53 protein-coding genes are annotated in these 55,735 nt (G+C 66.1%); 28 read left to right on the top strand and 25 right to left on the bottom strand.

Annotated features, from left to right (window positions below; all coding sequences use genetic code 11):
• Positions 1–131 precede the first annotated feature (131 nt).
• Positions 132–1,052, top strand: coding sequence for a DUF4352 domain-containing protein (locus D6M19_RS31515; RefSeq protein ID WP_123029226.1), 921 nt, complete (start codon positions 132–134; stop codon positions 1,050–1,052).
• A 10-nt stretch (positions 1,053–1,062) separates the two neighbouring features.
• Here D6M19_RS31515 and D6M19_RS31510 read toward each other — a convergent pair whose 3' ends face one another.
• On the bottom strand, positions 1,063–2,031 hold the full coding sequence (locus D6M19_RS31510) for a CAP domain-containing protein (protein ID WP_164478787.1): 969 nt from the start codon (positions 2,029–2,031) through the stop codon (positions 1,063–1,065).
• Between the two features lie 489 nt (positions 2,032–2,520).
• Between D6M19_RS31510 and D6M19_RS31505 the strand changes: the two genes are divergently transcribed.
• From D6M19_RS31505 to D6M19_RS31475, 7 genes are all read left to right on the top strand, one after another.
• A complete protein-coding gene (locus tag D6M19_RS31505; RefSeq protein WP_123029224.1) occupies positions 2,521–3,576 on the top strand; it encodes a phospholipase effector Tle1 domain-containing protein in 1,056 nt (351 codons plus the stop codon).
• Positions 3,577–3,740: 164 nt separating this feature from the next.
• Positions 3,741–4,748 (top strand): DUF8453 domain-containing protein, encoded by a 1,008-nt coding sequence (locus D6M19_RS31500; RefSeq protein ID WP_234835142.1) that lies wholly within the window; start codon positions 3,741–3,743, stop codon positions 4,746–4,748.
• Between the two features lie 85 nt (positions 4,749–4,833).
• Complete coding sequence (locus D6M19_RS31495; protein ID WP_123029223.1) at positions 4,834–5,535, top strand: crotonase/enoyl-CoA hydratase family protein; 702 nt, start codon at positions 4,834–4,836, stop codon at positions 5,533–5,535.
• A 9-nt stretch (positions 5,536–5,544) separates the two neighbouring features.
• Entirely contained in the window at positions 5,545–6,141 is a 597-nt protein-coding gene (locus D6M19_RS31490; RefSeq protein ID WP_123029222.1) for a TetR/AcrR family transcriptional regulator, read from the top strand.
• Positions 6,142–6,375: 234 nt separating this feature from the next.
• Positions 6,376–6,699 (top strand): STAS domain-containing protein, encoded by a 324-nt coding sequence (locus D6M19_RS31485; protein WP_234835141.1) that lies wholly within the window; start codon positions 6,376–6,378, stop codon positions 6,697–6,699.
• Positions 6,700–7,130: 431 nt separating this feature from the next.
• Positions 7,131–8,765 carry a fatty acyl-AMP ligase gene (locus tag D6M19_RS31480; protein WP_123029221.1) on the top strand — a complete coding sequence of 545 codons (1,635 nt, stop codon included), beginning with the start codon at positions 7,131–7,133 and terminating at the stop codon, positions 8,763–8,765.
• A gap of 49 nt (positions 8,766–8,814) precedes the next feature.
• Positions 8,815–9,624, top strand: coding sequence for a GAF and ANTAR domain-containing protein (locus tag D6M19_RS31475; protein ID WP_123029220.1), 810 nt, complete (start codon positions 8,815–8,817; stop codon positions 9,622–9,624).
• Between the two features lie 4 nt (positions 9,625–9,628).
• Here the strand turns inward: D6M19_RS31475 and D6M19_RS31470 are convergent, their stop codons facing one another.
• Both D6M19_RS31470 and D6M19_RS31465 read right to left on the bottom strand, forming a co-directional pair.
• A complete protein-coding gene (locus D6M19_RS31470) occupies positions 9,629–10,387 on the bottom strand; it encodes a GAF and ANTAR domain-containing protein (RefSeq protein WP_123029232.1) in 759 nt (252 codons plus the stop codon).
• Positions 10,388–10,436: 49 nt separating this feature from the next.
• A complete protein-coding gene (locus D6M19_RS31465) occupies positions 10,437–11,144 on the bottom strand; it encodes a GAF and ANTAR domain-containing protein (protein ID WP_123029219.1) in 708 nt (235 codons plus the stop codon).
• Between the two features lie 121 nt (positions 11,145–11,265).
• Between D6M19_RS31465 and D6M19_RS31460 the strand changes: the two genes are divergently transcribed.
• Positions 11,266–12,252 carry a magnesium transporter CorA family protein gene (locus tag D6M19_RS31460; protein WP_123029218.1) on the top strand — a complete coding sequence of 329 codons (987 nt, stop codon included), beginning with the start codon at positions 11,266–11,268 and terminating at the stop codon, positions 12,250–12,252.
• Positions 12,253–12,269: 17 nt separating this feature from the next.
• Here D6M19_RS31460 and D6M19_RS31455 read toward each other — a convergent pair whose 3' ends face one another.
• Both D6M19_RS31455 and D6M19_RS31450 read right to left on the bottom strand, forming a co-directional pair.
• Positions 12,270–13,361 (bottom strand): NAD(P)/FAD-dependent oxidoreductase, encoded by a 1,092-nt coding sequence (locus D6M19_RS31455; protein ID WP_123029217.1) that lies wholly within the window; start codon positions 13,359–13,361, stop codon positions 12,270–12,272.
• 63 nt (positions 13,362–13,424) lie between these two features.
• On the bottom strand, positions 13,425–13,778 hold the full coding sequence (locus tag D6M19_RS31450; protein WP_327389836.1) for a VOC family protein: 354 nt from the start codon (positions 13,776–13,778) through the stop codon (positions 13,425–13,427).
• A 96-nt stretch (positions 13,779–13,874) separates the two neighbouring features.
• On the opposite strand from D6M19_RS31450, the gene D6M19_RS31445 reads away from it, so the two are divergent.
• Positions 13,875–14,639: a DUF3060 domain-containing protein gene (locus D6M19_RS31445; protein ID WP_206428686.1), complete on the top strand. Its 765-nt coding sequence runs from the start codon at positions 13,875–13,877 to the stop codon at positions 14,637–14,639.
• 13 nt (positions 14,640–14,652) lie between these two features.
• On the opposite strand, the gene D6M19_RS31440 is transcribed toward D6M19_RS31445, so the two are convergent.
• The 3 genes from D6M19_RS31440 to cspE form a co-directional block, all read right to left on the bottom strand.
• Positions 14,653–14,865, bottom strand: coding sequence for a hypothetical protein (locus D6M19_RS31440; protein ID WP_123029215.1), 213 nt, complete (start codon positions 14,863–14,865; stop codon positions 14,653–14,655).
• 17 nt (positions 14,866–14,882) lie between these two features.
• Positions 14,883–15,338, bottom strand: coding sequence for a DUF5994 family protein (locus D6M19_RS31435; RefSeq protein WP_123029214.1), 456 nt, complete (start codon positions 15,336–15,338; stop codon positions 14,883–14,885).
• A 264-nt stretch (positions 15,339–15,602) separates the two neighbouring features.
• Positions 15,603–15,806 carry a transcription antiterminator/RNA stability regulator CspE gene (gene cspE, locus D6M19_RS31430; protein WP_123029213.1) on the bottom strand — a complete coding sequence of 68 codons (204 nt, stop codon included), beginning with the start codon at positions 15,804–15,806 and terminating at the stop codon, positions 15,603–15,605.
• Between the two features lie 193 nt (positions 15,807–15,999).
• Between cspE and D6M19_RS31425 the strand changes: the two genes are divergently transcribed.
• The 5 genes from D6M19_RS31425 to D6M19_RS31405 all read left to right on the top strand — a co-directional run bounded on the left by D6M19_RS31425 (position 16,000) and on the right by D6M19_RS31405 (position 21,489).
• Positions 16,000–16,752, top strand: coding sequence for a phosphatase PAP2 family protein (locus D6M19_RS31425; protein WP_123029212.1), 753 nt, complete (start codon positions 16,000–16,002; stop codon positions 16,750–16,752).
• A 68-nt stretch (positions 16,753–16,820) separates the two neighbouring features.
• Positions 16,821–17,534 carry a phosphatase PAP2 family protein gene (locus D6M19_RS31420; RefSeq protein ID WP_164478786.1) on the top strand — a complete coding sequence of 238 codons (714 nt, stop codon included), beginning with the start codon at positions 16,821–16,823 and terminating at the stop codon, positions 17,532–17,534.
• Positions 17,534–18,427: a diacylglycerol/lipid kinase family protein gene (locus D6M19_RS31415; RefSeq protein ID WP_123029210.1), complete on the top strand. Its 894-nt coding sequence runs from the start codon at positions 17,534–17,536 to the stop codon at positions 18,425–18,427. The genes D6M19_RS31420 and D6M19_RS31415 overlap by 1 nt, the downstream gene beginning before the upstream one ends.
• A 17-nt stretch (positions 18,428–18,444) precedes the next feature.
• Complete coding sequence (locus tag D6M19_RS31410; protein ID WP_123029209.1) at positions 18,445–19,452, top strand: YihY/virulence factor BrkB family protein; 1,008 nt, start codon at positions 18,445–18,447, stop codon at positions 19,450–19,452.
• 15 nt (positions 19,453–19,467) lie between these two features.
• A complete protein-coding gene (locus tag D6M19_RS31405) occupies positions 19,468–21,489 on the top strand; it encodes a serine/threonine-protein kinase (RefSeq protein WP_123029208.1) in 2,022 nt (673 codons plus the stop codon).
• A 21-nt stretch (positions 21,490–21,510) separates the two neighbouring features.
• On the opposite strand, the gene D6M19_RS31400 is transcribed toward D6M19_RS31405, so the two are convergent.
• Entirely contained in the window at positions 21,511–21,723 is a 213-nt protein-coding gene (locus tag D6M19_RS31400; protein ID WP_123029207.1) for a hypothetical protein, read from the bottom strand.
• A gap of 199 nt (positions 21,724–21,922) precedes the next feature.
• Between D6M19_RS31400 and D6M19_RS31395 the strand changes: the two genes are divergently transcribed.
• On the top strand, positions 21,923–23,137 hold the full coding sequence (locus D6M19_RS31395) for an FAD-dependent oxidoreductase (protein ID WP_123029206.1): 1,215 nt from the start codon (positions 21,923–21,925) through the stop codon (positions 23,135–23,137).
• 4 nt (positions 23,138–23,141) lie between these two features.
• Here the strand turns inward: D6M19_RS31395 and D6M19_RS31390 are convergent, their stop codons facing one another.
• The 3 genes from D6M19_RS31390 to D6M19_RS31380 all read right to left on the bottom strand — a co-directional run bounded on the left by D6M19_RS31390 (position 23,142) and on the right by D6M19_RS31380 (position 26,701).
• Positions 23,142–24,743, bottom strand: a complete 1,602-nt coding sequence (locus D6M19_RS31390; protein ID WP_123029230.1) for a purine-cytosine permease family protein — start codon at positions 24,741–24,743, stop codon at positions 23,142–23,144.
• A 159-nt stretch (positions 24,744–24,902) separates the two neighbouring features.
• Complete coding sequence (locus D6M19_RS31385; protein ID WP_123029205.1) at positions 24,903–26,189, bottom strand: L,D-transpeptidase; 1,287 nt, start codon at positions 26,187–26,189, stop codon at positions 24,903–24,905.
• A gap of 77 nt (positions 26,190–26,266) precedes the next feature.
• On the bottom strand, positions 26,267–26,701 hold the full coding sequence (locus tag D6M19_RS31380) for a nitroreductase family deazaflavin-dependent oxidoreductase (RefSeq protein WP_123029204.1): 435 nt from the start codon (positions 26,699–26,701) through the stop codon (positions 26,267–26,269).
• A gap of 280 nt (positions 26,702–26,981) precedes the next feature.
• Here D6M19_RS31380 and D6M19_RS31375 point away from each other — a divergent pair, with 280 nt between their 5' ends.
• The 5 genes from D6M19_RS31375 to D6M19_RS31355 are packed head-to-tail and all read left to right on the top strand — an operon-like array spanning position 26,982 to position 38,252.
• Positions 26,982–27,599 (top strand): HD domain-containing protein, encoded by a 618-nt coding sequence (locus D6M19_RS31375; protein ID WP_123029203.1) that lies wholly within the window; start codon positions 26,982–26,984, stop codon positions 27,597–27,599.
• 6 nt (positions 27,600–27,605) lie between these two features.
• Positions 27,606–30,857 (top strand): exodeoxyribonuclease V subunit gamma, encoded by a 3,252-nt coding sequence (gene recC, locus D6M19_RS31370; RefSeq protein ID WP_123029202.1) that lies wholly within the window; start codon positions 27,606–27,608, stop codon positions 30,855–30,857.
• Positions 30,857–34,144, top strand: a complete 3,288-nt coding sequence (gene recB, locus D6M19_RS31365) for an exodeoxyribonuclease V subunit beta (protein WP_123029201.1) — start codon at positions 30,857–30,859, stop codon at positions 34,142–34,144. The genes recC and recB overlap by 1 nt, the downstream gene beginning before the upstream one ends.
• A gap of 5 nt (positions 34,145–34,149) precedes the next feature.
• The gene (recD, locus tag D6M19_RS31360; RefSeq protein ID WP_164478788.1) at positions 34,150–35,835 is read left to right on the top strand and encodes an exodeoxyribonuclease V subunit alpha; all 1,686 of its coding nucleotides are present in this window, start codon (positions 34,150–34,152) and stop codon (positions 35,833–35,835) included.
• A 50-nt stretch (positions 35,836–35,885) separates the two neighbouring features.
• Positions 35,886–38,252 carry an AAA family ATPase gene (locus D6M19_RS31355; RefSeq protein ID WP_123029200.1) on the top strand — a complete coding sequence of 789 codons (2,367 nt, stop codon included), beginning with the start codon at positions 35,886–35,888 and terminating at the stop codon, positions 38,250–38,252.
• Positions 38,253–38,262: 10 nt separating this feature from the next.
• Here the strand turns inward: D6M19_RS31355 and D6M19_RS31350 are convergent, their stop codons facing one another.
• Positions 38,263–38,904: a DUF1942 domain-containing protein gene (locus D6M19_RS31350; protein WP_123029199.1), complete on the bottom strand. Its 642-nt coding sequence runs from the start codon at positions 38,902–38,904 to the stop codon at positions 38,263–38,265.
• Positions 38,905–39,269: 365 nt separating this feature from the next.
• Between D6M19_RS31350 and D6M19_RS31345 the strand changes: the two genes are divergently transcribed.
• Positions 39,270–40,286, top strand: coding sequence for a TIGR03617 family F420-dependent LLM class oxidoreductase (locus tag D6M19_RS31345; protein WP_123029198.1), 1,017 nt, complete (start codon positions 39,270–39,272; stop codon positions 40,284–40,286).
• Between the two features lie 90 nt (positions 40,287–40,376).
• On the opposite strand, the gene D6M19_RS34455 is transcribed toward D6M19_RS31345, so the two are convergent.
• The 7 genes from D6M19_RS34455 to D6M19_RS31315 form a co-directional block, all read right to left on the bottom strand.
• Positions 40,377–40,526 carry a hypothetical protein gene (locus D6M19_RS34455; protein ID WP_164478785.1) on the bottom strand — a complete coding sequence of 50 codons (150 nt, stop codon included), beginning with the start codon at positions 40,524–40,526 and terminating at the stop codon, positions 40,377–40,379.
• A 98-nt stretch (positions 40,527–40,624) separates the two neighbouring features.
• Positions 40,625–41,470 carry a CbtA family protein gene (locus tag D6M19_RS31340; protein ID WP_123029197.1) on the bottom strand — a complete coding sequence of 282 codons (846 nt, stop codon included), beginning with the start codon at positions 41,468–41,470 and terminating at the stop codon, positions 40,625–40,627.
• Entirely contained in the window at positions 41,461–41,694 is a 234-nt protein-coding gene (locus tag D6M19_RS31335; protein ID WP_123029196.1) for a CbtB domain-containing protein, read from the bottom strand. The genes D6M19_RS31340 and D6M19_RS31335 overlap by 10 nt, the downstream gene beginning before the upstream one ends.
• A gap of 9 nt (positions 41,695–41,703) precedes the next feature.
• Positions 41,704–42,021, bottom strand: coding sequence for a nitrile hydratase accessory protein (locus D6M19_RS31330; protein WP_123029195.1), 318 nt, complete (start codon positions 42,019–42,021; stop codon positions 41,704–41,706).
• Positions 42,018–42,638, bottom strand: a complete 621-nt coding sequence (gene nthA / locus D6M19_RS31325; protein ID WP_123029194.1) for a nitrile hydratase subunit alpha — start codon at positions 42,636–42,638, stop codon at positions 42,018–42,020. Before nthA ends, D6M19_RS31330 begins: the two co-directional genes overlap by 4 nt.
• Complete coding sequence (gene nthB / locus D6M19_RS31320; RefSeq protein WP_123029193.1) at positions 42,635–43,372, bottom strand: nitrile hydratase subunit beta; 738 nt, start codon at positions 43,370–43,372, stop codon at positions 42,635–42,637. Before nthB ends, nthA begins: the two co-directional genes overlap by 4 nt.
• Positions 43,372–43,914, bottom strand: coding sequence for a DUF1097 domain-containing protein (locus tag D6M19_RS31315; protein WP_123029192.1), 543 nt, complete (start codon positions 43,912–43,914; stop codon positions 43,372–43,374). The genes nthB and D6M19_RS31315 overlap by 1 nt, the downstream gene beginning before the upstream one ends.
• 211 nt (positions 43,915–44,125) lie before the next feature.
• Here D6M19_RS31315 and D6M19_RS31310 point away from each other — a divergent pair, with 211 nt between their 5' ends.
• The 5 genes from D6M19_RS31310 to D6M19_RS31290 all read left to right on the top strand — a co-directional run bounded on the left by D6M19_RS31310 (position 44,126) and on the right by D6M19_RS31290 (position 50,501).
• Positions 44,126–45,199, top strand: a complete 1,074-nt coding sequence (locus D6M19_RS31310) for a GlxA family transcriptional regulator (protein WP_123029228.1) — start codon at positions 44,126–44,128, stop codon at positions 45,197–45,199.
• A gap of 32 nt (positions 45,200–45,231) precedes the next feature.
• Positions 45,232–45,837, top strand: coding sequence for a TetR/AcrR family transcriptional regulator (locus tag D6M19_RS31305; protein ID WP_123029191.1), 606 nt, complete (start codon positions 45,232–45,234; stop codon positions 45,835–45,837).
• Between the two features lie 140 nt (positions 45,838–45,977).
• On the top strand, positions 45,978–46,424 hold the full coding sequence (locus D6M19_RS31300; RefSeq protein WP_206428685.1) for an MmpS family transport accessory protein: 447 nt from the start codon (positions 45,978–45,980) through the stop codon (positions 46,422–46,424).
• A complete protein-coding gene (locus D6M19_RS31295; RefSeq protein WP_123029190.1) occupies positions 46,421–49,291 on the top strand; it encodes an MMPL/RND family transporter in 2,871 nt (956 codons plus the stop codon). The genes D6M19_RS31300 and D6M19_RS31295 overlap by 4 nt, the downstream gene beginning before the upstream one ends.
• Positions 49,292–49,598: 307 nt before the next feature.
• The gene (locus tag D6M19_RS31290) at positions 49,599–50,501 is read left to right on the top strand and encodes a DUF5996 family protein (RefSeq protein WP_123029189.1); all 903 of its coding nucleotides are present in this window, start codon (positions 49,599–49,601) and stop codon (positions 50,499–50,501) included.
• Between the two features lie 154 nt (positions 50,502–50,655).
• On the opposite strand, the gene D6M19_RS31285 is transcribed toward D6M19_RS31290, so the two are convergent.
• From D6M19_RS31285 to D6M19_RS34450, 4 genes are all read right to left on the bottom strand, one after another.
• Positions 50,656–51,072: a hypothetical protein gene (locus D6M19_RS31285; RefSeq protein WP_123029188.1), complete on the bottom strand. Its 417-nt coding sequence runs from the start codon at positions 51,070–51,072 to the stop codon at positions 50,656–50,658.
• Complete coding sequence (locus tag D6M19_RS31280; RefSeq protein WP_164478783.1) at positions 51,069–51,488, bottom strand: hypothetical protein; 420 nt, start codon at positions 51,486–51,488, stop codon at positions 51,069–51,071. Before D6M19_RS31280 ends, D6M19_RS31285 begins: the two co-directional genes overlap by 4 nt.
• A gap of 23 nt (positions 51,489–51,511) precedes the next feature.
• Positions 51,512–52,516: a hypothetical protein gene (locus D6M19_RS31275; RefSeq protein WP_164478782.1), complete on the bottom strand. Its 1,005-nt coding sequence runs from the start codon at positions 52,514–52,516 to the stop codon at positions 51,512–51,514.
• 145 nt (positions 52,517–52,661) lie between these two features.
• A complete protein-coding gene (locus D6M19_RS34450) occupies positions 52,662–52,955 on the bottom strand; it encodes a hypothetical protein (protein WP_164478781.1) in 294 nt (97 codons plus the stop codon).
• Between the two features lie 117 nt (positions 52,956–53,072).
• Here D6M19_RS34450 and D6M19_RS31265 point away from each other — a divergent pair, with 117 nt between their 5' ends.
• Positions 53,073–54,698 (top strand): peptide chain release factor 3, encoded by a 1,626-nt coding sequence (locus tag D6M19_RS31265; protein WP_123029184.1) that lies wholly within the window; start codon positions 53,073–53,075, stop codon positions 54,696–54,698.
• Between the two features lie 42 nt (positions 54,699–54,740).
• Here the strand turns inward: D6M19_RS31265 and D6M19_RS31260 are convergent.
• Positions 54,741–55,735 (bottom strand): HNH endonuclease signature motif containing protein (locus tag D6M19_RS31260; RefSeq protein ID WP_164478780.1); only part of this gene is annotated, 995 nt, incomplete at its 5' end.

Below are 55,735 nucleotides of genomic sequence, written 5' to 3'. Positions count from 1 at the left end.
AACGACCTCGTCCCGCAGACAACAGCTGATGTACCTTCACCAGCGTCTCCAGATGCTCATACGTCGGGTCTCATCGCGCTCCTGAGCCGACGCCCGAGCCGCTGTCGATCACCGATCAGCCCACCACAAAGGTGCCGCTGCGGGACTGGACCCCCGAGCCCCCGCCGGAGTTGCGCGATTGGGCATCCGAGCCGGAGTCCGCGCCAGACCCGGAGCCGACGACCGACCCGACCCCCGAGCAGACGCCTGATCCAACCCCTGAGCAGACGCCCGAACCGTCCTACGCGCCACCGCCATTGCCGCTGACCGAGCAGCCAACGACGAAGGTGCCGCTGCGCGATTGGACGTCCGAGCCGCCGCCAGAGCCGCCGCGCGAGACCGCTCCCTACGCCGACGCCACCACGTCGACGCCGCCGGAGCCGCAGCCCGTCGAACCGCCCGCAGGCACCGAGCCGCGGGTCCCGGTCGACAACCGCAAGCTGGTGATGGGGTTCGGCGGTGCCGTGGCCGCGCTGCTGCTTGTGTTGGTCCTCGCCGCCGTGTACGCGTTCGTCATCCACAAGCCCGACACCGTGGACCTCTCCTCGCCGACCACCGAAACCTCCACCACCACAACCGAAGTGACGACGTCCCCGGAGGAGAGCACGGCCTCCGAGTCGGCACCGCCGCCGCCGTTGGCGGGTGCCGTCGACGGCCCGCTGACGTTCTCGGTGGTCGGTGTCGAGAGCGGCACCACCATCACCGACGCGGAGAACGAGTTCCTCACCAAGGATGCCCAAGGCGAGTTCATCGTCGTCCGCCTCACCGTGCAGAACACCAGCCCGGATCCCGGTCAGTTCCTCGGCACGTTCCAGAAGCTGAACGCGGGCGGTCAGGTGTACACGATCGACGACGAGGCCACGTTCTACGTCGGCGGCGGGTTCGTCGATATCCCGCCGGGCGGCCAGGTCGACGTCGGCCTGGCCTACGACGTACCGCCGGGCACCGTGCCAGAGTCGGTCGAGCTGCACGCCGATCCGATGACCCCGGGGGTCGTGCTGCCGGTCAGCTAGCGCAATCGGCTCACGGGAAGGCGTGCTTGCCGAACACTCCGACCGAGCTGAGCCTCGTGCCGTCCGAGACCGACGCGACACCGATATCCGTCCACGAGCAGTTGGTGATGATCGCCTTGTGACCAGCGCTGTTCATCCACCCATCGACGGTCGACTGCGGCGTGAGGCCCGGTGCCGAGAAGACGATCTCACCTGAGCTGTTCGCGTTGTGGCCTGCCGGATAGCCCGAGTCGTTGAAGCGTAACTGCGCCGATGAGCCGTCCGAACCGGTGTGTTGGTCGCTGGCGAGCTTGTTCTTCAGCATGTCGTTGGCGTGTCGCGCGGCAGCCGACGACAACTGCCCGTTGCTCGGCAGCGCCGCACAGCCTGCCGCGGCGCGCTGCCCGTTGATCAGCGCCAGCACCTCGCCCGAGAAATCACCGGCAGCCGGGTTGCCGCCGTTGGCCGGGCCGTTGTTACCGCCGTTGGCCGGGCCGTTGTTGCCGCCGTTGGCCGGGCCGTTGTTGCCTGCGTTGTTGGCCGCCTTCGGGTCGGTCTTGTCGAAGACTTCCTGGCCGTCGTCGGCGCCGTCTTTGTCGGTGTCGGCAACCTTCGGGTCGGTGCCGTAGACGTTGACCTCGTCGTCGTCGAACAGGCCGTCTCCATCGCCGTCGGGACGCGCCGCGGCCGCGTTCTTCACCTTTGGATCAGTGCCGACGTAGACCTCTTCGCCGTCCGAACTTCCGTCGCTGTCGGTGTCGGCGACCTTGGGATCGGTGAAATACACCTCGACTTCGTCGTCGTCGAACAGGCCGTCGCCGTCCCCGTCGGGCCGGTCATCGGGTGCCAACTTGAACCCGCCCGCCACCGAACCGACGCCGGTGCTGATGCTCGGGTCGGCCAGCGCGATCGACGCCGGGGAGTAGACGCCTGCCAGCACCGTGAGGGTCGCCACGGACAGCGGCGCAAACACATAGCGCCCCACTTGTTTGCGTTTCATGCAGTTCTCCTGTTGCAGTGGCCCCGCGAAGACGGGGCCGGTGTTGCGGTCCGTATACACAGGAAACACACCGTCCGCGGCAAAGTCTTGGGTATCGGGATACTCCACTCATATCGCGCGCGGGATGGCCGCCGAGTACCCGCAGACGAAAAACCGGCTTCGTTGCTATCTAGCGTGACCACCCGCGCCAACCGTCGAATCTTGAATGACTACAGCAACGGAGCCGCGGCGGACTGCGACAGTCGCAGCTAACGCGGTGGCGGGGTCCCTTCAACGCCATCCGGACCGATATCTGCAGTTCTCTGGCATCTGACTCTCGGTTTGCCGGACATGGACAACTGAATCCGGACTGAGCAGCGGCATTTACCTTCGAAATTCGAATGTCGAGTTATTCGAGTAGTGCAATACGCAAGACACGCCTGCGTTTTCCTGGCAAACTCTCCCTGTCAGCGTCTCGAGCCATGGGGACGTGCGGTCAGGGAGTTTGCTATGAAGAACCTCGTCCTGTGCTTCGACAGCACAAACAATCGTGCGGGTCCACGCGACGCGACCAACGCCGAAACCCTGTTCCGGCTGCTCGCCACCGACGACGACCGCCAGCTGACCTGGTACGACGCCGGCGAGGCCGCGCTCAACCCCGCTCGGCTGCTCAACCCTGCTGCCCGCAGGTGGCGCGAGAACGTCGCAGCGGCTGCCCGTGAATCCGTCATCGATGCGTACTTCTTCCTCGCCGAGCATTGGGAGCCGGAGGACCGGATCTTCCTGCTCGGCGCCGGACGCGGTGCGTACTGCGCGCGGACGCTGGCGCGGATGCTTGGCATTGTCGGGATGATGGCCGACCGCGCCGACCACGTCGTGGAGTACGCGCTGGCCGCTTACGCATTGCCCGGCCAGCGCCGAACCATGCAGGACTGGAAGCAGATCCACCAGATGGCGTGTGCACTGGATGACCGCGACGACGTCGCCGTTCCTGTGCACTTCCTCGGGCTATGGGACACCGTGAAAGTGCCTGGAACACCATCGCTTTGCGAAGAAGACTGGTTGGGCAACGTCGTCTCTGGCCGCCACGCGGTGGCCATCGACGGTGGATCGGGCCCGTTCGGGGAATGCCGAATCGGTCGCAACGACGGCGCAATCGAAGAAGTGTGGTTCCGCGGCGCCCACTGCGATGTCGTCGGCGGGCCGAACGCGTACTGGCCGCTGGCCGACATCACGCTCGACTGGATGCTCGACGGTGTGACCAAGGCGGGCGTCATCATCGGCGAGGCGGGAATGCCATGCACGCCCGCCCCGACCGACCGGGACGCACTCGCCGAGGGCGCCCGGTCGCTACACCTGCGCAAGGTGCCCGTGGATGCGCTCGTGCACGCCAGCGTCGACGTGTACGTGCGCGCGCATCCCGACTATTGGCGTCGGCTGCCGTGGCACATCGTCTGGTCCGATTTGGATTGGGCCGCCCGCGCAGAGCGTCTGCCTGCGCCCGACACCAGGCCCATCGTCAAGGCAGAGCCGGATTCCGACGAGCTCACCGCGGTCGCCTCGTAGGTCTGTCGACGGCGCCACCACGTGAAACGTTGGCAATTTGTGCGGGCAACCCCGTGAGGCACATCAGCCTCAACTAACTCACCAGAAATTAGCGTCACAGCAAATTTCAAGGTCTGCGGTTATCGAATGCTGACCTCAGCGTCAGAGCATGATATTAACGACGCGTGGCGATTACGGAATGGTTCGACGACCGCGCCGGCGATATCGCGAATTTATCGTCTGGCGCGTGGACGGCGCTGGCGGCCTGGCTGGCCCTCTGCGTCACCATTGCCGCCCTCGTCTACGCATGGCGGCAATTCCAGTCGGCCAAGCACGAGACCGAAGACATCTCGCAGCCCAATGTCGCGATGTTCATGGAGCCCAGCTCGACGGACTGGCATCTCGTCGAGCTGGTGGTGAAGAACTTCGGTCAGAAGCCCGCGTACGGAATCAAGTTCGAGTTCGCGACGCCGCCGACGGTACCTCGCTACGAGGGCGCCGACGCGGACAACTACGTCGATATCGTCCCGCTGAAACTGCCCGCGGAGATCCCGTACCTCGCGCCGACACAGGAATGGCGCACGGTGTGGGATTCGGCGCTGGACCGCAAGCAACTCGGCGAGTCCATCGGCTCGCGCTTCGCGGGTGCCGTGACGTTCTACGACCAGCCGAATTCGTCTCGGCAGGGAAAGACGAAGCACAAGCGGCATCAGTTCCGCACCCCCGCGGTTCTGGACTGGTCGACGCTGCACCCGGTCGAGCGGCTCGAGCTGTTGACCTCCCACGATTTGGCGCGCCAGGAGAAGCAGAAGCTGGAGCTGCTTCGTGGCCTGCTGACCTACTACCACTACGCGGCGACCGAGAGCCGCCAAGAGGCCCTGCAATCGGAGATCAACAGGATCAACGCGGCGGCCAACGAGCAACGCGATCGCTACCGCAGCCAGTTCGTCGAGCAGGAGGTTCCGCAGCGCAACCCGGTTGCGCCCGCTGCCCCGGTGTCCGTCGACGAGCTGCCGCCCAAGCCTGCGCCGCTGCGGTACGCCAACCAGTCGCCGCAGCGCTACGACGGCCTGCCCCCTGAGTACGACGACCCGCCGCCGTCGTATGACGATGAGCCGCCGCCGTATGACGACGACGACGCCCAGACCCGGGTGATCAACGGCAGGCACCGGCGCGGCCTCGGCGGCGGCTGACGCCGAGGATCCTCGCCGGCTTGGCTTTCGTAACATCGTTTCGTAACATCGATCTGAAACGAATGTGCACGTCAAGGGAGGCCCGATGACCAGCCTGGTGAATTACGAGCTCAGCGAATCCGTCGCGACGATCGCGCTGGACGACGGCAAGGTGAACGTGCTCGGGCCGACGATGCAGACCGCCATCAACGAGGCTCTCGACCGTGCCGAGAAGGACGACGCCAAGGCCGTCGTGCTGGCAGGAAATCAGCGGGTCTTCAGCGGCGGGTTCGACCTGTCGGTCTTCCAGTCCGGCGACCCGCAGGCGGCGCTGGCGATGCTGGCGGGCGGGTTCGAATTGTCTGTGCGCTGCCTGACGTTCCCCAAGCCGGTAATCATGGCCGCGACGGGGCCGGCGATCGCGATGGGTTCGTTTCTGCTGCTGAGCGGCGACCACCGGGTCGGCGCTCCGAAGTCGCGGTGCCAGGCCATCGAGGTGGCCATCGGCATGACGATTCCGATCTCGGCGATCGAGATCATGCGCATGCGGTTGACGCCTGCGGCATTCCACCGGGCCACCGCCATGGCGTCGACGTTCGTCGGCGCCGAGGCTATCGCCGCAGGCTGGCTGGACGAGATCGTCGACGCGGACAAGGTGCTGGCACGCGCGCAGGAGGTCGCGACGGAGGCGGCGGCGACGCTGCACGCCGGCGCGCATGTCGCGACCAAGCTGAAGGCCCGCGAGTCCGGGCTGGCGGCGATCCGCGCCGGAATCGACGGGCTGCCGACGGAATTAGCCGCCGGCTAGGCCGCTGCGATGCCGAGGGCGAAGCAGCGCACGCCCGAGCTTCGGGATCGGGTGCTCGACGTAGCGATCACGACGCTCGGAGAGGAAGGCATCGCGCGGTTCACGACGCGGCGGGTGGCCGAGCGGGCGGGCACATCGGTGCCCGCGGTTTACGAACTGTTCCACGACAAGGCCGGCCTGGTGCGGGCGATGTTCTTCGAGGGTTTCCGACTGCTTGGCGCAGAGTTGGCGAAGATCCCGCAGACCGACAGCGCGTTGGCAGACCTCGAGAGGCTGGTGCCGGTGTTCCGGCTGTTCTGCCGCGCGTATCCGAAACTGGCGCAGGTGATGTTCTCGCGTCCGTTCGCCGATTTCGAGCCGGGTCCCGACGAACTGGCGGCGGGTACCGCCGTCCGCGAAATCTTCGTCGGCAGGATTCAGCGGTGCGTCGACAAGGGTCTGCTTGGCGGGGATCCGACGGATGTCGCGCACGTATTGCTCGCGCTGGCACAGGGTTTGGCGGTGCAGGAGGCGGGCCGCTGGTTGGGCAGCGCGCCGGAGATCGAGCGAAGGTGGAAGGTCGGGGTCACCGCCGTGCTCGACGGCTTCAGCATGGCGAATCCATGAGAAATCAGCTGCCGATTCTTCGATGCGATTGCGCCGCGGTAGGCTTGTTCACAACAGGTTGAGTTGCCAGCCTCCGGGAACGTTGCAGGCCTTGGCAGGAACCAAAAATCTCCGCCGTGGGTAACCACAGCAACCGCTTACGACCTTTGGAGTCGATTCATCGTGACCGCACTTGCATCACCCGAGTTTTGCCCACCGAGATCCGTTGCCAAAAGCGCAGGCGACGGACTGTTTTTGCGCACCGAATGGCACAGCAAGACGGTGGTCCGCATCTGCGCAACCGGCGAGGTGGACGCGTCGAACATCGACCGGTTCGCCCGCTATGTGTTCCGATACGGCGCCAACAGCCGACGCCTGATACTCGACCTCACCGACGTGACATTCTTTGGTGCGGAATGCTTTTCGACGCTCAACATCATCGCCGAACGCTGCGCAACGGCCGCGGTCGCTTGGACGCTCGTGCCCAGCCCCGCTGTTTCGCGCGTACTGCAGGTCTGCGATCCACATCGCGCACCCTTGTCGCACGGTCTGATCGCGAAACGGCAGCGGAAAACATGAAATCCGGCGTATCACCCGGTACCGTCATACCCGGTTGACTTCCCAGCCCCCGGAAAACGTCACGACGGCGATACTCACCTCCCCGTCGAAAGTGTCGAGCACACGGCGTAGCCGACAGTTCACGGTTGCTTTCCGATCCGACGGGGTCTCGTGCCAACGGATGCAATGCCGCCTGCGTCAACCGATGCCGGTCTCGGCGCGCTTAACCGAGGGGTAGCGCGCGAGCCGTTACATTCATGGCGTCTGAAATCCATCGCACCGCTCTCCGGCCAGCGCGGGCGATCACCTGGGGTCAACACAAAGGAGCCTAGCTCTTCCGTCATAGTCGTCCACGCCATCGGCAAAGGACGGCGGTCGTACCCCAACGGCTGTACTACGAGTCGCCCCGTGCAACCAATACGCGTCAAACCGCAAGAGCCAAGGGAATTGTCGTGAGCACTTTTACCGAGACGATGTTCAGCAACGCCCGGTGGAGCCTCAAGGGCATGGTTACCGGCGAACCAGACGCGCCCGTGCGGCACACGTGGTCGGAGGTGCACGACCGCGCCAGGCGCATTGCCGGTGGCCTGGCGCGGTCGGGCATCGGTCGGGGCGATGCCGTCGCGGTGCTGGCCGGCGCTCCGGTCGAGATCGCGCCCATGGCACAGGGCATCTGGATGCGTGGTGCGAGCCTGACGATGCTGCACCAACCAACTCCGCGAACGGACTTGGCCCGCTGGGCCGCAGAGAGCATCGGCGTCATCGACATGATCCGGGCGGCTGTCGTCGTCGTCTCCGAACCGTTCATGGCCGCGGCGCCCGTGCTGTCAAACGTGGGCTTACGGGTGCTGACCGTGCGCGAACTGATCGACAGCCCACCGATCGACCCTGTCCGCACAGAGGACGACGATCTGGCGCTAATGCAGTTGACGTCCGGGTCGACGGGCTCACCCAAGGCCGTCCAGATCAGCCACCGCAACTTCGTCGCCAACGCCGAGGCGATGTTCGCCGGCGCGGAAGTCGACCCGGACAACGATGTGATCGTCAGTTGGCTGCCGTGTTTCCACGATATGGGTATGACCGGATTTCTAGCCGTACCAATGTATTTCGGCGTCGAACTGGTCAAGATCACCCCAATGGACTTCCTGCGCGACACCTTGCTGTGGGCCAGGCTCATCGATAAATACAGAGGCACGATGACCGCCGCCCCGAACTTCGCATACAACGTGTTGGCCAAGCGGCTGCGCAGGCAAGCCACCCCCGGCCAGTTCGACCTGTCCTCGCTGAGGTGGGCGCTGTCGGGGGCCGAACAGGTCGACCCGGTCGACGTGGCGGATCTGTGCGAGGCAGGTGCGCCGTTCGGGTTGCGCCCGGAGGCGATCCTGCCCGCCTATGGCATGGCCGAGACGACGGTGGCGGTGTCGTTCACCGAGTGCGGCACGGGGCTCGAGGTCGACGAGGTGGATGCCGACCTGCTCACGGTCTTACGTCGGGCCGTCCCGGCGACCCACGGCCGCACCCGCCGGTTCGCCTCACTCGGCCGTCTGCTGAAGGGGCTCGAGGCGCGCGTCGTCGACGTGGACGGCACCATACTGCCTGCGCGCGGCGTCGGTGTCATCGAAGTGCGCGGTGAACCCGTGACGCTCGGCTATACCACTGCAGCGGGGTTTGTTCCGGCCCAAGACGTCAACGGTTGGTACGACACCGGCGATCTGGGCTACCTCACCGAGACCGGCAACATCGTGGTCTGCGGGCGGCTCAAAGACGTGATCATCATGGCGGGCCGCAACATCTATCCGACGGACATCGAGCGGGCCGCCAGTCGCGTCGACGGCGTGCGGCCGGGGTGTGCCGTTGCGGTGCGTCTGGACGCCGGTCGGTCACGGGAATCGTTCGCCGTGGCTGTGGAATCCAAATCCCACGACGACCACGACGAGGTGCTCCGCATCGAGCACCAGGTCGCCCACGAGGTGGTAGCCGAGGTCGATGTCCGTCCCCGAAATGTGGTTGTGCTCGAGCCGGGCATGATCCCGAAAACTCCGTCCGGAAAGCTGCGGCGTGCCCATGCGTTGGCCCTCGTCGACTGAGGCCTCGGGGGCGAGTAAATTCGTTGCTCACCCCGGGGAGGAGGCGCCGATGGCTGACTACGACGCGCAGCCCGACCGCAGCGCGCCTGCGGAACCCGAACTCTCCATGACACAGCTCGAAGCCGATGAAAGCGACCTGCATGCGGGGCTGACCGGTTTGGCGGGGATCACCGCGGGCGGCCGGGCAGTCATCGATCTGCTGGGCGACGTCGCCGAATTCGCCGCGCAGGCGATACCCGGTGTGGACGGTGCCGGTGTCACGTTGGTGCAGACATCTCATGGCACACCACGACCCGAAGCCTGGGCGGCCACGGCCCAATTCGTCCGCGAAATCGACGCCATTCAGTACGAATCACTCCACGAGGGCCCCTGCATCACCTGCATGCAGTCCCGGCGACCGACCGTCAGCGGATCGCTCGGCAGCGACAGGCGGTGGCCGCACTTCGGCGGCCGGGTGGCCCGGATGGGGGTGCACTCCGCATTGGCGCTGCCCCTGCTGATGGACGATCAGGTGATCGGCACGATCAACTCCTATGCGTACGCTCGCGACGCGTTCGCCGAGCACGCCGTGCAGTTGGGAGCGCAGTTCGCCGGGCCAGCGGCCGTCTCGGTTTACAACGCGCAGCTGCTCACCCAGGCAAGAGACCGGGCCGAACAACTGCAGCGCGCTTTGGGCAGCCGCACCGTGATCGACCAGGCCATCGGCATCATGCGCAGCCGGACGGGCGGGAGTGCCGAGGATGCGTTCGACCGACTTACCCAGATCAGCCAGGCCGACAACGTCAAGCTGCGTGTCATCGCCGAGCGGCTGGTCGAAGAGGCCGTCAAGCGAGCCCGCGCCCGACGACAAGGGCCTTGATCGGCTAGCGCGGAGGCGCAGTCGCGACCTCACCCAGAGCCGCGACCAACTCGGGTCTGGAAGCGGGCTCGCTCATCAGCCGGCGGGCTACCTCGGTGAGATGTAAACCGTTGGCGTGGGAGTAGCTCCGCAATATCCCGAAGGCGTCCTCGACCGACACGTCGAGGCTTTCCCGCAGAAAACCTTTGGCCTGCTCGACGACGACGCGGCTGGCCAGCGCGGCCCGCATAGGCGGCATCACGGTGTCCGGCGTGTGCGGGTGCTCCTGCAGGATCGCCACACACGCGATGTGGGCCAACGTCTGGCCGACGAGCAGATCGGACTCGCTGAGCTCACCGGGTCGGGTGCCGAACAGGCCAAGGGCACCGAGCACAACGCCTGCCGCGCGCATCGGGACGGCGTGCACCGAGGCGAACTCGGCGTCTAGCGCGGCGGGCACGAACTGCGGCCAACGCCGGACGGCAACGCGCAGGTCGGCGACCGAGACCGGCTGGCCGGTCGTATAACAGTCGACGCAGGGGCCCTCCGCGGCCTGCAGCTGGAAGAGTTCCAGTGTCCGGGCCTGCTCGGAGGTCGCCGCCAGCAGACGGAGCTGTCCCAGTGGGTCTGCCAGTAGGAGCGCCGTAGCGGAGACGTCGAGCAGTTCGGCGCAGCGGGCGGTGAGGTCGGTCAGCAGATCCACCACGTCGAAGTCGTCGAGCAGGCTGTCGACGAGGGTGACGACGGCGTCCAATACCTGGGTTTCACGAGGGTTCTCGGTCACTTTGCCCTCCATCCTGACTTGTTGTGTGGGCTTGTGAAGTCGGCGCGCATCAGTCGGCATCCAGTCTCAGTCGGCGGTCGAGGATGTCGCGGGCCACGTCGGTGGCGCTGCGTCCGGTGGCATAGGCGTGTGCGCGCAGCCGCACCAGCGCCTCGGTCGGTTCGATTCCCAGTTGGGCGACCAGCATGCCGGTGGCCTGGCTGACCTCTGCGCGGCTGAGTGAATTCAACTCAGCCCAGGCATCGCTGGTCGGGTCGCCCGCGGCAGCCGCCAGGTCGCCATTCATCAGGTCCAAAAGCGGGATTCCGGCGAGCTCGGCGGCGACGACGGCGCCCGAGATCTCCTCCCCGTTCAGCCGTCCCGGCAGGGCGCGGAAAAGATCGAGCGCCCCGACATGTTCACCCGCCACCACGACGGGCATCGCGAAGACGAATCGAATGTCGTTGGCCAGCATGGCAGGACCGTAGGCCGGCCAACGGGTGTCCTTGGGGTCGGAGAGGTCGTCAACTAGAACCGGTACGCGGCGCGCGACCGACTCCAGGCAGGGGCCCTCACCGAGGGTGAACTGGAGTTCGTCATACCTGCGGGCGGACGCGCCGCTGGAGCCGAGGGTCCCGGCGTTGGTGCCGTCGAAGACCAACGAGATGGCTGCGGCGTCGACGTCGAACAGGTCAACGCACGCCTCGCACAGACGGTCGGCCGCGTCTGTCCCTCGCCTGCCCTCAACGGCGGCGAGAAGCTCTTGGAGAATCGGCACATTTAGCCGAACAGTGGTCGGGCAGCCGGCACGGCGCCCGAGGGTCGAGATGGCGAGGTCACCCCATCACCATTCCCTATTGCCACCGACTTTAAGCGGTTTGCGCTGACATGATGGCCGAGTGACCGATGTTCGGGGCCGGGTGTGGCGCGGCGGAAAGCCGCAGGACGACTTCGAGTTCTCGTCGATCTCGGATTACCTCACCCAGGACGACACCCTGGTCTGGTGCGACATCTGCCAACCCGATGAGGCGGCGTTCACCGACCTGGCGCAGGAGTTGGGGCTCAACAACTGGGCGGTCGAGGACGCGGTCGCCGACGCCGAACGCGCCAAGGCCGCCGTGTACCGGACGCACACCTTCTTCACGGTGTACTCGGTGTCGCTCCCGCAGCCCGCCGACGACTCCGCGTCGGCCCTCGACGTCCATCGCATCTCCGGGTTCGTGCTGCCGCGGGGACTGATCACCGTGCGGCTGTCGCCGCACTTCGACACCGACTCCGTGTCTCAGCGGTTCGACGAGCTCGGCGGGCAGGAATACGGGGTCGGCTCGCTGGTGCACGCTCTGCTCGACGTGGTGGTCGACGGCCACTTCGAGGCGGTGCAGGCACTCGACGACGGAATCGAGTCGCTCGAAGACGATCTATTTGCGAACAATACCCAGCGGGGTGGATTGCAGCGCAAGACCTTTCGGGTTCGCAAGGATCTCGTCGAGCTGCGCAGGGTGGTGTTGCCGATGCGCGAGGTGGTCAACTCGATTCAGCACCGAAGGCTCGACGCGAAGACCTCGCCGGAACTCGATCCGCTCTTTGCCGATCTGTACGACCACGTGTTGCGGGCGTCGGAGTGGACGGAATCGTTGCGGGACATGGTCACTACGGTGTTCGAAACGAACCTGTCTCTGCAGGACGCGCGGTTGAACACGGTGATGAAGAAGCTGACCGGCTGGGCGGCGATCATCGCGGTGCCAACGGCGATCACCGGGTTCTACGGGCAGAACGTCGAGTATCCCGGGCTCAACACCGTCGGCGGCTTCGTGGTGAGCACCGCCCTGATCGTGGTGATCGTGCTGGTGCTCTATTGGACGTTCAAACGGCGGGACTGGTTGTAGTAAAGCGCAATTCGCATTCAAGCGTTCGAGCTGAGCACACCGACGGTCTCGCCTTCGATCTCGTACCACGCCGTGAAGCCGTCTCGGTGGTCGACGACCCGGCTGTGTTCGAATTCGGTGCCCCAGCCGCGGTACTTGAGCATTTGATCGCCGATCGCGAAAGAGAATTCGGGTACCGCATCCCAGACTGCTTGGTAACCCGCGGCGACAAGGCCGGCGATTCGACCTTGCCGGGCTGCGTCGCGCCAGTGCTCGGCAGGTACCCGCCGTCCCGCGGTGACGTTGTAGGCGAGCGCGACATCGCCCGCGGCATACACGTTGACCGCCGACGTGTGCATGTGTTCGTCGACGACGACGCGGCCGCACTCGGTATCGATGCCTGCCGCGGCGGCGAGCCTGCCGTCAGGACGGACGCCGACGGCGGACACAACCAGCTCTGCCTCGACGGCTTCGCCGCTGTTGAGGGTGACGCAGCGATCCTCGACGGCAGCTACGCCCGTCGAGCCGATGAACCGGACACCGTTGTCGGACAACATCTTCGCCACGCGCTCGCCGACCTCGAGCCCGAACCGGCGGTGCAGGGGCACCGGCTCCGGTGCGACGAGAGATGTGGCGATACCGCATGACGCCAGGCTGGACGCCGCCTCGCACCCGATCAGGCCACCGCCGATCACGATGGCCGACTCTGCGTTCTTGGCGGCCATCCGGAGGACGACGGCGTCGGAGAACGACCTCAGGGGCTGCGCCGTTTCCCCGCCGGGAACGGCGAGCGGGACGGGCGTCGCGCCGCAGGCCAACACGAGATGCCAGTATCGGTAGCGCCTGCCCGCTGCGGTGACGACCTCGCGGTTGACGACGTCGATGTGGTCGACGGTGATGCCGCTGTGCAGTCGGATGCCGTTCTGCACGAACCAGCCCGGGCTGTGCAGGTCGAGCTTGGGGTAGCGGCCGCGGAGATAGGCCTTGCTCAGGTGCGGCTTGGCGTACGGCAGTGCCGGGTCGCTGCTGAGGATGTGGACGGGAATCTTCGGGTGCTTACGGCCAAAGGTCTCGGCAGCGGTCAGCCCTGCCGGACCACTGCCGATGGCGATGAACCCTGGTGCCACCACTCTTTGTGGTTACCACCGCCGAGCCTTTGCTACTCCACGCCTTCCGGCGGTGTCACGAAGCGGTCAGACGTCGCCGGCCGCAATACCCCAGACCAGGCAGAACGGGTGGCCTGCTGGGTCTCGAAACACGCGAAAGCGGTCTTCCCCGTGGGCGTCGTCCACCCGGGTCGCGCCGAGCGCAAGGATGCCAGGCTCGGCGGTGTCGATGTCGTCGACCTCGATGTCGAGGTGGAACTGCTGCGAGCCTCGCGGGTCGGGAAATCGGGGCGCCTCATGCTCGGGTGACAGCTGGAACGCAAACCGCATGCCCGCAGGATCGGTCAGAACCGACCAGGTCTCGTCTTCCTGCACAACGGTGCCGCCGAGGACACCGGCGTAGAAGTTCGCCAGCCCGACGGGGTCTGTCGTGTCGAGCACGACGGAACGAAGCTTTCCGATCATGGCGACGGAGTTGCCGCATTGCCCGCTGCGCAAACGATCGCTTCGTCGCCGTTGCTATGGGACCATCTGCCTGTGAATCCCGAGGACGATCCCGAGGCCCGGATCAGGGCGCTGGAACAGCCGCTTTCGGAGCAGGCCAAGGCGAGCGAACTGGGCGCTTCGCACTACAGCGACACCAACTACGCGCCGCCCCCCGCGCCCGCCTACCAGCAGCCCGATTACAGCGCCCAGGAGTATGGGAGTCCCCCACCTTACGGGGCGCAGCCCTACGGCGGGCAGCCCTACGGCGATCAGGTCTACGGCCAATTCCATTCGCCGCCAAGGAAATCCTCCGGTGGCATTCCATGGGCGGTGTTCGGCGTCATCGCGGTCCTCTTCATCGGCGGGCTCGCCGTGGGCGCCGTCGTCTACACCACAAGGAGCGGTGGCGGGTCGGGTGTGTCGGGCGGTGGTGGCTCCATCGACGTCCCCTCGATCGAGATCCCGAACATTCCCAGCATGCCCGCCATCCCTGCGACGCCAGGCGCCCCGAATGCCGCGCCGGGCACCGACCCGAACGTGATCACCGGAACGCCGGGCCAGGTGGTCACCGTGTCGGGCATCGACGAGAACAAGACGGTCACATGCAATGACGCGACCGTGAACATCAGCGGCATCCGCAACACCGTGAACATCACCGGGCACTGCGTGAAGGTCTCGGTGTCCGGCGTCGAGAACGTCATCACCGTCGACGCCGCCGACACGATCGGCGCAGCGGGCTTCGACAACCGGGTCACCTACCACTCGGGATCGCCGCAGGTCGACAACGTCGGATCGAATGTGGTGGCGCAGGGCTGACGCGCAACTGTCGTCAGGTCGGTGAGGACGACCGGGCCCAGAATCGACCCTTCGATCTCTTCTGGTCGCCTTCCACGTCTGACCACTCACCGGATGCATAGCTGAACGGCTGCCTCGCGCCGCTGCGGAAGACGTCGAGACTGCCGTCGTGGTGTTTGGTGTATGCGTCACCGAACCGCATGTACTTGTCGGTTCCGCCATCGCAGCGGGTCACGCTGACTGTCATCGGTATCTCCTTGAGGGTCAGCTGCGGGCGCCGGCGGCGAGCAGGTCGTCGACGGTCAGGGCGTTGCCCGGTGCGGCCGCGGACATCATCGCCTCGTGCGCATCGTCTGGATCGGTATTCGCAGGCACGACGAGCAGCAGGATCTGCTCGCGGTTCATGCCTCGCACCTGGAGGGTGTTGGCCGGTTGCCGCGTGTAGCCGTCGAGTCGGACCGCTCGCCCACCGGTGGTCAGTCGCCGCGGCACCGTCGCCCATTCGGCGAGGTTGTACATCACGCGATCGACAACGCCGAGGCGCACGGACAACACCGCCAGCAGATCGGGCAGCTCATGGCTGAGGTCGCCGCTGCGCGGCCACCATGCCCCATCGACGTGACCTGTCGTCGGCGCCTTGGGCTTCAATCGCAGTCGAGGGGTGTTGTCGGGTCCCGGGTGGTCATCACCGGACGCGGCGCGGCCATTGTGACGTGTCATCGGACTATCCGTCCTGACCGCGAAAACGGCCAAATTTTTCGAACTACCCCCCGAATCGGGGCGCATTTACCGAAAGACCTTGCGCGTCAACGGTTCTCGAGGTGAAGAACGTCGCAATGCTGGGCGCCTGATAGCGGAACCTGACTGGTCCCGATGTCTTTAGCATACGCCTCGACCTTGTCGGCAGGCCGGCAGCCTTCGAAGGGCCCTTAAACGCATTGTGGGCTGGTGGAAGAATCCACCAGCCCACATGACTAGACCTTGCTATACAGCGGTTACACGCACCGCCTGCGGGCCCTTCGCGCCCTGCTCGACGCTGAATTCAACCCTCTGGTTTTCCTCGAGCGACTTGTAGCCGTTGCCCTGGATTTCCGAGAAGTGGACGAACACGTCAGCTGCGCCGTCATCGGGAGCGATAAAGCCGAAGCCTTTGTCGCTGTTGAACCATTTCACAGTTCCCTGCGTCATACTTTTCTTCTTCTTTCATTTTTCACCGGATGTCAACGGACATCCCTATCAAGCGTATCACGGGTAGCTAACATAGTGTATTCGATTGCGGCAGAATGCTTTTCAGTAACACACCAGGTAACGGCCCCGCCGCCGCCCCCGTCGCGTCAAGCCAGGGGTGTATGGGGCTGCCGAACGGGGAACCCAGCATCGCATGCAGCGGAGGCCACACAAGCCCCTCCACCACCATCTCTCCGCCGCCGACGAGCGATTCGGACTGCGACTCGGCGCCGGGATCGGTGGCACGTTCATTGCTGCGGCTTTGTTTGTATTGCTACTACTGTTGATCCGCGCGGGGTGGGCGCCGCTACATGACCTCGACACGAACGCCGCCGAGGCGTCCCGACGAATCGACGGCTCCCATCCCGGGCTGGTGCGGACGGCCGAGACGGTGAGCAATGTCTTCGATCCGAACGTCTTTCGCATCGTGCTCGGGTTGCTCGCATTGATGTATCTGCTTCGCGGCGAACGCCGTCACGCGGTATGGCTTCTGGTCACGGTGTTCGGCGGCGCCGCGCTGGGACTCGTCTTGAAAACGCTTGTGGGCAGGGCCCGTCCGGTACTACCCGACCCGGTATCGACGGCACCCGGCATGTCGTTTCCCTCCGGCCACGCGTTGGGCGCGACGATCGGCTGCTGCCTGTTGCTGCTCCTCACGCTTCGCTTCTTACCGCGCCGCGGCCGCATCGCCGCGGTCCTCGCGGCCGTTCTGGTCGTCGGCGCGGTCGCACTGGCCCGGGTCGTGCTCGGCGTCCATTTCGTCACCGACGTGCTGGCCGGTATCACGCTGGGCATCTCATGGGTGGCCGTGACGACGTGGGCGTACGTCGCGTGGCGACGCGAGACGGGGCAGCCGGTCGCGCGGGCCGCCGACATCGGAAGTGCCGAGCAGCCACTCAGCCGCTGACCTGCGACTATGGCAAACCCGAATTTAACCTGGGAGTAAATCGGCCCGCGATTGGGTACTTCGGGTCAATGCGCTCACAAGGCGTCGGGGGCGCGGTGAAGGATGTCGGGTGGCTCGCCATCGCGGCCCTGTCCCTGACCGCGGTGATGGCGCTGCTCGGATACGTCGTCACCGATCTATTGCCGTCGAGCGCGGTCGGCCGCTGGGACGCCGACGTGCCGCGTCGTCTGCTCGAGTACCGCCAGAACGACGAGGTCTCGGAAAGCAAGATCATCACGACGCTGTCGGCGACACCGACCATCGTCATCCTCACCGTGCTGGCCGCGATTGTGTTCCGCTGGATGTTCGGTCGCTGGCGTGAGTCGCTTGTGGTCATCTGTGCGGTGGTGGGCGAGACCGCGATTTTTATGGCGACGACCATGCTCATCGACCGGCCGCGCCCGAGTGTGTCGCACATGGACGTCGCACCGCCGACGTCGTCGTTCCCCTCCGGCCACACCGCCGCAGCGGTGTGCTTCTACGGTTCGATCGCCGCGATCGTGGTGTGGCACAGTACCAACCGTTGGGTCAAAGTCGTCGCCGTAATCAGCTGCGCCGCAGTACCGTTGACGATCGCCGCCAGTCGCATCTACCGCGGCATGCACTACCCGACCGACGTACTGGCCGGCGCGCTTCTCGGAGCGCTGTGGTTGAGCATCGTCGTCTTCTTCGTGCATCGGCGCAGCGCTGACGGGCACCCCGACGCGGTCCTCGACGCCGACGCGAGGCTGGTGAAGCGCTGATGCGCGCCGCGATCATCGTCAAGCCGGCGAAGTCCGACACGGCCGAGCTGCGCAAGCAGGTCGACAAGACGCTGGCTGCCGCCGGTTGGGCACCATCCCTGTGGCTGGAGACGACGCCGACGGATCCAGGCGCCGGGATGGCCGAGGCCGCGGTTGAGGCGGGCGTGCAACTGGTCATGATCTGTGGCGGCGACGGCACCGTGATGGCATGCCTCGACGCGCTTTCGCGATCCGGCCTTCCCGTTGCGGTCCTTCCGCTCGGCAGCGGCAACCTGCTTGCCCGAAATCTCGGAATTCCCCTCGAATTCGATGAGTCGCTGAACGTCGCCGTCAACGGGGACGACCGGCTCATCGACTTGGGACGGGTCGGCGACCAGCCGTTCGCGGTGATGGCGGGGATGGGTTTGGACGCCGCGATGATGGCCGATACAACCGAACGGATGAAGCGGGTGGCCGGATGGCCTGCGTACGTGGCAAGTGCCCTGCGGCACTTGCGGGACCCGGTGATGCGAGTGCAGCTGAGCATCGATGGCGGCCCGCCGGTGAGTCGGTCCGCCCGAACGGTGTTGGTCGGCAACGTCGGGGAGCTGGAGGGCGGCCTCGAGCTGTTGCCCGCCGCGTCGGTCGACGACGGCCTGCTCGACGTTGTCATCGTCGCGCCAAGGAAACTGCGTGACTGGGTTCGGGTGGCGTATCGGATCGTCCGCAAGCCACACACCCGCGATCGGCACCTTGAACACTTCGCAGGACAGGCCATTTCGATCGAGGCCGATCGCGAGGTGCCGCGCCAGGTGGACGGCGAGGTCATCGACGACGGCCGTCACATCGACGCGCGCGTCGAGCCGGGCGCGCTCATCGTGCGGGTACCGCGGTCGTCTGCGGCCGCGGCGTGACCGGGTAGGGAGAAGCGATGGGCACATCGAGTCGCGTCCCGCAGACGACCACGATCGCCGGCGATGAACTCTCGGCCGACGATGCCATGACCGCACTGCGGCGCTACGGGCGATGGAACCTGGTGAAGAACTCGTTCGTCCGGTTCAGATACGCCGACGGGTTCTCCCACTCGCGCGCGCTCGCGCTGCAGCTGTGCCTGTCCTTCATCCCGCTCGTCATCGCGGTCGTCGGCCTGGCAGGCGCCGTGCATCAGGAGAAGGCCGCACAGGTGATCATCCAGACCGTGGCAGGCGTGCTGCCAGGCAAGGATCAAGGTGACATGGTCGAGCAGGCCGCGCAGCGCACACACGATCAAGGTGTCACCGGCGGTCAGCTGGCGCTGTGGCTTGGTCTGCTCGCGGCGATCATCGCGCTGACGACGGCGATGGGCCAGATCGAGCGGGGCGCCAACCGGATCTACGGCATCGAACGCGACCGCCCAGCGCTTCGCAAGTACGGCCGGGCGCTGCTGATGGCGCTCACGGCCGGACTGCTGCTGCAGCTCGGGTTCCTCGTCATCATCGCGGGCGACGCACTCGGCGACTCGCTTGCCGCGACGTATGGCTTGGGCGAGGTGTTCCAGACCATGTGGACGATCGGTAGCTGGCCGGTCGGCATCGTGTTGGCCTGGGCTTCCTTCACCGTCATCATCGAACGGGCGCCGCGCAGGCAGCAGCCGGGTTACTCGTGGCTTGCCTTCGGCGCCGGAGTGTCGCTCGTGCTGTGGCTGGTGTTGACCGGGCTGCTGGCGCTCTACGTCGTCAAGAGCGGCTCGTTCGGCAGCACGTACGGTCCGTTGACCGGGATCTTCGCCCTGCTGCTTTGGGCGAACCTGTCCTCAGTCGCACTGTTCCTCGGCGTCTCGTTCGCCGCGCAGCTCGAGGCGGTTCGGGCGGGCGCACCAGAGCCGACGACGGGAGATCCGCTTGCCGCCGAGCGATCACCGGCCTCCGACGATCGGCCAGATCGGATCGTGGCCCGCTGACAGTCGTAAGTCGCCATGTCACAGCAACAGACCGCGACCACGCCCGTTATCGTGATCGGCGTGGAAGGCACGCCGCAGGAGGGCACGCCGTTCGGCCGCTACACGCTGATCGAGCTGCTGGGCCGCGGCGGCATGGGTGAGGTGTGGAAGGCCCACGACACCGCCATCGACCGCGTGGTCGCGCTGAAGATGCTGCTTCCCCATTACGCCAAGGACCCCGATTTCGACCGGCGGTTCCGCCGCGAGGCCAGGGCAGCCGCCCGGCTGGACGATCCCCACGTCGTGCCGATCTACGACGTCGGCGAGATCGACGACCGCCTGTATGTCACCATGCGGCTGATCAATGGCACCGACCTGCAGACGCTCATCGACAAGGGCCCGCTCGAGCCGCGCCGCGCGGTGGCGATCATCGACCAGATCGCGTCGGCACTGCACAACGCCCACAACGTGGGGCTGGTGCACCGCGACGTCAAACCGTCCAACGTCCTGGTGGACAAGAACGACTACGCCTACCTCATCGACTTCGGCATCGCCCGCGCCGCCACCGACACCCGACTGACCTCGGCCAGCTCCGCGATCGGCACCTGGGCCTACATGGCACCCGAACGGTTCAATTCCGGTGACGTCCATCCCAGTTCCGACGTCTACGCGCTGGCGTGCGTGCTCTATCAATGCCTGACCGGCCAACAGCCGTTCCCCGGCAACACCCTCGAGCAGGTCGCCGTCGGGCACATGGTCACCCCGCCACCGCGGCCGTCCGAACGCGCCGCCATCCCGCCTGCCATGGACCAGGTGATCGCCACCGGACTCGCCAAGCAACCCGCCGACCGCTACTCCACCACGATCGAAATGGCCTCCGCGGCAAAGGAAGCCGTCACGGGGGCCGGTGCATCGGTTGCTGTGCCACCACCACCGCCACCGACGCCCGCTGCCGGTCTGCCCGCCCAGAGCTGGCCTCAGCAACCGTGGACGCAAGTGGGCAACACCCCGGCCCCGTATCCGGCGTCGGCGCCGACGCAGTTCAGCGGACCTCACCACGTGCAGCAGCCCCCACCCCGGCCACCGGCGCCGAAGAAGTCGAGCGGCAAGCACGGCATCCTGATCGGCGCGGCGGTGTTCGTCGTGACGCTGCTCGTCGTGGGTGGCGTGATCGGCTTCATCGAGCTCACCCAGCGCGACAAGACCACGCCGAGCGGGCCCGCCACCGCCGCCCCCGGTGGCGTCGAGTTCAGCGGGACCTACCGAGCGGACTACGGGCCGGGCACGGACCTCGATGACAAGCCGGTGCCGAATGCGCCTGCGACGACGAGCAATTGGGCCGTCAGGTCGGAATGCGGCGCCAGCGGTTGCGTGGCGACGGCGGCGAACGTCAGCGGCGGCGGCACGGCGCTGTTGTCGAATCTGACGTTCGATCAGATGGGCGGCGTCTGGGTGGCCGTCGGCCTCGCCTCTGCGGAATGCGGCGGCGACGGGCCGTCGGAGATCTGGGTGATCACGACGTTGCAGCCGCTTCCCGACGGCACGCTCTCCGGCGACAGCGTCAGGGCCTCCACCGACAGCCTGTGCGCGGCGAAGCGCACCGTGAAGTTCACCCGTACCGGCGACCCCGATCCGAACAAGGTCCCCGATCCCGGCGTCCTTCCGCCGCGTGTGACGTCTCCCGCCGACGGGTTGCGCGGCAGCTATCGGGAGACAACGACGTTCGCCGACGGCGACGTCGTGCCCGGCAAGAACCTCACCGCCGACACGTACTGCCTGCGCACCGGCGATAGCTGCATGAGCCTGTTTCACGCGGGCGGTCAGGCCGTCACGCTGATGTACGCCGACGAGAAGTGGACCCGCAACGAGAAGGGCACGACCACGTGCGGGGCCGCCGGCACGGCGCAGATGACGATCACCGCGGAGTACGCGATGCCCAAACAGCTCGACGATCCGATCTCGGTGCTCTCCGGGCGCGGGACGCAGACGATCGCACCCGGAGGAGCGTGCACCGGCGGCGGGGATTTCGAAGACAGGTTTGAGCGCACCGGCGACTAGGGCGCCGCGCTCGGGGGTGCGTCAGCAGGCGCAGCGGGAGACGAAAGCCCCGGTGAAGATCGCGATGATGAGGGCTTCGGTCGTCAGGCCCATCGCTGCCGTGATCGCAACAGCGGCGATGCCGGCGATGACGAGGACCAGCATCAGGACGCCCCACCACATATGCGCATGGCTGCGTGCCGCACGCGGCCTGACCTGGGACGCGAGCACCGCACCGTTGTGCGCTTCAAGCATGTGAAGGCCCCTTCGTTGTGACTGCAGACACAATATAGCCCTTCCAGTGAGCTGCCTCACAGCGTTGTCGGTTTCATGATCGTTAAGTTTCGGCATCCGCCGGATTCGGGGGCCGCAAAAATGCATCTAAGGTCGCCATTTCCGCGGCTTGACGACCAAGAATGCAGTTTCGGCGCGGAGGCGGCGCGACAATGGCGACGTGAGCGATGCAACGACGTGCGCGGTTGTCGGAGGCGGCCCGGCGGGCCTGTTCCTGGCCTTGATGCTGGCCCGCGCGGGCGTCGAGGTCACGGTGCTCGAAAAGCACGCCGACTTCCTGCGTGACTTCCGCGGTGACACGGTGCATCCCGTCACCATGCGACTGCTCGACGAGCTCGGCCTGTTCGAGCGGTTCGATCGCCTGCCGCACAGTGTCGTGGAGAGAGGGCAGTTCGACGTCGACGGCAATCTCTACACCCTCGTCGACTTCAGCCGGCTCCGGTCGCAGCCTCACCCCTACGTCGCGATGGTGCCGCAATGGGACCTGCTCGACTTGATCGCCGACGCCGCCCAAGAAGAGCCCACCTTCAACTTGCTCATGCAGCACGACGTCACCGGTCTGCTGCGTGACGGCGACCGGGTCACCGGTGTGCGGTTCACCAGCCCTGACGGCGCGGGCGAACTCCGTGCCGACCTCGTCGTGGGATGCGACGGGCGTACGTCGGCCGTGCGGCGGGACGCTGGGCTGCCCATTCGGGACTACCCGGTGCCGTTCGATGTGTGGTGGTTCCGGATGCCCCGCGATCAGCAGGCGCAGTTCTCGCTGATCCCGCGCACCAGACCCGGACGGGCTTTGATCATGATCCCGCGCGAGGGCTACTACCAGATCGCCTACCTGATTCCGAAGGGCAGCGACGCGGCGCTGCGGGCACGCGGGCTCGACGCGTTCCACCGCGAACTCTGTGAGATGATCCCCGAATCGTCGCCAGAGGCCATCACGTCGTGGGACGACGTGAAGATGCTCGACGTCCGGCTGGATCGTCTGCGTCGGTGGCACCGCGACGGGATGCTCTGCATCGGTGATGCCGCGCACGCCATGTCGCCGGTCGGCGGTGTCGGCATCAACCTCGCGATCGCCGATGCCGTCGCCGCGGCGGGCTATCTGGCGGAGCCACTTCGGACCCGACGTCTGACCGCCAAGCATCTCGCCGCGGTGCGGCGGCGCCGAATACTGCCCACCGTCGCGACCCAGACGATCCAACGCGTGCTGCATCGCGTCGCGCTCACGGCCGTGCTGCAGGGCCGCCAGGCGGCGAGGCCGCCAGACGCGGTGCTGAGAACGGTGCAGCGCTTTCCTGCGTTGACGGCCGTGCCCGCCTACGTCGTCGGCGTCGGCCTACTGCCCCAGCACGCGCCGGACTTCGCCCGCCGCTGACGCGCTAGGTCTGTGCGGGCAAGACGTGGTCGGCGACCTTGTCGGTGCTCAGGCACAGCGAGCAGACGTGGGCGTCGTGCGTTTCGCACTTCAGCATGTCGGGCCGCTCGTAATCGTGATGGCAGACATGGCATTTGAGGTGCTCGCCGGACGGGTTGCCGTGCTCGTCGTACATGGGCAGGTCGATGCCGTCGTCGGTGCGGCGCAGGTAGTACTTGCCCTTGGTGGCGATGGCGAAGATCGGCGGCAACACCAGCGCAAGGCCGATGGCGACCAGCGGCGAGTACGGCCGGATGGCCTCGCCGAGCCCGCCGAAGAACGCGATGACGGACACGCCCGCGGCGATCAGCATCGACCCGAAGCCGACGGGGTTGATCGCGTAGAGCATGCCGCGGCGGAACTCCGGCTCCATCGGCGACAGCTTGAGCAGGAACTTGTTGAAGACGATGTCGGAGGCCACCACGACGACCCACGCCATACCGCAGTTGGCGTAGAAGCCAAGGATCGTGTTGAGGAAGTCGAACATGTTGGCTTCCATCAGGATCAACGCGATCAGCAAGTTCACCCCGAGGAACACCAGCCGTCCCGGGTAGTGCTTGGTGACGCGGGTGAACGAGTTGGTCCAGGCCAGCGATCCCGAGTAGGCGTTGGTGACGTTGATCTTGATCTGGCTGATGACGACGAGCACCACGGCGAGCGTCATCGCCAGCCAGCCGGGCAGGAAGTTCTCGTAGATCTCCAGGAACTGATGCACCGGCTGGTTCGCGATGCCCGCGCTGTCGGCGACGTTGGCGATCAGATAGACCGCCAGGAACAGTCCGACGATCTGCTTGATGGCACCGAAGATGACCCAGCCCGGCCCGGCCAGGAACATCCACGTCCACCAACTGCGCTTGTTCTCAGGAGTTTTGGGCGGCATGAAACGCAAGTAGTCGTTCTGCTCGGCGATCTGGGCGATGAGCGACAGACACACACCCGCAGCAAGCAGGGTCGAGCCGAAGTCGAACCCTTGCACGCCGTTCTCGCCCTGGTAGGCGAAGAACTGGCCGACCGACTCTGGATGGCTGACGACGAGGTAGACGAACGGCGCGACCATCAGCACCAGCCACAGCGGCGTCGTCCAGACCTGAAGCGTGGAAAGCACTTTCATGCCGTAGATGACCAACGGGAAGATGATCAGGGTCGATGCGGCATACCCGAGCCACAGCGGTATTCCGAGCCCGAGTTTGAGGCCCTGGGCCATGATCGAGCCCTCGAGCGCGAAGAAGATGAAGGTGAACGTCGCGAAGATGACGTTGGTGACCACCGACCCGTAGTAGCCGAAACCGCTGCCGCGGGTCACCAGGTCGAGGTCGATGTTGTAGCGCGCCGAGTAGTAGGCGACGGGAAAGCCGGTGGCCATCACGACGATTGCGAAGATGAGGATGCCCCACAGCGCGTTCGTGGTGCCGTAGGAGATGCCGATGTTGGCGCCGATGGCGAAGTCAGCCAGGTAGGCGATGCCGCCGAGGGCCGAGATGCCGACCACCCGCGTCGACCACTTTCGATAGCTGCGCGGGGCGAACCGCAGCGTGTAGTCCTCGAGAGTTTCCTTGGTGGCCGTCATGGTGTCGAGGTCGGCCTCGGCGGCCTCGTTCACCGGCTCCTCGCTGACGTCTTGGGTCACCCGGCAAAGTTAGGCCCGCTTTGTTTCTGGACTATGACGCGCGTGTTCCGGGTGCGAGATATCGTCAGCGTCAATTAGATTGGCGCCGTGGTGCGGCCATCACGCGTTGAGCGCACTGCCCTTGCGCCACTGGTCCCACGGCACGCTCCAGTCGCCGTTCTGCCACTGCTGCAGCGGCGGCCCGCCGGTGTTGCGGACCTCGACGATGTCGCCGGGCACCGAGAAGTTGTAGAACCACACGGCGTTATCGCCGTTGAGGTTGAGGCAGCCGTGGGACACATTGGTGTTGCCCTGGGCCCAGACCGTGGAGTTCAGCTGATGCAGATAGATGCCGTCGATGCTGATGCGGGTGGCGTAGGCGACGGTCGTGCGATAGCCGCCCGCGCCGGTGAGCCCGTAGGTCGTTGAGTCCATGACGACGGGGTTGGCCTTGTCCAGCACGGTGTAGACACCCGGCGGGGTCCAGAAGTGCAAGGTCTTGCTGCCGACGACCTCGGTGCCGCCCATGCCCATGGAGGTCGGCATGGTGCGGACCAGCTTGCCGTTGTCGAACACGCTGACCTGTTTGGTCTTGTCGTCGGCGATCGAGACGTGGGCGTTGCCGATCTTGAACGAGACGTGCTGGTCCTCTTGGCCGTACATGCCGTCACCGAGTTGCGCGCCGTAGATGTCGGCGCTGACGTCGACGGTAGTGCCTGGTGCGTAATACTTCTCGGGTCGCCAGTGGGCGTTCTGGTCGTCGACCCAATTCCAGGCGCCCGCGACGGGCGGGTTGGTGGTGACGTGCAGGCGTTTCTCGGCGGCCGTCTTGTCGGTGATCGGTTCGTCGAAATGCGCGACGACGACGGTGCCGACGCCGTAGGTGTTGCCGTCGACGAGCGAGACACCCGCGGTGGTGTTGAGGTTGACGGCGGTCTCGTAGTCGGGCGACAGGGTGGTGAAGCTCGACGTCTGACGCGACGGCATGCCGCCGGGCCCGCGCGCGGCGACGGTCATGGTGTAGGTGCGGCCGTAGCTGAGTTGTTCGGTCGGGCGCCAGCCCGTCTTGTCGGGTGTCAGGGCGCCTGGCACCGTCTCGCCCCAGTCGTCGACCAGCTTGACGTTGTCGATGCGTCCGGTGAACGCGGCGACGGAGACCGGTACGGCCGGGTCGACATCGGCCGCTTGCGGCTTCGGGAAGACGCCGAGGGCGGCGGGCCGAGGAGGAGAAGGTTTAGGAGCGGACGCGGTATGCGCGGCGCTCGCGACGTCGCAGCCGGTCGAGCACTGGTCGGTGGTGTCGGCGACATCTCCAGCGAGAAGCACCAACGCCGCTATTGCGGCGACGGCGGAGGTGACGCAAACGCGACGGGACCAGGGCAATGGCACTCCAATGTGGGTCGGCATGGGCCGGACAATTGATCGGCTTGGCCGATCTGCGTCCAACTATAGGGGGCGCGGCTGCGCTTCGACGAACCTGTTGATTAAGCCTTGGTGGCAACTTCGAAGATCGGGATGACGCGATCGGTGCGCTTCTCGTATTCGGCGAATCCAGGAGCGCGTTCCTTGACGATCGCGAAGATCCGATCGCGTTCGTCGCTGGGCAGTTCGTTGGCGACGACGGTCCTTGGCGGGTCGGAGCCGATCTCGACCTGGACGTCGGGATGGGTGCGGATGTTGAACACCCAGGCGGGGCTCTTGTCGCGGCCGGCGGCGGAGCCGACGATGTAGATCTTGTCGTCGATGTCGAAATAGCCGACGAGGTTGATGCGTTCGGCGCCGCTCTTGGCGCCGGTGGAAGTCAGAAGCAGGAGCGGGAAGCCCTCGAACTGCCCGCCGACCTTGCCGCCGTTGCGGCGGAACTCCTCGATGTTGCGCTCGTTGAAGTCGCGCTCGGAGGCCATGTCGTCGTCGGGCATGTCCCCATGGTGGCACGCGGCGCGCGGACGCACGGTCAGGTGCTGGCGGGGGTCCAGCCGTATCGACCGACTGCCCGCCGACGTCGGCCGGTCTCGGGGTGTTGACCGGCGGCCGTTGTCCGCAACGGGTGGCTCCGTGCCCGCCTCAGAGCGATTCTTTCGCTCACCCCGTCGACCGTTCGGTACCAGCGAATGTTTCGCTGCGGGGCGGGCAGCTTCCCAGCATCGCAGCATCCCGTCGGTGTCCCTCTATATGGTCGGGTCAGAAGGTAGGGGACGAATGAGCGAACACACGCATGATCCGAAACTGTCAGGAAAATTCTCCAAGGCGTTGGTGTACGCGGAGTGCAAGCACCACAACCAGGTACGCAAGGGGGGTGACATCCCCTTTGTCGGCCATCTGCTTTCGGTGGCAAGCCTGGTGATCAACGACGGGGGCTCCGAGGAGCAGGCCATCGCCGCGCTACTGCATGACGCGGTGGAAGACGCAGGCGGGCCGTCGACGCTCGAGGAGATCCGCGCCAACTTCGGCGACGACGTCGCGCGCATCGTCGAGCAGTGCAGCGACACCGACGAGGTACCCAAGCCGCCGTGGCTGGAACGCAAGCAGCGCTACATCGACCACCTCGCGGACGTCGGCCGCGACACGCTTCTGGTGTCGGTGGCCGACAAGCTGGACAACGCGCGGTCGATGCTGCGCGACTACCACACCCACGGCCCGGCTCTGTGGGACCGGTTCAACCGGAAGAATCCGCACGACCACCTCTGGTATTACGAGAGCCTGCTCGAGGCGTACCGCAGACACGAGTTGGACAGCTGGATGGTCGGCGAGCTCGGGCGAGTGGTCGGCGAGCTGAAGCGACTCGTCGAAGGCGGCGACAGGGCAGTCGTAGTCTGACGCCCGATGGCACTGCATCTCCATCGCGCGCAGCGATCCGATCTCCTGGCCGACGGCCTCGGCGCGCTGCTCGCCGATCCGCTTCCCGACCCGTTCGCCGAGGAGCTGGTCATCGTTCCTGCCAAGGGCGTCGAGCGGTGGCTGAGCCAGCGGCTGTCACACATCCTCGGCCGCGGAACCGAAGCCGACGGTGTCTGCGCAGGCATCTCGTTCCGCAACCCGCGCTCGCTGATCGCCGAGATCACCGGCACCGACGCCGAAGACCCGTGGCATCCCGACACGCTGGTGTGGCCACTGCTCGAGGTGATCGACGAAAGCTGCGACGCCGACTGGTGCAAGACGCTGGCCACCCATCTCGGCCACTTTGTCGCGGGCGAGGAACGCGAGCTCCGGATGGGCCGCCGCTACGCCGTCGCCCGACGGCTCGCCGGGCTCTTCGCGTCCTACGCGCGGCAGCGGCCGCAGCTGCTCGTCGACTGGGAGAATGACGACGCCGACGGGCTCGACAGCGACCTCGACTGGCAGCCGCACCTCTGGCGGGCCGTGCTGGACCGCGTCGAGGCCGACCCGCCCCACATCAGGCACGCGAAAACACTTGTCACACTGCAGGAGTCCCCCACCGATCTGCCCGAGCGCATCTCCCTCTTCGGTCACACCCGGTTACCCAGCACCGAGATCGAACTGCTCGACGCACTGTCCACCCACCACGACCTTCACCTGTGGCTGCCGCACCCAAGCGACAACCTGTGGCAGTCGCTCGCCGACGTGCACGGCCAGATCGCTCGCCGCGGCGACACCAGCCACCGGGAAGTCGGGCACCCGCTGTTGGCCACCCTCGGCCGCGACCTACGCGAACTGCAACGCAGCCTGCCCCAGCATCGGCAGACCGACGAATACCTGCTTGGATCGACAGGCGCCCATGACCGCCCCGACACCCTGCTCGGCTGGTTGCAGTCCGACATCGCCGCCAACGAAATACCACGCGGCGGGCGCACGCTGCGTCCCGACGACCGTTCGGTGCAGGTGCACAGCTGCCACGGTCCGGCCCGCCAAATCGATGTCCTGCGAGAGGTTTTGCTCGGCCTGCTCGCCGACGACGAGACGCTGGAACCGCGCGACATCCTCGTCATGTGCCCGGACATCGAGAGCTATGCGCCGCTGATCGTCGCGGGGTTCGGGCTCGGCGACATCATCAAGGGCGTGCATCCCGCGCACAAGCTGCGGGTCCGGCTGGCAGACCGCTCGCTTGTGCAGACCAACCCGCTGCTGGGCGTGGCGTCGCAGCTGCTCGCGCTCGCAGGCGGGCGCGCCACGTCCAGCGAGGTGCTCAACCTCGCGCAGGCGGCGCCGGTGCGGGCCCGGTTCGGGTTCACCGACGACAACCTCGACGACATCACGCGTTGGGTACGCCAGGCCAACATCCGATGGGGCTTCGACCGCGACAGCCGCAAGCTGTACGGCGTCGACTTCGTGCAGAACACGTGGCGTTTCGGCATCGACCGTGTACTCGCGGGGGTGGCGATGTCTGACGACTCACACGCCTGGATCGAGACGACCCTGCCGCTCGACGACGTCAGCAGCAACCGCGTCGAGCTGGCAGGCCAGCTGGCCGAGTACGTCGACCGGCTGCAGCACGTCGTCGAATCCCTCACCGGCCTCAAGCCGTTGCGCGAGTGGCTGACTGCGCTGGAACGAGGCATCGACCTGCTCGCCCGCGTCGATGATGACGACGCCTGGCAGACCAGTCAGCTGCAGCGCGAGTTCGGCGACGTGCTCACCGACGCGGGTCCCCGCGCGCAGACGAGGATGCGTCTGCCCGACATCCGCGCGCTCCTTGACCGCCACCTTGCGGGGCGTCCGACGCGGGCCAACTTCCGCACCGGCACCCTGACGGTGTGCACGATGGTGCCGATGCGCTCGGTCCCGCACCGCGTGGTCTGCCTCGTCGGCCTCGACGACGGCATCTTCCCGCGCCTTGGTGTGGTCGACGGCGACGACGTGCTCGCCCGCGACCCGATGACCGGCGAACGCGACATTCGTTCCGAGGATCGCCAACTGCTGCTCGACGCGATCGGCGCCGCGACCGAGAAGCTCGTCATCACCTACACCGGCGCCAACGAGTACTCCGGCCAGGAGCGGCCGCCGGCGGTGCCACTGGCCGAGCTCCTCGACACCCTCGACCTGACCACCGAACACAAGGTCGGCAAGCAGATCGTCGTCAAACATCCGTTGCAGCCCTTCGACACTCGCAACGTCATCCCTGGCAAGCTGATCCCGGACGAACCGTTCACGTTCGACCCGACCGTGCTGAAGGCGGCCAAGGCCCGCTTTGGTGATCGCGCCGAGAAGCCGCCGTTCATCTCCGGCCTGCTGCCCGCTCCCCCGCTCGACGATGTCGTGCTCGCCGACCTGGTCGCGTTCTTCCGGGATCCGGTGAAGGGGTTCTACCGGGCGCTGGACTTCACGTTGCCGTGGGAGGTCGACGGGGTCGAGGACGCCATGCCCGTCGACATCAATGCACTCGAGGAGTGGACGGTCGGCGATCGGATGCTCGCCGACATGTTGGCGGGGATGGCGGCCGAGGAGGCGATACACGCGGAGTGGCGGCGCGGCACGCTGCCGCCGGGCCAGCTCGGGTGGCGCAAGGCCACCGAGATCCGCGACCAGGCCGCGCTGCTGGCCGAAACCGCCCTTGGGTACCGCAAGTCCGACGCTGATGCAGTCGACGTCGATATCGACCTCGGCGGTAGGCGGTTGGTGGGCACCGTCTCTCCGGTGTTCGGCGAGCGGCTGGTCTCGGTGACGTATTCGAAGCCGGGCGGACGCCAGCTGCTGCAGTCGTGGATTCCGTTGCTGGCGTTGCTCGCTCACGATCCGAGTCAGGACTGGGCGGCGGTGTGCATCTGTCGCGCCAGGAAGGGCACGACGCCGCAGCTGACCACCCTGCGCAGACCCGCCGAACCCGCCGTGGACCTGCTGGCCGATCTCGTCGCGATGTACGACGAGGGCCGTCGCGAACCACTGCCGCTGCCGACCAAGACATCGTTCGCGTGGGCGGAGGCCGTACACACCCACGGCGATCCGGAGCGTTCGGCAGGGTACCGGTGGAAGTCCGATCGCTATCCGGGCGACGATGCCGAACCGGCGCACGTTCGGACGTGGGGTCATGGCGCGTGGCTGAGGGTCCTCGTCGATGCGGGCCTCGGCCACTACGCGGGCCGCCTGTGGCTGCCGATGCTTCGAGCCATGGACGCTTGATGGAGAACTTCGATCTGCTGGGTCGGCTGCCCGATGCACGGTCGACGACCGTGCTGGAGGCGAGCGCGGGCACGGGCAAGACGTTCGCGTTGGCCGGCCTTGTCACGCGCTACATCGCCGAGGGCGCGGCGACGCTGGACCAGATGCTGCTGATCACCTTCGGGCGGGCGGCGACGCAGGAGTTGCGCGACCGCGTGCGGCGCCAAATCGTCGACGCGGTAGTGGCCTTCGACGATCCGTCCTGGGTCGGCGACAATCAGGTGATCGTGCATCTGCTCGACTGCGCCGACGGTGAGCGCGATGACCGTCGCCGACGACTGCGCGACGCGTTGGCGGCGTTCGACGCCGCGACCATCGCCACCACACACCAGTTCTGTCAGATGGTGCTCAAATCGCTTGGGGTGGCGGGCGACAGCGACACCGGCGTCACGCTTGTCGAGAGCCTCGACGAGTTGGTTGCCGAGATCGTCGACGACCTCTACCTCCGGCACTTCGGGCTCGAACGGGACTTCCCGCTGCTGAACTACGACGACGCCCTTCGACTGGCCCACGAGGTGGTCAAGCACCCCGCGACCGAGCTGCGACCGAAGGAGCCGCCGCCGGACTCCCGCGCCGCGGTGTGCGTCGACTTCGCGAAAGACGTTCTGGCCGAATTGGAAGTCCGCAAGCGACGACGCCACATCCTCGGCTACGACGACCTGCTCACCCGGCTGGCCGATGCGCTTGAAGCCGACGATTCGCCGGCCCAGCTGCGGATGCATCAGCGGTGGCCCATCGTGATGGTCGACGAGTTCCAGGACACCGACCCGGTGCAATGGAAAGTGATTCGCCGCGCGTTCAATCGTCGCTCGACGCTGATCCTGATCGGCGACCCGAAGCAGGCCATCTACGCGTTCCGCGGCGGCGACATCGTCACCTACCTCAACGCCGCGGAAACAGCAGGCGTGCGGAAGACTCTCGGCAAGAACTGGCGCAGCGACGCCGCCCTGTTGAACCGACTGCAGACGCTGCTCGGCGGGGCCGCGCTCGGCGACGAGCGGATCATCGTGCACGAGGTAGAGGCGCACTATCGCGGCTCACGGCTGAAGGGCGCTCCGTGCGAGGACCCGTTCCGGTTACGCGTGGTGAAACGGGATACGTTCGGCTGCAAAGGAACCCGCACCATCGCGATCGGAGACCTGCGTACGCACATCCCGCGCGATCTGGCCGCCGATATCGGCGCTCTGCTGGCCAGCGGCGCCACCTTCGACGGCGAGCCGCTGGAGGCACGCGATATCGCGGTGATCGTGGAGAGCCACAAGGATGCGCGCGCCTGCTATCGCGCGCTTGGCGACGCGGGCATCCCTGCGGTGTACACCGGTGACTCGGACATCTTCAACTCCGACGCCGCCGAGGACTGGCTGACGCTGCTCGAGGCGTTCGACCAGCCGCATCGGTCGGGCATGGTGCGGGCCGCCGCGGCGACGATGTTCTTCGGTAAGACGGCCGACGAGCTTGTCGATGGCGGCGACAAGCTGACCGACGAGATCGCCGAAACGCTGCGGGAGTGGGCGGGACAGGCCCGCGAGCGCGGTGTCGCCGCCATCTTCGAAGCCGCGCAGCTGGACGGGATGAGCCTGCGGGTGTTGTCCTGGCAGGTCGGCGAGCGACAGATGACCGACCTTGCGCACATGACGCAGCTGCTGCAGGAGGCCGCCCACCGCGAGCACTTCAGCCTGCCCGCGCTGCGTGACTGGCTGCGCGAGCAACGCGAAGAGCGAAGCGGTACAACGGAACGCGCCCGTCGGCTCGACCACGACGCGGCTGCCGTGCAGATTATGACGGTATGGGTGGCCAAGGGCCTGCAGTTCCCGGTTGTTTACCTGCCGTTCGCGTTCAACCGCAATGTGCAGGACCGCAAGCTGGTGTTGTACCACGAGGGCGATCAGCGGTGCCTGCACGTCGGCGGGGTCGACAGCCCGGACTTCAACGCGGTCGCGGTGCTGGGCCGAAGAGAGGATGCCAGCGACGTCAGCCGGTTGATGTACGTGGCGATGACGCGGGCGCAGTCGCAGGTGGTCGCGTGGTGGGCGCCGTCGTGGGACGAGCCCAACGGCGGGTTGTCTCGGCTCCTGCGCGGTCGGCGGCCCGGTGACGCCGCGGTACCGGATCGTTGTTCGCCGGACAAGATCTCCGACGACGATGCGATGGCACGGTTCGGTGAATGGGAGGCGGCGGGCGGGTTCGTCATCGAGGAGTCGGTCGTGCGACCGTTTCCGGCGCTGCCGCCGCAGGAGCAGAGGGCGGACCTGGCCGCACGGCACTTCCACCGTTCGATCGACGCCGCGTGGCGGCGGACGTCGTACTCGGGTCTGATCCGAGCGGCCGAGTCGACGCCGGTGAGCAGCGAACCGGAAGTCGTCGAATTGGACGACGAGGTCGCCGAGATACCGCTGACGACGACGGCGGTCGGCGCGGATGTGGCCTCGCCGATGGCGGATCTGCCGATGGGCGCGAAGTTCGGCACGCTGGTGCACGCGGTGTTGGAGACGGCGGATCCGTTCGCCGCCGACCTGACGGCCGAGCTGGAAACCCATGTTCGCGAGCATGCGGTGTGGTGGCCGGTCGACGTGGCTGCCGCCGAGTTGGCAGCGGCGCTGGTGCCGATGCACGATACTCCCCTCGGCCCGTTGGCTGACGGCTTGACGCTGCGGCAGATCGGGCTACAGGACCGGATGCGGGAAATGGACTTCGAATTCCCCTTGGCCGGTGGCGATCTGCGCGCAGCGGCGCCCGACATCCGGCTGTCGCACGTCGGCGAACTGATGCGGGCGCATCTGCCGGGGGACGACCCGTTGGCGTCGTACGCGGATCGGTTGAGCGGGGCTGCACTCGGCGGCCAGCCGCTGAAGGGATACCTGTCGGGTTCGGTGGACGCGGTGCTGCGGATCGGTGACCGGTACGTGGTCGTCGACTACAAGACGAATTGGCTCGGGGATCCATCCGAACCGCTGACGGCGGCGGACTACGCCAAGCCGCGACTCGTCGAGGCGATGCTGCATTCCGACTATCCGCTGCAGGCGCTGCTGTACAGCGTTGTGCTGCATCGGTTCCTGCGGTGGCGACTCCCCGCCTACGCGCCGGACAAGCACATCGGCGGCGTGATGTACCTGTTCCTGCGCGGTATGTGCGGGCCGGACACCCCGGTGGTCGACGGGCACCCGGCGGGTGTGTTCAGTTGGCAGCCGCCCGCGTCGCTGATCACCGCGATGTCGGATCTGCTCGACTCTGGCAGGGTGGCCGCGTGACGGCGATGGAATGGCGGCAGGCGCACGGGGCGGTGGGCCTGCTGCGGGCATTCGTCGACGCCGAGGTCCTCGAGTCGTCCGATGTGCACGTGGCGCAACGGCTTACCGCACTGGCGAAGGAGTCTGATGAGAGGGTCGCACTGGCCGTCGCGGTGGCAGTGCGGGCGCTGCGCAACGGGTCGGTGTGCGTCGACCTGAGGTCGGTCGAGGCGCAGGTCGGCTTCGACGGACTGCCGTGGCCGGACGTCGACGCTTGGCTGGCGGCTATCGGCGCGAGCGCGTTGGCGGGCACGCCGTCGGCGCTGCGCGTCGACGGCGACCTGCTGTACCTCGACCGATACTGGCTCGAAGAGCAGCAAGTCGCCGACGACGTGCACACGATGATCACGGCGAAACCCCAGAAGGTGTCGCCCGACATCGACCGCCTGTTCCCTGCGGGATTCGAAGAGCAGCGCGCGGCGGCGAAAGTCGCTTTGGCGCAGGGGCTGACGGTGCTGACGGGCGGGCCGGGTACGGGCAAGACGACGACGGTCGCGCGCCTGCTTGCGTTGCTCGCTGCGGGCACGCGTTTGCGGATCGCGCTTGCTGCCCCGACGGGTAAGGCGGCTGCCCGCTTGCAGGAGGCGGTGGCGCTGGAGGTCGGCAAGCTCGACGCGGCCGACCGGGAGGCGCTGTCGGGGATGCATGCGACGACGCTGCACCGGCTGCTTGGCAGCAGACCGGACACATCGGCGAGGTTCCGCCACAACCGGGGCAACCGGCTGCCGCACGACGTGATCGTGGTCGACGAGACGTCGATGGTGTCGCTGACGATGATGGCGCGGCTACTGGAGGCGGTCCGCCCCGACGCGCGGCTGATCCTGGTTGGCGACCCGGACCAGTTGGCGTCGGTGGAGGCGGGCGCGGTGCTCGCGGATCTGGTCGACGGGCTGGACACCTCCAAGCTGGCGGCGCTGAAGACGCCGCACCGGTTCGGCGAGTCAATCGGGGCGTTGGCGTCGGCGATCCGAGCGGGTGCGGCGGATGCAGCCATCGAGGTGCTACGGGCGGGCGGCGAGCACATCGAGTGGGTCGACACCGACCAGCCGGCGGAGCATCTGCGCAAGGTGGTTGTGCCGCAGGCGCTTCGGCTGCGGGAGGCGGCGATCCTCGGCAATGCGGACGTGGCGCTGCAGACGCTCGACGAGCACCGGCTGTTGTGTGCGCATCGGCGCGGCCCGTACGGGGTGCGGTTCTGGAATCGGCAGGTCGAGCGATGGCTGGCCGAGGAGACGGGCGAGGCGATCTGGTCCGACTGGTATGCGGGGCGGCCCGTGCTGGTGACTGCGAACGACTACGGGTTGAAGCTCTACAACGGCGACACGGGCGTCACGGTGGTGCGCGACGGCGTCTTGCGGGCGGTGATCGCCGGGACGGAGCAGCTGGAGTTCGCGACAGGCCGGTTGTCGGACGTGGACACGATGCACGCGATGACGATCCACAAGAGCCAGGGCAGTCAGGCCGACGAGGTGACTGTGCTGCTTCCACAGCAGGATTCCCGCCTGCTGTTGCGTGAGCTGTTCTACACGGCGGTCACCCGCGCCAAGACGCGGGTGCGTGTCGTCGGGTCCGAAGCGGCGTTGCGGGCCGCGGTCGAACGGCGTGCGGTGCGGGCGTCCGGGCTGGGCCGACGACTGCAGGCCGCCGACTGATACGCGGAGCTTCCATCAGCCGGGTTCGCGCGGAGGTAACGTGGGCGCCCGTGGCGGGGACATCCGGCGCGCTCGTCCTGACCGATGAGTTCCGCGAGGCGCTCGAGTTGCTGGCCGGCGGTGAGCATGTCTTTCTGACCGGCAAGGCGGGCACGGGCAAGTCGACGCTGATTCGCCTGTTCATCGCCGAGACGGACCGCAACGTGGTGGTCGTTGCACCGACGGGCATCGCCGCCCTCAACGTCGACGGCTACACCATTCACCGGCTGTTCGGGTTCCGCACGACGACGACGCTCGACGACGTCCGCAGCGGTGATTACCGGCCCGGCCGCTTCACCAAGACGCTGGCGTCGCTGCAGACGCTGATCATCGACGAGGCGTCGATGGTGCGCGCCGACGTCTTCGACATGGTGGCCCTTGCGCTGTCGCGGTTCGGGCCGCAGCCGGGAACGCCGTTCGGCGGGGTGCAGATCGTGTTGGTCGGCGATCTCTATCAACTGCCGCCGGTCGTCACCGAGGGCGAGGCCGATTTCTTTTCGGCGGCCTCCTCACAAGGTTACGAGACGCCGTACTTCTTCTCCGCGCACAGTTTCCGTCGGGACGAGTTCCCGACCGTCGCGTTGACGACGGTGTTCCGCCAGCTCGGCGATGACCGGATGACGGCCATTCTCAACGAGATTCGCGAGGGTGTGCTGCTGGGGCATGCACAGGAGCAGCTCAATGCGCGTGCCGACGCCGACTTCGTTCCGCCCGACGGGGAATTCTGGCTGACGCTGGCACCGACGAACCGGCTGGTGACCGCGCGCAACCGCCAGCACCTCGAACGGCTGTCCGGCGATGAGTTGGTGCATCAGGCGCGTGCGTCGGGTGACTTGTCGTTGTTCGACCCTCCGGTCGAGGAGACGCTGCGGTTCAAGGTCGGCGCACAGGTGATGATGCTGAACAACGACCAGGGCAACCGCTGGGTCAACGGCACCATCGGCCGCGTGATCGGCATCGACTACGACCGCTACGGCGCAGTCGTCGAAGTGGAGTTCACCGACGGCTCGTATGCCGAGGTGACGCCGTATACGTGGGAGGCGACGCGACCCGTGGTGAGCGGCGGCTCACTGGGGCGCGAGGTGATCGGCTCGTACACCCAGCTGCCGTTCAAGCTGGCGTGGGCGATCACGATCCACAAGAGCCAGGGCCAGACGTTGGAGCGTCTTGTGGTGGATCTGACCGGCGGTATGTTCTCGACCGGCCAGCTCTATGTGGCATTGAGCCGGTGCACCTCGCTGGCGGGGCTGGTGCTGAAAAGGCCTGTGCTGCCCAAGGATTTGAAGACGGACCGTCGTATTGCACGGTTCTTGCGCAGCTCGGTCGGTAGCTCCGGCGCGCGGCGCTACTGCGCCATCGGGATGCTGACGGTCGGCGACGAGGGCCGGATGTCGCGGCCGCGGCCGGTTGAGCTGGCGGTGGCCTTCGACGACGGCACCGCGGTGACATCGTTGATCAACCCGCAGCGGGATCTGGCGGATGCGCGAAAGTCGTTCGGGATCACAGTGTCCGACGTGCTGTTGGCGCCGACACTGCGCGAGGCATGGGCGGTGATAGCGCCGATGCTGGCAGGTTGCACTCCGGTTGGTTTCGGAGTGGACGAGACGCTCGGCCTGATCGACTTCGAGCTCAAGCGGCTCGGCTGTGTGACGGTGATGCCGTTGGGTGTGGAGCTGCGAGGGGCGCGGGCGTCGGGTGCGACGGCTTTGGAACGAGCGCAGGCGGCGTTGAGGGCACACGGTGGATCGGATTCGGAGGACGGGTCGTCGGCGTTCGAGGAGCCCGAGCCCGCGGAGTCGATTTCGGGCATGTTGGTGAGCCGGGATCAGTCGGTTCCCACGCCGACGGCCGGTCACCTGCCCGGGTTGTCGGCGCTGCTGCGGGTGAGCAGGGACGTCGGCGGGGCGCTTCTGGGTTCGGCAGCGCCCGCGGTGCGCGCAGGCGGGGACACCCCGTGGGATGCCGCGGCGAGGCAGGCGGTGGCCGACCAGCTGCGGTCGGCGGCGGGGCGGGTGGCGCTGACAGCACAAGCCGTGTCGCGGTTGTGCGCGGCGTCCGACCTGTTGGGTGTCGAGATCGTTTCGGAGTCGGTGTGTTTGGAGCGCGACGACATCGGCGACGTGTTGGCGCCGGGCACCAGGATCTGTTTCACCGGGACGGCGCAGGACCGGGCGGGACGCATCGTGGAGCGCTGGGAGATGGAAGACCTGGCGGCCTCGGCCGGGTTGACGCCGGTGGCGTCGGTGACGAAGACGCGCTGTGAGGTGTTGGTGACCGCCGAGGCGGGCAGCCAATCGGGCAAGGCGCGCAAGGCGCAGGAGTACGGCAAGCCGGTATTCACCGCCGACGAGTTCCTGGCGTGGGCGGCAAAAAGGTAGTTGGATCTCGCTACTCTTCTTCCTCGCTCGCGGCTGCTACATCCCCGTTGGCCTCAGCGTCGGCGGCGCCGCTGTCAGCGCTTTCCGATTCGGCAGGGGCGCCGGACTCTTCGCTGGCGCCCTCCTCTGGAGCAGCCTCTTCCGCCGGCGCGGCTTCTTCCTCTGTGGCCACCTCCTCTTCGGACGCGGCGGGCGGCTCGATCCAGCTCAACGACTGCCCTGCGCCGTTGTAGGCGACGCCGGTCGGTGGTTCGCCGACGGCATCGAAGTAGATCTTGCCGGTCGAGCTGCCACCTGGCAGCAGGGGCGCGCTGTTGAAGCCCAATGGTGTCCATGCGCCTGCGAGGGCGGGGTAGCTCTGTCCGCTCTCGGTCAGTGCACTGAAGTTCGGTACTGCCGGAGTGACGATCCCGTTCATCGCGTTGGCGCGCACCGTCACTTCGTAGAGCTGGCCCGAGAGCGGATACGGAACCGCGTCGCCGCTGGGAAGAAGTTTTGTGACGGTGTAGGCGATCTCGCCGCCGTTGGCATCAGTGACCGACTGTTGAATACCGAATGCCTGGTTGTCAGCCGCCGACGCAGGCGCAACGGCTCCGATGCTGAACATGACAGTCGTGGCCGCGACGGCCCCGGCTAGCTTCTTGAGTTCCACCTGTCTCGCCTCTCCGGTTGACCTGGCGTTTCACCGCGAGAGATTACCGGCAACGCTATCGCCCCGAAACCCTTAGCGGGCCAGGATGTTTGACGGCGCAAAGAAGCAAGAGCGGGTGGCAAATTTCGGCGACCTCAGGCCGCCGTGTGGTCATCGATTTGCCGCCCCGGTCGGCCCGACGAGCGCCCGCCGCGGACACCCAGACTTTCGAGGTGCCCGCCTCTGAGCGAAAGATTCGCTCGACCGGGTATCGCCACTGTTGGCCATTCGGCAGCAGCGAATCTTTCGCTCAGAGGCGGGCACTACGGATTGCTGCCCGGAAAGCGCTTCGGTCAAGCGCGGTTCGCCCGGCGTATTGTTCGACCGTGCAGGTCGACGCGATGACGACGCCGCAGCCGTTGGGCGCAATCGGCGATCTGGCGAAGCGCGTGCAGGCAGCGGGGTTCTCCGGGTTGCTATTCACCGAGACGGGTCGGACGGCGTATCTCAATGCCGCGGTGGCCTCGCAGGCGGCGCCGGACCTCGAGCTGTCGACGGGCGTCGCGGTGGCGTTCCCGCGGAGCCCCTTCGTGACGGCAGCGTCGGCGTGGGAGCTGCAGGAAGGATCTGGCGGCAAGTTTCGGCTGGGCCTGGGCACCCAGGTGCGGACCCATGTGGTGCGCCGGTACGGCGTGGAGTTCGAGCATCCGGGCCCGCGGCTGCGGGACTACGTGCAAGCGGTGAAGGCGTGCTTCGAGGCGTTCCGGACCGGGAAGCTCGATCACCACGGCGAGTTCTACGACCTGGACTTCATCACGCCGCAGTGGAGTGCCGGCCCGATCGACGCGCCGGATCCGAAAGTCGATGTAGCGGCGGTGAATCCGTGGATGCTGCGTATGGCTGGCGAGGTGGCCGACGGTGTGCATGTGCATCCGCTCGGCGAGCCGGGCTATATCGCGAGGCACGTCGTGCCGAATGTGGCTGCAGGAGCGGAGAAGTCGGGGCGGTCGCCGTCGGACATCGCGGTGATCCTGCCGGTGATGACGATCGTCGGCGACACCGATGAAGAGCGGCACAAGGAGCGCGAGAGCGTCCGATTCAGCATGAGCTTCTACGGAAGCACGCCGAACTACGCGTTCATCTGGGACGAGGCGGGGTTCGAAGGGACGACGGCGCGGATCCGGGAAAAGCAGAAGGCCGGCGACTTCGCGGGGATGGCGGCGCAGATCACCGACGACCACATTGCACAGTTCGCCACCGAGTCGACGTGGGACGGCCTGGCCGATGCGTTGGCTGAGAAGTATGGCGGAATCGCAACGCGCATAGTCCTTTACAACGCCCTGGCCGATCTGGAACGCATCGAGCGATATGGCGCCGTCGCGCGACGCGTCGCGCAATTCTGATCCCGATTGCGTCCGCACATATTGATAATCGTTGGGATCCGCGGCGGCTGTTGGCGCGACCAGGACGGCCAAGGCGCCGCCTCCTCGGATTCAGTGGACCTGTTCGGGCCCGACCAGGCAGTGCCGCCTCAGGGCTTCGACGACGTCGGACAATGGCCGGTCTTCGTCTGCGCCCTGCCGGTGGGCGAAGTATGCCCCCACTGCACGCAACTCGTCTTGGATTACCTCGTCGTCGGTCATTTCGGTGTCCCCTGTTGTGAGCCGGCTGTACCGGATAACGGCTGTGCCGGATAACGGGGACGCTATGGCGGTGCAGTTGCGGTGGCGCGAGTAGTCGACTACCCGAATCGGGCCGGCGCAGGTTCGCGGCTCGCCCCTGCGCCGGCGCGCACGTCGCGTCGCCGCTTCGACGCCCACACGGCGGCCAGGCAGGCCCACGTCGCGCCGATGACCAGCCACATCAACGCCTGGTTCATCAGCGAATAGAGCCGGAACTCGGCCAGTACCTCGGCGGGGAAGCCGTCGAGCACCAATCCGTCCTGACCGGCCAGCGGACCGGGGACCTCGTGAAACGTCGGCAACAGCATCATCGCCGCAAGCATCACAACGACGTAGCCGCCGACGGCCAGCCCAGCGGCCCGCCAAGGTCCCCATCGGCGCGACAAGGCGAGCCCGGCTGCCAGCGCGGCACCCGCACTCAGCACTGAGATCACCACGATCGTCAGGAACGCCGAACTACGCGCTGCCATCGTGTCTTCCAGCCCGACGCTGGGTGGGTTGGCCGGATATTTCAGGCCCGGCATCAGCGCGATGGCCACGAACATTCCAGCAGCGAGCAATAGCGCCAGGCCGGTGGAATCCGGCCTGAAGCCCCGCCGGTCCAGCCAAGCGCGGATCGCGGAATAGGCGACGGCGAACAGGACCCCCATGGCGATACCGAAGACGACGATGCCGACGGCGGCACCGAAGTTCTGTTGAACGGCTCGGGTGAACAGCTCATGGCTGTGGCCGTGTTCACCGCCGACGAGCTGCGCCTCGGCGTGCTCGCGCGCACCCTCGTAGTCGATGGCGGCGTCGATCAGCGGCGCGATCATCACCCGGCTGAAGGCGAACGCCGCGATGCCTGCGACTGCGCCGGGAACGAGATAGCGGACAACGGAGGGAACTTCGGGCGTCAGTGGCATGGGAATCCCAGCAGGTGCCTGCCGTCGTGCAAGAACTCGTGGATGTGGGTGTCCGAGCCGAACACCGACACCGCGCCCTGGTCGAAGCCGACGAAGTAGTAGGCGATCAACGCCAGCATCGTGATCGCGGTCAGCCGGGCCGGGGTCGCGAGGGACGCGGCGGCGGCTCGCAGGTTGACGCGGGGCAGGCCGAGGGCGGGGTTGGCATTGTTGGCAGGGTTCATCGAAGTTCCTCAGTGGTCGTGATCGTGTGGGACGGGAAGCGCGTGGTCACCAGAATCGGTGAGCACCGGCGCCGTCAGGAGCTGGTGGCGGTCAACGAGCGTCTCGAGCGTCTTCACCCAATGGTCGTAGTACTCCCACTGTCCCCGTTCGGATTCGGGCCTGCTCTCCCACTCGCCGATCGTCGCGATCAACGTCTCCTGGAATTCGCTCCACGGGTAGTGGCGGAACTCCGACAGCGCAAGCGCCAGCCCGAAGGCCCTTCGCTGCCAGTCGTGGTCGAACTGTGGCGCCGCCTGATCGGTAGTGCAGGTTTCGTGCAGCTTCATGACGCCGACCCAGCGAGTGCCACACCGATCATCGCCTCGGTGGTCACCAGATCCATCAACATATCGTCGGTGAAATCCTCGGTACCAGACGGCCTTTCGGGGATGACGAACCATCGCGAGTGACCGCTGGAATCCCACACCTTGATCTCGGTGTCCGCCGGTAGCTCGAGGCCGACTTCGGCGAGCACCTTGCGCGGTTCACGGGCGGCGCGAGCCCGGAAGGTCGGATCCTTGTACCAGTAGGGCGGCAGGCCGAGCACCGGCCACGGGAAACACGAGCACAACGTGCAGATCACCAGGTTGTGCACCCCGGAGGTGTTCGCAACAGCCTGCAGGTGCTCACCCTCGGCGCCCGCCATGCCGTCGGGGAAGTCCAGTTCGGCGATGGCCGCAGGGGTGTCCGTCACGACCTTTTCCGCGAATTCCGGGTCAGTCCATGCCTTTACGACGATCTTCTTGCCGTTCAGCGGCGTCATCTCGGTCTCGAAGTACGCGAGCACCTTGTCGACGGTGTGTGGTGTGATGACGCCCTTCTCGATCAGCAACGACTCCAGCGCGGCTGCCTTCTTGGCGCTGGCCTCTTCACGGTCGGGCGGGTAGGCGAACTGGCCGGTCATGACTCCTCCTCGGTCGATTCCAAATAGGCCTCGAAAAGCTCCGCGTAGAGCATCAGCGGGCCGTTCTCGGCGCGTGCGCCCCAGATTTCGGCCGGTTCGAATTCGACGATGTAGATCGGCATCGGGTCGCCGATGCCGTCGCCGGTGTGGCAGAAGTAGGCGTAGTCGCCCTCGAAGACGCGCTCGACGGTGCCGATCCGGTCGCGCAGATAGCCCGGCAGGCGGCTGTGCGCGTCGGCAGGCACGTTGGTGATGCGGACCTTGGAACCGACGGCGAATTTCGGATGGGCGACGTCGCGCCGCGGACTGTCACCCAGGCGCAGGTAGGAGATCACCTGCTCGTCGATCGCCTGCGCGCCGTCAGCGTCTGCGGCAGAAGAGAGTTCGGCGGCGCGGTCGGCAAGTTCGGCTTCGGTCACGTAGCCCTTGTCGATGAAGAACTGGGTGATCCCGCCGAGCCACTTCTCGTAATAGCGAAACTTGAAATAGTCGAAGGGGTTCATCGCCTCGGCGCCGGTGCGAAGGTCGGCCCATGTCCACTCGTCCTTGAAGGTCGTCGGCACCTCGTCGATGGGGTATTCCGGCAGTGCCGACCCGAGATGGTTGGACAACCCCATCATCGCGACGTGGATGCCGAAGATGCGCTTCTCCCATTCCTCCACGAAGACCCGCTTCTCCAGGGTCAACGGCTCGGGCAGGCCTTCCAGGCCGCCGAGATAGTGCTGCAGTTTCATCAGGCAGGGCTTCCTTCCGTGGACGGGGTCTCCGTACTGGCTGCGGGTTGAGCGGCCGGTTTTTTCGTCATCGCGGTGGCCAGGTACTCGGACAGCAACCCGAACGACGCCCCGAGCACACACGCCAGCGCGGCGACCAGGCCGGGGTGGGAGATGGTGGTGACGGTGATGTCGTTGCGGGTTCCGGCCACCGTCGACACGGTGGAGGCGAATCCGACGACGACGGCCGGGGTGGTGGCCAGCAGCGGCACCCATGACGCCTGCACCATCAGCGCGCTGCCGACACCCACGGCGATGGCGGTGACCAGCAGGCTGCCGCCCATCAGGTAGGCGGCATACAGGCTGGCCGAGGCGATCAGCACGCCGACGAGGTTCGACGACACCGACCGGACCCAGCCGGCGATACCGCCGCCGACGAAGAAGAACGACGCCCAGGACAGAAACACCACCCAGATGGGCACCGTGATGACTTCGGCGGTCAGCGCGACCGCCAGCCCGCCGAGGACACCTATGCTGAGCGTCAAGGCTGTTCGAGAATCCATGAAATGAGGTTCAGGCCAGCAGGTTTCGGTGGCGTTACCTTTGCATTGCTCCGCCCGGCAGCAGCGGACACGAATCGCGCAATTTCGGACTTCTCCGGCGAGCCTGAAGCCGTCCGGCCCGCCCGCAACGCCTTCGTAACAGACTCCCGCTAACTTGAGTTCACCTTCAGGTGGGGCCACGAAAGGACAGCGGCAGATGTCCGACGAAACGATGCCGCAGCGGGTGCACAAGGCGGCCGGGCGCCGGCCCGCGAAGACCAAAGGCCCGAAGGCGCCGAAGACGGTCGTCTTTGCGTTGTACGACAAGGTGACGTTGCAGGACGTCGCCGCCCCGCTCGAGATCTTCGCTCGCGCAAACGACTTCGGCGCAAACTACAACGTGATCCTTGCGTCGATAACCGGCGAGGCCGTCGAAACGACGTCGTTCGTGTCGCTCAACGTCGACATGCCGCTCGCCGCGGTACCGCAGTGGATCGACACGTTGATCGTGCCAGGCGGGGTGCCGCCCGACTTCAACTTCACCCCCGGCGAACATGACATCCCCGAAGAGCAGACCCCCGACGTCGTCTCGGCGGCGCTGGAGATGGTGGGCGAGCTGGCGCCGCGGGCGCGCAGGGTCGCCTCGGTATGCACCGGCGCGTTCGTGCTCGCGGCCCTCGGGTTGCTCGACGGTCGTCGCGCGACGACGCATTGGGCGCATTGTCAGGAGCTGGCTCGCACCTATCCCGAGGTCGTGGTGGACCCGGATTCACTGTTCGTGCACGACGGCCGCTACATCACCGGCGCGGGGATCACGGCAGGCATCGACCTCGGACTCGCACTGGTGGAAAGCGACTACGGTCCTGACGTCGCCCGGCGAGTGGCTCGCTGGATGGTCGTCTTTCTGCAGCGGCCGGGCGGTCAAGCGCAGTTCAGTGTGTGGACCGAGGCGGCACTGCCCGTGTCGAGGGGTCTGCGCGAGATCATCGACTCCGTTGTCGCCGATCCCGGTGCCGATCACTCGATCGCGGCGATGGCCGATCGTGCGGCGGTCAGCGAGCGGCATCTGGTCCGCATGTTTCGGATGCAGGTCGGGATGACCCCGGCGCGGTTCGTCGAGCAGGCGCGGCTGGAGGCGGCGAAGGTGCTGCTCGCCACGGGTGACCACGGCCAGGACGCCGTCGCGCGGCGAGCCGGTTTCGGGTCCGCCGACACGATGCGTCGCACTTTCCGCCGGGCGCTCGGCGTCTCGCCCAGCATGTACCGGACCCGATTCCGGACGACGGGTATCCATCAAGGCCTCTAGTGCATACTCTTTCGCACATGTCCAGTGGTTCGATGGAGGCTCCCGTGATCCGGAGTTCCGCTGGCGGGGCGGAGCCTGCGTGGTCACCAAGGGAGTGTGAGCTGCTCGCGGTGACGCTGGAGCTGCTCCAGGAACATGGCTACGACCGGCTGACCGTCGATGCGGTGGCCATGACGGCGCGCGCAAGCAAGGCCACGCTGTATCGACGGTGGCCGACGAAGGCCGAACTCGTGTTGGCCGCATTCGTCGAAGGCACCCGCCAGGTCGCGGTCGACCCCGACACCGGCTCACTGCGCGACGATCTGCTGCGGCTGGGAGAGCAGATCCGCGCTCACGTCAGCGTCCATGCGGGCACCATTCGCGCGGTGCTCGTGGAGACGTCTCGCAGCGCCAAGCTCGACGCCATGATGCACGAGCAGTTCCTGGACCAGCGCAAGGCGCTCATGTCGCGCGTCCTCGCCCGTGCCGTCGACCGCGGCGAGATCCTGGCGTCGGCCATCACCGAAGACCTCTGGGACGTTTTGCCCGGCTATCTCATCTATCGCACGGTGCTGACCGGGAATACCCCAGCCCCCGAGACGATTCATAACCTCGTAGACAACGTGCTCATCCCGAGCCTCACGCGTTACAACACATGAGGTGGTGGGGCCAACCGAGGGAGGACTTGAGCAGTCCGGTCCCGTACCGTACTGTCAACTAAGTTGATACCGCCCCCGAGCTGAAGAAAACGCGTCCCCACTGTCCGCCAACGTAGTGCCGCTCGTCGAAAGGGTCACGGATGCAGCGGTTTTCGATCGGAAGCCGATTGATGCGGCGGTGGATGGTTCTCGTGGCGGTGCTGGTGATCGCGGTGGCTGGATTCGCGGTGTACCGCCTCAACGGCATCTTCGGCTCCAAGGACGTCGTCTCCACCCCCAGCGGGGCTGCCAACGACATCGTCCCGTTCAACCCCAAGCATGTCGTCATGGAGGTCTTCGGCCCCCCGGGCACCGTCGCGACGATCACCTACACCGACGTCAACGCCCAACCCCAGCGCGTCGACAACACAACGCTGCCGTGGGCCTACGACACCACCACCACCCAACCCGCCGTGTTCGTCAACGTCTCCGCCCAGGGCGACAGTGACTCCATCGGCTGCCGAATCAAGATCGACGACGTCGTCAAGGACGAGAGAACGGTCAATACCCTGAACGCCTACACCTACTGCCTGGACAAGTCCGGATGAGCCACCACGTCGCCGACGTCGACGAGCGTCTGACTTTCACGGACCGGGTCATCAAGTGGATCCGTTGGCTCTGCCTGCCGATCGTGTTGTTCTGGGTCGTCGTCGCCGGGTTGACGAACGCATTGGTACCGCAGCTCGAAGTCGTCGGTGAACAGCAAAACGTGGCGTTGAGCTCCCCGGATTCGCCGTCGCTTCAGGCGTTTCAGCGCATCGGCAAGGTCTTTCAAACGTTCGACTCCGACAGTGCGGCGATGGTGGTGCTCGAGGGCGACCAGCCGCTGGGCGCCGACGCGCACAAGTATTACGACGAGCTGGTGAAGCAGTTCGAAGCCGATCCCAAACACGTCGAACACGTGGATGACTTCTGGGGCGATCCGCTGACCGCGGCAGGCGCACAGAGTTCAGACGGCAAGGCCGCGTACGTCCAGGTGTACCTCAGGGGTAACCAGGGCGAGGCACTGTCGCTGGAGTCGGTCAATGCGCTGCGCGACATCATCGCCAAAACGCCGGCCCCGCAGGGCATTCACGCATACGTCGCTGGATCGGCAGCTCAGATCACAGACCAGTTCGAGGTCGGCAACGAGGGAACCGTGATGGTCACCCTGTTGACCGTCGGCGTGATCGCGATCATGTTGCTCATCGTCTACCGCTCATTCGTCACCATGATCATCGCGCTCGTCACGGTGCTGATCGAGATGTCGGCGGCGCGCGGCATCGTCTCGTGGCTGGCGAACTCCGGGTTCATCGGCCTGTCAACGTATTCGACCAACATCCTCACCCTGTTGGTCATTGCGGCCGGCACCGACTACATCATCTTCCTGCTCGGCCGCTATCACGAACGCCGCAACGAAGACATGGACCGGGAGGCCTCCTTCTACGACATGTACCGCGGGACGTCGCACGTGATTCTCGGTTCGGGCCTGACCATCGCCGGCGCGGTGTTCTGCCTCTACTTCACCCGCATGCCCTACTTCCAAAGCCTCGGGATCCCGGCAGCGATCGGCGTCCTCGTCTCATTGGTCGCCTCATTGACGCTGGCGCCTGCGGTGATCGTGATCGCCGGCCGGTTCGGGCTACTGGAGCCAAAGCGCAAGACGGCCAAGCGCGGCTGGCGGCGGATCGGAACGGCGATCGTGCGGTGGCCGGGACCGATTCTGATCGCCACGCTGGCGCTGGCCTTCGTCGGAATCGTGGCGCTGTCCGGCTACAAGGTGAGCTACGACATCAGCCGGTACATGCCGGACAGTGCCGGGTCGAATGTGGGCTACGACGCTGCCGAGCGGCATTTTTCGAAGGCACGGCTCAATCCTGAACTGATGATGGTCGAGTCCGACCACGATCTGCGCAATCCGACCGACATGATCCTGTTGGAGCGGGTGGCGAAGGCGGTGTTCCACACCAAAGGCATCGCACAAGTGCAGTCGATCACACGGCCGCTTGGCACGCCGCTGGACCACACGTCGATCCCGTTCCAGATCAGCGCCAACAGCGCGGCGCAGATCAACAACCTGCCCTTTCAGCAGGACCGCGCCGCGGATCTGCTGAAGCAGGTGGGCGAGATCGACAAGACGATCAACATCTTGCGGGATCAGTATGCGCTGCAACAGCAGTCGAGCGACATCACGCATGAGCAGAGCGAGGCGTTTCAGCAGACCGTCGCGGTGGCACAGGATCTGCGCGACAAGATTGCCAACTTCGACGACTTCTTCCGGCCGATGCGCAACTACTTCTATTGGGAGCCACACTGTTTCGACATCCCGATCTGCTTCGCTCTGAGGTCCCTCTTCGACGCCCTTGATGGCATCAACCAACTGACCGACCAGCTGGCCAATGTCTCGGGCAGCATCGCCAAGTTGGATGAGCTGCAGCCGAAGCTGGTCGCGCTGATCCCGCCGCAGATCGCCACGCAGCAGACCAACCGCGACCTGACGATGACGAACTACGCGACGACGTCGGGGATTTACGACCAGACGGCGGCGGCGTTGGAGAACTCGACGCAGCTGGGTGCGGCGTATGACGCATCGAAGACCGACGACTCGTTCTATCTACCGCCGGAGGCGTTCAGCAACCCGGAGTTCGTGCGGGGATTGAAGCTGTTCCTGTCGCCGGACGGCAAGGCCGCGCGGATGATCATCACCCACGAGGGGGATCCCGCTACGCCGGAAGGCATTTCGCACATCGACGCGATCAGGCACGCGGCGCAGGAGGCTGTCAAGGGGACGCCGTTGGCGGGGTCGAAGATCTACATCGGCGGCACGGCGTCCACGTACAAGGACATTTCGGAGATGGCGCACTACGACCTGATCATCGCCGCCATCGCCTCAATGAGCCTCATCCTGCTCATCATGATGTTCATCACGCGCAGCATCGTCGCGGCGCTGGTGATCGTGGGCACGGTGGCGCTGTCGTTGGGTGCGTCAATCGGCCTGTCGGTGCTGGTCTGGCAGCACCTGTTGGGCATTCCCTTGTATTGGGTGATCATGCCGTTGGCGGTGATCCTGCTGCTTGCCGTGGGGTCGGACTACAACCTGCTGCTGGTGTCCCGGTTCAAGGAGGAGATCCACGCGGGCATCAACACCGGCATCATCCGGTCGATGGCGGGCAGCGGATCGGTGGTGACCGCGGCGGGTTTGGTGTTCGCGTTCACGATGGCGTCGTTCATCTTCAGCGACCTTCTGGTGCTGGGCCAGATCGGAACGACGATCGCGCTCGGTCTGCTGTTCGACACGCTGATCGTCCGGTCATTCATGACGCCGTCCATCGCCGCGCTGCTCGGCCGGTGGTTCTGGTGGCCGGTGCGAGTGCGCAATCGGCCGGTTCCTGCCAAGTTCGGTGACGAGGACACGCGGCAGCTGTCACTGTTCTGAGCGGCGTCGTCACAGACGCAACAGGAGCCTCAGAGCCGGCGGCAGTTGCCTTTCGGGAGGCGTCATCAATTGATGACGCTCCGCCGAACGCGCATTGTCGTCGGCTCACGCTGTGGAAGATCAGAGCAGCGGCTGCCGCTGATGTCGGGTGTCGAACGCGAATCTGCTCGAGAACAGGTGCATCGGCGCGTCAACGATATCGTCGATGCGTGGCGTGACGGCGTCGCGATGCTTGACGGATAGCTCCGACGTCGACAGTTTGCGGCCTCTGGAATGCTGGTGGCTACGAGTCGACGAGGAGGTTGATATGTCGGATTCCAGGTGGCCGAAGCTGCCGGTGGCCGAATGGATCGACACTCGGGACACCCTGCAACTGATGACGCAGGTCGTCGGCAAGGTGCGCTTGACGAACACACCGCTTATGAGCCATTGGTGGAACGTCGTGCTGTACGTGTCGGCGCGCGGTTTGACCACCGGCTTGATCCCACATGGTGGCAGAGCGTTCTCCATCGACTTCGACTTCATCGACCATCAACTGGTCATCTCCGCCACCAACGGTGACCGGCGGGCGATACCGCTGAAGCCGGGACCCGTCGCCGATTTCTATCGCCATGTCATGGCAGCACTCGACGAATTGGGGCTGTCCACCGACATCTGGACCACGCCGGTCGAGATCCCCGACGCGATCCCGTTCGACACCGACGAGCAACACGTCGCCTACGACGGCGATCAAGCACACCGGTTCTGGCTGGCGCTGGTTCAGATGAACCGCGTCTTCGAGGAGTTCCGGTCGCGCTACATCGGCAAGGTCAGCCCGGTGCACTTCTTCTGGGGTGCACTCGATTTGGCGGTGACGCGGTTCTCCGGGCGGACAGCGCCCAAACATCCTGGCGGCGCGCCGAATTGCGGTCCGCATGTGATGTGGGAGGCCTACTCACACGAAGTGAGCAGCGCTGGATATTGGCCGGGCCCGGACGGCGAGGGCGTCTTCTATTCCTACGCCTACCCCGAACCTGAGGGGTATCGCGAAGCTTCCGTGTCACCGGCGCAGGCGACGTTCGACGAAGCCCTCGGCGAATTCACATTGCCCTACACGGCTGTCCGCGAAGCCGACGACCCCGACGCGCTGCTGCTCGACTTCCTACAGAGCACTTACGACGCCGCTGCCGACATGGGCGGCTGGGACCGCGAGGCGCTCGAACGCCGGTAAGAATGCGCGGTGAGCCCTGTGGATGACAACAGAGTCGAAACGGCTTAGCGACAGGCACTCGCCGCCCGACATGTCACGAAGCAGCTCGTCCCGCGGTGATTGGTCGCCCGGCTTAGACGGGTCACCTTCTGGCTGGTTTCCGTCAGGGGCTGCATCACGATGTGTCGCCCTTCAAAGGTGCGGCGGCTCTCTCACCATCAGGAGTGAGCTCGAACCAGGTAGACCAGCCCCATTTGGCGAAGTCGTCGTAGTGCGTGACATAGCGCTCGCGCAGGCGAGCCAGAGAATCCTCCGTTGACAGATTCCACGACTCGACTGGCTCATCCGCGTAACCAGGATCTCCGACGACGAGCAGACCGTCTGCATGCAGTGACGCGATCGCGCTGATCACCCGCGATTGGCGCGAAAAAAGCGGCTCAGTCGAATAGTCGTATTGAATGATGGAGTCAATATCGCCGAGCGACAACGACTCACCACCCGACATGTCACGAAGCATCTCGTCCCGCAAGGCGAGGCCGCTGGCCTTCGGCTGATGGGTATCTGGCGCATTTTGGTCGCGAGGTTCTGTCACGATGTGTCACCCTTCGAAGGTGCGGCGGCCCTCTCACCATCAGGGGTGAGCGCGAACCAGATTGCCACGCTCCACTTGGCCTCATCGTCGTGATGAGTGACGTAAAGCTGGTGAAGGCGGGTCAGTGCATCCTCCGTCGATAGCTTCCACGGGTCTACATGCGCATCGGTGCCGCCGACGATTTGGCCGATGTCGACGAGACCCTCGGCGAGCAGCGAACTGATCGTCGTGATCACTCGGGTTTGGCGCGTGGCGAGTGGATCAGCTGGATGGTCGTAGGCGACTACGGAGTCGATATGACCCAGCGGTAGACACTCACCGCCCGACATGCTCTGAAGCAGCTCGTCTCGCAATGCTTGGTCGCCCGGCTTCGACCGGTCATCCTCTGGCTGCTTTCCATCCGGTGGATGGGTCACGGTGTACCGTCCTTCGTCACTGATCACTGGCCCGGATAGTCGGCAATTCCATCGCCTATGACCGGCAGGTCAGGATCTCCCGCCTCGGGCGGATGCACAAGATCTGGCAATGCGCCATCCGGGATGATGCCGCCGACCATTCCACCGCCGCGCACTTGCGCCGCCTCGCTTGGTTTAGGCAGCGTGGGAGGCGCCTCCACAATCGGTGGCCGCACGATCGCCGGAATCTCTGGGACACCACCCCGCGGATTGATGTGGACTTTCAAGTAGCCGCGTTCGCTGGGTAGATCAACGTCGAGCGCTGGTTGTTTACTGGATTCGGCTACGAATCGCTGCCCAATTCGAGTCCCGTCTGGCAGCCCGACCCACATGCCCTTCTCCGGGTCGCCGTACGCATTGGGGATCTCCACACCACCTTGTCGCATCCATCTCCAGAGGTTTTGGAGGTCTTGCGGGGTTCGTATCTCGCGTATCTCAGGGCGGCTTCCTTCGGGCAGTTTCATGATCACGCTTCGGATCTCGGCGGCGGTCGGACCGCCCGCCTTCCCAACCGGATCGTCCGGAATCCCAGGGTCAGGTGTCGGCGGACCCTCTTTGAAGGTGCGATTGTCCACTAACTGGATAGGCGACTCCGTGAAGTGCACATCAGCCACAGGCCCCGTAGCGGCAGTAATAGCCGCGGCGACTTTCTTGTCGACCGCGCTGAGTTCAAGTACGCGGGCAGCTATGTCGTCTGCTCGCTGTCGGGCACTCGCCAGTTGCCGGGACTGCTCGGATGGGCTCCCGTTGGTCAGGGCGACCGTGACTGAAAGGTCTTCGCCGACAACCAATCCAGCTCTCTCAGCCGCGGCGATCGCCTTGAGAACATTGGAACGTGCGTAGAGAAGTTCATCGGCGCCACGACGGGCGGCGGTTGCGGCTTCACGGAGATTGTCCGCAGCGCCTCGGACCTTCACCAGGTCGGCGAATGAGCGTTCCTGGGCGGCATCGGCTGCCTTGCCTTCCCATGCTGTGCCGCCCGGCGACATCGCCTGTCGATGCAGCGTGTCGAACTGGGCCTCCCACCGACTCGCACTCGCCGTCCAATCCGACGCGGCCTGCTCCAGGTGCCCGACGTCCCATTCGACAATCTGCGACAGGGTCGGCAACCTCGTGCCAGTGAGCGTCGGCATGTCAAAGGTCGACCGCGGAACTCACCGCGGCAAGACGAATTACAGAACCGCCTTCTTGAGCATCAAAGTGGTCCCCGGCCGAGCCGAGCTTGGATCCGGTGGTCTTCAACCGCGCCGCAAGCACGCCGGTGGCAGCCCGGAGCGCCTCATATCCGCCTGCGACGGCTGCCGAAGTGAATTGCACAGGCGGACCAACCGGCGGAGCTGGTGCGCCGCGCGCGACGACAGCCGACGCTGCCTCGTGCTGTGCGGCCAGCCTTAACAGTCCGCCGTTGCTGACACGAATAACGTCCACCCGCAAATTTTATGGCCCCCATGAAGGGGTATTTGCAGAGATTTGCCGCTCCCCGTACGTCGCTGAGCAGCGTCGATTACTGGTCTGCCACCACGAGCCAATACCATCGAGCGAGATATGACCGACAACGCCCTGGCCGATCCGCCGACCGCGGACGCCTCCCCACCTGGCCGTATTTCCACCGAGGCGCGCCGCCGCAGAACCTTCGCCGTGATCAGCCATCCTGACGCGGGCAAATCCACATTGACCGAGGCGCTGGCGCTGCACGCCCGCGCCATCACGGAAGCCGGCGCAGTCCACGGCAAGGCGGGCCGTCGCGCGACGGTGTCGGACTGGATGGAGATGGAGAAGGCCAGGGGGATCTCGATCACCTCGACGGCGTTGCAGTTCCCGTACCGCACATGCGTCATCAACCTGCTCGACACGCCCGGTCACGCCGACTTCTCCGAAGACACCTACCGGGTGCTGACGGCTGTGGACTCCGCGGTGATGCTCATCGACGCCGCGAAAGGACTTGAACCGCAGACACTGAAGCTCTTCCAGGTGTGTAAGCACCGGCGGATCCCGATCATCACGGTGATCAACAAGTGGGACCGGCCCGGCCGCCATGCCCTGGAACTGATGGACGAGATCCAGGCGCGAATCGGGCTGCGCCCCACGCCCCTGACCTGGCCGGTCGGCATCGCCGGAGACTTCAAAGGCGTGCTTGACCGCCGAACCGGCAACTTCATCCGGTTCACCCGCACCGCGGGCGGCGCCACCGCGGCCCCCGAAGAGCACATCGCGGCGGCCGACGCGCACAGTGCCGCAGGCGACGACTGGGATACCGCCGTCGAGGAGTCCGAACTGCTGTCTGCAGATGGCTCCGACTACGACCGTGAGCAGTTCCTGCGCGGCGCGGCCACACCGGTTCTCTTCACCTCGGCTGCTTTGAACTTCGGCGTGAACCAGCTCCTCGATGTGCTCGTCGATATCGCGCCGCCGCCCGGCGGAGCACTCGACGTCGACGGGAGCCGCCGCGCGACCGAATCACCGTTCAGCGCCTTCGTTTTCAAGGTGCAGGCCGGGATGGACTCCGCGCACCGCGATCGCATCGCTTACGCGCGGGTGGTCTCGGGCACCTTCGAACGCGGTGATGTGCTCACCCACGCCGCAACCGGCAAGCCATTTGTCACCAAGTACGCGCAGGCGGTGTTCGGCCAGCAACGCACCACGCTGGACACTGCGTGGCCCGGTGATGTGATCGGGCTGGCCAACGCCGGTGCGCTGCGCCCCGGTGACACGCTGTATCGCGATGTCCCCGTGCAGTATCCGCCGATCCCGAGCTTCTCCCCCGAACATTTCGCGGTGGCGCGCGGCTCCGATCCCAGTAAGCACAAGCAGTTTCGCCGCGGCATCGAGCAGCTCGAGCAGGAGGGCGTTGTTCAGGTGTTGCGCTCCGACCGTCGCGGTGAGCAGGCGCCGGTGCTCGCCGCGGTCGGCCCGATGCAGTTCGAGGTGGCCACCCACCGGATGGCCACCGAGCTCAGCGCCCCGATCTCGCTGGAGTCACTGCCTTATCAGGTCGCGCGGGTCGTGGACCCCGCCGATGCCGAGTTCATGGCCAGGCAGGTGTCAGCGGAGGTTCTTACCCGAACCGACGGTGTCATGCTCGTGCTGTTCTCCACCCCGTGGCGGCTGCAGGGCTTCCAACGCGACAACCCCGACGTGAAGCTCGGGTCACTGGTCGCGGCAGAGGGATAAGCCACTACGCGGTGCCGGCAACTACCGGCGCCGCAAACCATCTCAATTGTTGGTTGGTGGTGGTTGTGGTTGGAAGGGGTCGTACCACCACCAGTCGGCGCGTTCGCCGGTGGGTCCTCGATAGGGCGGCACGACCGGCGGGGGTTTCGTCGGTGGATGGGCGAGCGACCCTGCGCTGAGTATCCGGCCGGCGCTGTCGGTGACGACGAGCTTGTCGGCGGGCCCGGTGATGGTGATGACCCCGCGATGGTGCAGCCGATGATGGTACGGGCAGACCAGGACCAGGTTGACCAGTTCGGTGGGGCCGCCGTCCTCCCAGTGCCGAATGTGGTGGGCGTGCAGTCCGCGGGTAGCGCCGCAACCAGGCACCGCACACGTGGGGTGGCGATGCTCGAGGGCACGACGAAGCCGACGGTTGATCACCCGAGTGGTCCGGCCGGCGCCGATGACCTGCCCGTCGCGTTCGAACCAGACTTCACAGGTGGCGTCACAGAGCAGGTAACGGCGCTCGGACTCGGTGAGCAGCGGACCCAGATGCAGGGCGGCGATGCGGTCTTTCACATCCAGATGCATCACCACCGTGCTGCGGTGCCCGTGCGGCCGGCGGACGGCCTCGGTGTCCCAGCCGGCCTCCACCAGCCGCATAAACGCATCCATCGTGGTTGGCAACGGGGGCCTGTTGCCTGATTCTCCGGTGCTGTCGTGGTCGCGTTTCCACTCGGCGATCAACGCATCGTGGTGCGACGCCAGCGCCGTGTCGAATTTCGCCGCGTCGAGTTTGGGCAGCGTGATCTTCCAGGTGGTGGATTGCCCGTCGGTGGTCTTGGTGATCGAGCGCTGTGGTTCGGGCCGCGGATCGGGCTCGGGTCGCGGTTCGAGCTTGATCGCGGTGCGCAGCTGGGCGACGGTGGCGACCTCGGCCAGCGCCGCATAATGCTCGTCAGAACCGTCAGCGGCCCGCTCGGCGATCGCGCCGACCTGATCCAGCGACAGCCGACCCTCGCGCAAGCCCGCAACGCAACGGGGAAACTGCTCGA

Source organism: Mycolicibacterium stellerae (genome assembly GCF_003719305.1).
GTDB lineage: Bacteria > Actinomycetota > Actinomycetes > Mycobacteriales > Mycobacteriaceae > Mycobacterium > Mycobacterium stellerae.
This window is presented reverse-complemented; position numbering and strand designations above follow the sequence as displayed.

Bases quoted from the DNA above. Each gene is read 5' to 3' on its own strand.
- D6M19_RS31510 (WP_164478787.1), bottom strand. From the start codon at position 2,031: ATGAAACGCAAACAAGTGGGGCGCTATGTGTTTGCGCCGCTGTCCGTG.
- D6M19_RS31505 (WP_123029224.1), top strand. From the start codon at position 2,521: ATGAAGAACCTCGTCCTGTGCTTCGACAGCACAAACAATCGTGCGGGT.
- D6M19_RS31495 (WP_123029223.1), top strand. From the start codon at position 4,834: ATGACCAGCCTGGTGAATTACGAGCTCAGCGAATCCGTCGCGACGATC.
- D6M19_RS31490 (WP_123029222.1), top strand. From the start codon at position 5,545: ATGCCGAGGGCGAAGCAGCGCACGCCCGAGCTTCGGGATCGGGTGCTC.
- D6M19_RS31475 (WP_123029220.1), top strand. From the start codon at position 8,815: ATGGCTGACTACGACGCGCAGCCCGACCGCAGCGCGCCTGCGGAACCC.
- D6M19_RS31440 (WP_123029215.1), bottom strand. From the start codon at position 14,865: ATGACAGTCAGCGTGACCCGCTGCGATGGCGGAACCGACAAGTACATG.
- D6M19_RS31435 (WP_123029214.1), bottom strand. From the start codon at position 15,338: ATGACACGTCACAATGGCCGCGCCGCGTCCGGTGATGACCACCCGGGA.
- cspE (WP_123029213.1), bottom strand. From the start codon at position 15,806: ATGACGCAGGGAACTGTGAAATGGTTCAACAGCGACAAAGGCTTCGGC.
- D6M19_RS31425 (WP_123029212.1), top strand. From the start codon at position 16,000: ATGCAGCGGAGGCCACACAAGCCCCTCCACCACCATCTCTCCGCCGCC.
- D6M19_RS31420 (WP_164478786.1), top strand. From the start codon at position 16,821: ATGCGCTCACAAGGCGTCGGGGGCGCGGTGAAGGATGTCGGGTGGCTC.
- D6M19_RS31415 (WP_123029210.1), top strand. From the start codon at position 17,534: ATGCGCGCCGCGATCATCGTCAAGCCGGCGAAGTCCGACACGGCCGAG.
- D6M19_RS31410 (WP_123029209.1), top strand. From the start codon at position 18,445: ATGGGCACATCGAGTCGCGTCCCGCAGACGACCACGATCGCCGGCGAT.
- D6M19_RS31405 (WP_123029208.1), top strand. From the start codon at position 19,468: ATGTCACAGCAACAGACCGCGACCACGCCCGTTATCGTGATCGGCGTG.
- D6M19_RS31400 (WP_123029207.1), bottom strand. From the start codon at position 21,723: ATGCTTGAAGCGCACAACGGTGCGGTGCTCGCGTCCCAGGTCAGGCCG.
- D6M19_RS31390 (WP_123029230.1), bottom strand. From the start codon at position 24,743: ATGACGGCCACCAAGGAAACTCTCGAGGACTACACGCTGCGGTTCGCC.
- D6M19_RS31385 (WP_123029205.1), bottom strand. From the start codon at position 26,189: ATGCCGACCCACATTGGAGTGCCATTGCCCTGGTCCCGTCGCGTTTGC.
- D6M19_RS31380 (WP_123029204.1), bottom strand. From the start codon at position 26,701: ATGCCCGACGACGACATGGCCTCCGAGCGCGACTTCAACGAGCGCAAC.
- D6M19_RS31375 (WP_123029203.1), top strand. From the start codon at position 26,982: ATGAGCGAACACACGCATGATCCGAAACTGTCAGGAAAATTCTCCAAG.
- recC (WP_123029202.1), top strand. From the start codon at position 27,606: ATGGCACTGCATCTCCATCGCGCGCAGCGATCCGATCTCCTGGCCGAC.
- recB (WP_123029201.1), top strand. From the start codon at position 30,857: ATGGAGAACTTCGATCTGCTGGGTCGGCTGCCCGATGCACGGTCGACG.
- recD (WP_164478788.1), top strand. From the start codon at position 34,150: ATGGAATGGCGGCAGGCGCACGGGGCGGTGGGCCTGCTGCGGGCATTC.
- D6M19_RS34455 (WP_164478785.1), bottom strand. From the start codon at position 40,526: ATGACCGACGACGAGGTAATCCAAGACGAGTTGCGTGCAGTGGGGGCA.
- D6M19_RS31340 (WP_123029197.1), bottom strand. From the start codon at position 41,470: ATGCCACTGACGCCCGAAGTTCCCTCCGTTGTCCGCTATCTCGTTCCC.
- D6M19_RS31335 (WP_123029196.1), bottom strand. From the start codon at position 41,694: ATGAACCCTGCCAACAATGCCAACCCCGCCCTCGGCCTGCCCCGCGTC.
- D6M19_RS31330 (WP_123029195.1), bottom strand. From the start codon at position 42,021: ATGAAGCTGCACGAAACCTGCACTACCGATCAGGCGGCGCCACAGTTC.
- nthA (WP_123029194.1), bottom strand. From the start codon at position 42,638: ATGACCGGCCAGTTCGCCTACCCGCCCGACCGTGAAGAGGCCAGCGCC.
- nthB (WP_123029193.1), bottom strand. From the start codon at position 43,372: ATGAAACTGCAGCACTATCTCGGCGGCCTGGAAGGCCTGCCCGAGCCG.
- D6M19_RS31315 (WP_123029192.1), bottom strand. From the start codon at position 43,914: ATGGATTCTCGAACAGCCTTGACGCTCAGCATAGGTGTCCTCGGCGGG.
- D6M19_RS31310 (WP_123029228.1), top strand. From the start codon at position 44,126: ATGCCGCAGCGGGTGCACAAGGCGGCCGGGCGCCGGCCCGCGAAGACC.
- D6M19_RS31305 (WP_123029191.1), top strand. From the start codon at position 45,232: ATGGAGGCTCCCGTGATCCGGAGTTCCGCTGGCGGGGCGGAGCCTGCG.
- D6M19_RS31300 (WP_206428685.1), top strand. From the start codon at position 45,978: ATGCAGCGGTTTTCGATCGGAAGCCGATTGATGCGGCGGTGGATGGTT.
- D6M19_RS31295 (WP_123029190.1), top strand. From the start codon at position 46,421: ATGAGCCACCACGTCGCCGACGTCGACGAGCGTCTGACTTTCACGGAC.
- D6M19_RS31290 (WP_123029189.1), top strand. From the start codon at position 49,599: ATGTCGGATTCCAGGTGGCCGAAGCTGCCGGTGGCCGAATGGATCGAC.
- D6M19_RS31275 (WP_164478782.1), bottom strand. From the start codon at position 52,516: ATGTCGCCGGGCGGCACAGCATGGGAAGGCAAGGCAGCCGATGCCGCC.
- D6M19_RS31265 (WP_123029184.1), top strand. From the start codon at position 53,073: ATGACCGACAACGCCCTGGCCGATCCGCCGACCGCGGACGCCTCCCCA.